49 protein-coding genes, 1 tRNA gene, 1 rRNA gene and 1 pseudogene (1 of these 52 running past the window's edge) are annotated in these 57671 nt (G+C 62.7%); 24 read left to right on the top strand and 28 right to left on the bottom strand.

Going from position 1 to position 57671, the window contains the following annotated elements:
• From AB4Y80_RS00260 to AB4Y80_RS00250, 3 genes are all read right to left on the bottom strand, one after another.
• Positions 1-32, bottom strand: partial view of a VOC family protein gene (locus AB4Y80_RS00260; protein ID WP_442211209.1) — the 5' end (the start) only. It extends 685 nt beyond the left edge of the window; the window shows 32 of its 717 coding nt (coding positions 1-32); its start codon is at positions 30-32; the stop codon falls past the left edge of the window.
• A gap of 37 nt (positions 33-69) precedes the next feature.
• A complete protein-coding gene (locus AB4Y80_RS00255; protein ID WP_442211208.1) occupies positions 70-1761 on the bottom strand; it encodes a class I adenylate-forming enzyme family protein in 1692 nt (563 codons plus the stop codon).
• 82 nt (positions 1762-1843) lie between these two features.
• Positions 1844-3085: an MFS transporter gene (locus AB4Y80_RS00250; RefSeq protein ID WP_442211539.1), complete on the bottom strand. Its 1242-nt coding sequence runs from the start codon at positions 3083-3085 to the stop codon at positions 1844-1846.
• A 458-nt stretch (positions 3086-3543) separates the two neighbouring features.
• Between AB4Y80_RS00250 and AB4Y80_RS00245 the strand changes: the two genes are divergently transcribed.
• Together AB4Y80_RS00245 and AB4Y80_RS00240 are read left to right on the top strand one after the other, a co-directional pair.
• Entirely contained in the window at positions 3544-4782 is a 1239-nt protein-coding gene (locus AB4Y80_RS00245; RefSeq protein ID WP_442211207.1) for an acetyl-CoA acetyltransferase, read from the top strand.
• Positions 4783-4792: 10 nt separating this feature from the next.
• Positions 4793-6307 (top strand): carotenoid oxygenase family protein, encoded by a 1515-nt coding sequence (locus tag AB4Y80_RS00240; RefSeq protein ID WP_442211206.1) that lies wholly within the window; start codon positions 4793-4795, stop codon positions 6305-6307.
• Between the two features lie 13 nt (positions 6308-6320).
• Here the strand turns inward: AB4Y80_RS00240 and AB4Y80_RS00235 are convergent, their stop codons facing one another.
• From AB4Y80_RS00235 to AB4Y80_RS00225, 3 genes are read right to left on the bottom strand one after another with little or no spacing between them, the layout of a single operon-like run.
• The gene (locus tag AB4Y80_RS00235; RefSeq protein WP_442211205.1) at positions 6321-9092 is read right to left on the bottom strand and encodes an FAD-binding and (Fe-S)-binding domain-containing protein; all 2772 of its coding nucleotides are present in this window, start codon (positions 9090-9092) and stop codon (positions 6321-6323) included.
• Positions 9093-9103: 11 nt separating this feature from the next.
• Positions 9104-10072, bottom strand: coding sequence for an N-acetylmuramic acid 6-phosphate etherase (gene murQ, locus AB4Y80_RS00230; RefSeq protein WP_442211204.1), 969 nt, complete (start codon positions 10070-10072; stop codon positions 9104-9106).
• Entirely contained in the window at positions 10065-11084 is a 1020-nt protein-coding gene (locus AB4Y80_RS00225; RefSeq protein ID WP_442211203.1) for an N-acetylglucosamine kinase, read from the bottom strand. The genes murQ and AB4Y80_RS00225 overlap by 8 nt, the downstream gene beginning before the upstream one ends.
• A 67-nt stretch (positions 11085-11151) precedes the next feature.
• On the opposite strand from AB4Y80_RS00225, the gene AB4Y80_RS00220 reads away from it, so the two are divergent.
• The 8 genes from AB4Y80_RS00220 (at position 11152) to AB4Y80_RS00185 (ending at position 19677) form a co-directional block, all read left to right on the top strand.
• The gene (locus AB4Y80_RS00220) at positions 11152-12012 is read left to right on the top strand and encodes a MurR/RpiR family transcriptional regulator (protein WP_442211202.1); all 861 of its coding nucleotides are present in this window, start codon (positions 11152-11154) and stop codon (positions 12010-12012) included.
• Between the two features lie 201 nt (positions 12013-12213).
• A complete protein-coding gene (locus AB4Y80_RS00215; RefSeq protein WP_442211201.1) occupies positions 12214-13200 on the top strand; it encodes a GNAT family N-acetyltransferase in 987 nt (328 codons plus the stop codon).
• 12 nt (positions 13201-13212) lie between these two features.
• The gene (locus tag AB4Y80_RS00210; RefSeq protein WP_442211200.1) at positions 13213-13905 is read left to right on the top strand and encodes a PIG-L deacetylase family protein; all 693 of its coding nucleotides are present in this window, start codon (positions 13213-13215) and stop codon (positions 13903-13905) included.
• A gap of 56 nt (positions 13906-13961) precedes the next feature.
• Positions 13962-15293: an extracellular solute-binding protein gene (locus AB4Y80_RS00205; protein ID WP_442211198.1), complete on the top strand. Its 1332-nt coding sequence runs from the start codon at positions 13962-13964 to the stop codon at positions 15291-15293.
• Positions 15294-15331: 38 nt separating this feature from the next.
• Positions 15332-16276, top strand: coding sequence for a carbohydrate ABC transporter permease (locus tag AB4Y80_RS00200; RefSeq protein WP_442211196.1), 945 nt, complete (start codon positions 15332-15334; stop codon positions 16274-16276).
• A complete protein-coding gene (locus AB4Y80_RS00195) occupies positions 16273-17139 on the top strand; it encodes a carbohydrate ABC transporter permease (protein WP_442211195.1) in 867 nt (288 codons plus the stop codon). The genes AB4Y80_RS00200 and AB4Y80_RS00195 overlap by 4 nt, the downstream gene beginning before the upstream one ends.
• A gap of 1397 nt (positions 17140-18536) precedes the next feature.
• Complete coding sequence (locus AB4Y80_RS00190; protein WP_442211194.1) at positions 18537-19013, top strand: hypothetical protein; 477 nt, start codon at positions 18537-18539, stop codon at positions 19011-19013.
• 100 nt (positions 19014-19113) lie between these two features.
• A complete protein-coding gene (locus tag AB4Y80_RS00185; RefSeq protein WP_442211192.1) occupies positions 19114-19677 on the top strand; it encodes a hypothetical protein in 564 nt (187 codons plus the stop codon).
• Positions 19678-19758: 81 nt separating this feature from the next.
• Here the strand turns inward: AB4Y80_RS00185 and AB4Y80_RS00180 are convergent, their stop codons facing one another.
• Positions 19759-20655 carry a hypothetical protein gene (locus tag AB4Y80_RS00180; RefSeq protein ID WP_442211191.1) on the bottom strand — a complete coding sequence of 299 codons (897 nt, stop codon included), beginning with the start codon at positions 20653-20655 and terminating at the stop codon, positions 19759-19761.
• Positions 20656-20800: 145 nt separating this feature from the next.
• On the opposite strand from AB4Y80_RS00180, the gene AB4Y80_RS00175 reads away from it, so the two are divergent.
• A complete protein-coding gene (locus AB4Y80_RS00175; protein WP_442211190.1) occupies positions 20801-21376 on the top strand; it encodes a hypothetical protein in 576 nt (191 codons plus the stop codon).
• On the opposite strand, the gene AB4Y80_RS00170 is transcribed toward AB4Y80_RS00175, so the two are convergent.
• From AB4Y80_RS00170 to AB4Y80_RS00145, 6 genes are all read right to left on the bottom strand, one after another.
• Positions 21373-21525, bottom strand: coding sequence for a hypothetical protein (locus AB4Y80_RS00170; RefSeq protein ID WP_442211189.1), 153 nt, complete (start codon positions 21523-21525; stop codon positions 21373-21375). The genes AB4Y80_RS00175 and AB4Y80_RS00170 overlap by 4 nt on opposite strands.
• Positions 21526-21895: 370 nt before the next feature.
• Positions 21896-22192, bottom strand: a complete 297-nt coding sequence (locus AB4Y80_RS00165) for a hypothetical protein (protein ID WP_442211188.1) — start codon at positions 22190-22192, stop codon at positions 21896-21898.
• 4 nt (positions 22193-22196) lie between these two features.
• Complete coding sequence (locus AB4Y80_RS00160; protein ID WP_442211187.1) at positions 22197-22667, bottom strand: hypothetical protein; 471 nt, start codon at positions 22665-22667, stop codon at positions 22197-22199.
• 88 nt (positions 22668-22755) lie between these two features.
• The gene (locus tag AB4Y80_RS00155) at positions 22756-23310 is read right to left on the bottom strand and encodes an RES domain-containing protein (RefSeq protein WP_442211186.1); all 555 of its coding nucleotides are present in this window, start codon (positions 23308-23310) and stop codon (positions 22756-22758) included.
• Complete coding sequence (locus AB4Y80_RS00150) at positions 23310-23822, bottom strand: hypothetical protein (protein WP_442211185.1); 513 nt, start codon at positions 23820-23822, stop codon at positions 23310-23312. Before AB4Y80_RS00150 ends, AB4Y80_RS00155 begins: the two co-directional genes overlap by 1 nt.
• Before the next feature lie 80 nt (positions 23823-23902).
• Positions 23903-24565: a recombinase family protein gene (locus AB4Y80_RS00145; RefSeq protein ID WP_442211184.1), complete on the bottom strand. Its 663-nt coding sequence runs from the start codon at positions 24563-24565 to the stop codon at positions 23903-23905.
• A gap of 419 nt (positions 24566-24984) precedes the next feature.
• Here AB4Y80_RS00145 and AB4Y80_RS00140 point away from each other — a divergent pair, with 419 nt between their 5' ends.
• Entirely contained in the window at positions 24985-25605 is a 621-nt protein-coding gene (locus AB4Y80_RS00140; protein WP_442211183.1) for a hypothetical protein, read from the top strand.
• Between the two features lie 15 nt (positions 25606-25620).
• Positions 25621-26958, top strand: coding sequence for an ice-binding family protein (locus tag AB4Y80_RS00135; protein ID WP_442211182.1), 1338 nt, complete (start codon positions 25621-25623; stop codon positions 26956-26958).
• A gap of 152 nt (positions 26959-27110) precedes the next feature.
• Here the strand turns inward: AB4Y80_RS00135 and AB4Y80_RS00130 are convergent, their stop codons facing one another.
• From AB4Y80_RS00130 to AB4Y80_RS00115, 4 genes are read right to left on the bottom strand one after another with little or no spacing between them, the layout of a single operon-like run.
• The gene (locus tag AB4Y80_RS00130; protein ID WP_442211181.1) at positions 27111-30143 is read right to left on the bottom strand and encodes a type I restriction endonuclease subunit R; all 3033 of its coding nucleotides are present in this window, start codon (positions 30141-30143) and stop codon (positions 27111-27113) included.
• A 4-nt stretch (positions 30144-30147) separates the two neighbouring features.
• Positions 30148-31212, bottom strand: a complete 1065-nt coding sequence (locus AB4Y80_RS00125) for a restriction endonuclease (protein WP_442211180.1) — start codon at positions 31210-31212, stop codon at positions 30148-30150.
• Positions 31209-32444 (bottom strand): restriction endonuclease subunit S, encoded by a 1236-nt coding sequence (locus AB4Y80_RS00120; protein WP_442211179.1) that lies wholly within the window; start codon positions 32442-32444, stop codon positions 31209-31211. Before AB4Y80_RS00120 ends, AB4Y80_RS00125 begins: the two co-directional genes overlap by 4 nt.
• Positions 32425-33942 carry a type I restriction-modification system subunit M gene (locus AB4Y80_RS00115; protein WP_442211178.1) on the bottom strand — a complete coding sequence of 506 codons (1518 nt, stop codon included), beginning with the start codon at positions 33940-33942 and terminating at the stop codon, positions 32425-32427. The genes AB4Y80_RS00120 and AB4Y80_RS00115 overlap by 20 nt, the downstream gene beginning before the upstream one ends.
• Before the next feature lie 601 nt (positions 33943-34543).
• Here AB4Y80_RS00115 and AB4Y80_RS00110 point away from each other — a divergent pair.
• Both AB4Y80_RS00110 and AB4Y80_RS00105 read left to right on the top strand, forming a co-directional pair.
• Positions 34544-35056: an HNH endonuclease gene (locus tag AB4Y80_RS00110; protein ID WP_442211177.1), complete on the top strand. Its 513-nt coding sequence runs from the start codon at positions 34544-34546 to the stop codon at positions 35054-35056.
• A 2095-nt stretch (positions 35057-37151) separates the two neighbouring features.
• Positions 37152-38549 carry a hypothetical protein gene (locus AB4Y80_RS00105; RefSeq protein WP_442211176.1) on the top strand — a complete coding sequence of 466 codons (1398 nt, stop codon included), beginning with the start codon at positions 37152-37154 and terminating at the stop codon, positions 38547-38549.
• 7 nt (positions 38550-38556) lie between these two features.
• On the opposite strand, the gene AB4Y80_RS00100 is transcribed toward AB4Y80_RS00105, so the two are convergent.
• Positions 38557-39066 (bottom strand): hypothetical protein, encoded by a 510-nt coding sequence (locus AB4Y80_RS00100; protein WP_442211175.1) that lies wholly within the window; start codon positions 39064-39066, stop codon positions 38557-38559.
• Positions 39067-39278: 212 nt separating this feature from the next.
• Between AB4Y80_RS00100 and AB4Y80_RS00095 the strand changes: the two genes are divergently transcribed.
• Together AB4Y80_RS00095 and AB4Y80_RS00090 are read left to right on the top strand one after the other, a co-directional pair.
• A complete protein-coding gene (locus tag AB4Y80_RS00095) occupies positions 39279-39668 on the top strand; it encodes a hypothetical protein (RefSeq protein WP_442211174.1) in 390 nt (129 codons plus the stop codon).
• On the top strand, positions 39655-40116 hold the full coding sequence (locus tag AB4Y80_RS00090) for a helix-turn-helix domain-containing protein (RefSeq protein ID WP_442211173.1): 462 nt from the start codon (positions 39655-39657) through the stop codon (positions 40114-40116). The genes AB4Y80_RS00095 and AB4Y80_RS00090 overlap by 14 nt, the downstream gene beginning before the upstream one ends.
• On the opposite strand, the gene AB4Y80_RS00085 is transcribed toward AB4Y80_RS00090, so the two are convergent.
• Together AB4Y80_RS00085 and AB4Y80_RS00080 are read right to left on the bottom strand one after the other, a co-directional pair.
• A complete protein-coding gene (locus AB4Y80_RS00085) occupies positions 40070-41905 on the bottom strand; it encodes a DNA polymerase (protein ID WP_442211172.1) in 1836 nt (611 codons plus the stop codon). The genes AB4Y80_RS00090 and AB4Y80_RS00085 overlap by 47 nt on opposite strands.
• Positions 41906-41998: 93 nt before the next feature.
• Positions 41999-44836, bottom strand: coding sequence for a hypothetical protein (locus tag AB4Y80_RS00080; RefSeq protein ID WP_442211171.1), 2838 nt, complete (start codon positions 44834-44836; stop codon positions 41999-42001).
• Here AB4Y80_RS00080 and AB4Y80_RS00075 point away from each other — a divergent pair.
• Entirely contained in the window at positions 44830-45621 is a 792-nt protein-coding gene (locus tag AB4Y80_RS00075; RefSeq protein WP_442211170.1) for a helix-turn-helix domain-containing protein, read from the top strand. The genes AB4Y80_RS00080 and AB4Y80_RS00075 overlap by 7 nt on opposite strands.
• On the opposite strand, the gene AB4Y80_RS00070 is transcribed toward AB4Y80_RS00075, so the two are convergent.
• On the bottom strand, positions 45589-45906 hold the full coding sequence (locus AB4Y80_RS00070; protein WP_442211169.1) for a hypothetical protein: 318 nt from the start codon (positions 45904-45906) through the stop codon (positions 45589-45591). The two genes, AB4Y80_RS00075 and AB4Y80_RS00070, sit on opposite strands and share 33 nt — an antisense overlap.
• 472 nt (positions 45907-46378) lie before the next feature.
• Here AB4Y80_RS00070 and AB4Y80_RS00065 point away from each other — a divergent pair, with 472 nt between their 5' ends.
• Both AB4Y80_RS00065 and AB4Y80_RS00060 read left to right on the top strand, forming a co-directional pair.
• The gene (locus AB4Y80_RS00065; RefSeq protein WP_442211168.1) at positions 46379-46675 is read left to right on the top strand and encodes a hypothetical protein; all 297 of its coding nucleotides are present in this window, start codon (positions 46379-46381) and stop codon (positions 46673-46675) included.
• Between the two features lie 347 nt (positions 46676-47022).
• Positions 47023-47223: pseudogene (locus AB4Y80_RS00060) on the top strand (IS3 family transposase); the annotation flags it as partial.
• Between the two features lie 227 nt (positions 47224-47450).
• Here the strand turns inward: AB4Y80_RS00060 and AB4Y80_RS00055 are convergent.
• The 4 genes from AB4Y80_RS00055 to AB4Y80_RS00040 form a co-directional block, all read right to left on the bottom strand.
• Complete coding sequence (locus AB4Y80_RS00055) at positions 47451-48692, bottom strand: tyrosine-type recombinase/integrase (protein ID WP_442211167.1); 1242 nt, start codon at positions 48690-48692, stop codon at positions 47451-47453.
• Positions 48692-48889 (bottom strand): helix-turn-helix transcriptional regulator, encoded by a 198-nt coding sequence (locus AB4Y80_RS00050; protein WP_442211166.1) that lies wholly within the window; start codon positions 48887-48889, stop codon positions 48692-48694. The genes AB4Y80_RS00055 and AB4Y80_RS00050 overlap by 1 nt, the downstream gene beginning before the upstream one ends.
• 162 nt (positions 48890-49051) lie before the next feature.
• Positions 49052-49125 (bottom strand) — tRNA-Thr (locus AB4Y80_RS00045).
• 92 nt (positions 49126-49217) lie between these two features.
• The gene (locus AB4Y80_RS00040; RefSeq protein WP_442211165.1) at positions 49218-50114 is read right to left on the bottom strand and encodes a DsbA family protein; all 897 of its coding nucleotides are present in this window, start codon (positions 50112-50114) and stop codon (positions 49218-49220) included.
• A 210-nt stretch (positions 50115-50324) separates the two neighbouring features.
• On the opposite strand from AB4Y80_RS00040, the gene AB4Y80_RS00035 reads away from it, so the two are divergent.
• From AB4Y80_RS00035 to AB4Y80_RS00020, 4 genes are all read left to right on the top strand, one after another.
• Positions 50325-51803, top strand: coding sequence for an alpha,alpha-trehalose-phosphate synthase (UDP-forming) (locus AB4Y80_RS00035; RefSeq protein WP_442211164.1), 1479 nt, complete (start codon positions 50325-50327; stop codon positions 51801-51803).
• Positions 51796-52590 (top strand): trehalose-phosphatase, encoded by a 795-nt coding sequence (gene otsB, locus AB4Y80_RS00030; protein ID WP_442211163.1) that lies wholly within the window; start codon positions 51796-51798, stop codon positions 52588-52590. Before AB4Y80_RS00035 ends, otsB begins: the two co-directional genes overlap by 8 nt.
• A 161-nt stretch (positions 52591-52751) precedes the next feature.
• A complete protein-coding gene (locus AB4Y80_RS00025) occupies positions 52752-53861 on the top strand; it encodes an ABC transporter ATP-binding protein (protein ID WP_442211162.1) in 1110 nt (369 codons plus the stop codon).
• 88 nt (positions 53862-53949) lie between these two features.
• Positions 53950-55317, top strand: a complete 1368-nt coding sequence (locus tag AB4Y80_RS00020) for a DUF4032 domain-containing protein (protein ID WP_442211161.1) — start codon at positions 53950-53952, stop codon at positions 55315-55317.
• 31 nt (positions 55318-55348) lie between these two features.
• Here AB4Y80_RS00020 and AB4Y80_RS00015 read toward each other — a convergent pair whose 3' ends face one another.
• From AB4Y80_RS00015 to rrf, 3 genes are all read right to left on the bottom strand, one after another.
• Positions 55349-55948, bottom strand: coding sequence for a hypothetical protein (locus AB4Y80_RS00015; RefSeq protein WP_442211160.1), 600 nt, complete (start codon positions 55946-55948; stop codon positions 55349-55351).
• 98 nt (positions 55949-56046) lie between these two features.
• Positions 56047-57429 (bottom strand): FAD-binding oxidoreductase, encoded by a 1383-nt coding sequence (locus AB4Y80_RS00010; RefSeq protein WP_442211159.1) that lies wholly within the window; start codon positions 57427-57429, stop codon positions 56047-56049.
• A gap of 145 nt (positions 57430-57574) precedes the next feature.
• Positions 57575-57671: ribosomal RNA gene (rrf, locus tag AB4Y80_RS00005) — 5S ribosomal RNA — on the bottom strand; the annotation flags it as partial.

The following is a 57671-nucleotide window of genomic DNA, read 5'->3' as shown; positions in this document are numbered from 1 at the left end:
ACGATCTGGCGAATGGTGGGGAGGTTGGGCACGGATGCCTCTCTCTTCGGTAGGGGTGGATCGGGAGACTTAGGAGGTTGCCCGGAGGCTGCGTTTGAGAACCTTCCCCATGGGGCTCCGGGGCAGTTCGGCCACAATACGCAGGCTCTCCGGGAGCTTGAAGACGGCCAGCTGATGCTCGCGGAGGAACGCGAGTAGTTCGGCGAGCGACAGGGCCGCGCCGGGGTTGAGCACGACGACCGCTTCCACCCGCTCCCCGAGCTCGAGGTCCGGGYGGCCGACCACGGCAACCTCGCGGACGGCCGGTTGGCCTTGGATAAGTTGTTCAAGTTCCGCGGGCGAGATCTTCAGTCCGCCACGAATGATGAGGTCCTTTGCGCGGTCGACGTACTGGAAGAACCGCATGTCGCCATGCTCATCGGTGACGTATTGGAAGATGTCGCCGGTGCGGTAGAAACCGTCTTCGTCGAACGGGTCACTGCTGGTGGTGCCCTGATAGTAGCCGGCGAAGACCCCGGGGCCCTTGATGCAAAGTTCGCCGGGCACTAAGGGGTCGGTGATGATCGCTCCGTCCTCCTGGCTCACAAGACGGCTCTCCATGCCCAGGGCCGAGCGATGCCGCCACACGTGGTCCGGGGATCCGAACCGGGGGAACAGGCGGGAGCGTTGCTCCGGATCCGGAACTGAACGCGGATCGCAGTTCAGAGTAATCCCCTCGTTGGAGCCGAAGCAGTTAATGATGTCGACCCCAAACCGCTCACGCCACGCCACTATCATCGACGGTGGCAGCGGTGCGCTCCCGGAGCCGATCGCCCGGACGCTGGCCAGGCCCTGAACCGTAACCTCGGGCATCGACAGCGAGCGAATGAGCACGGCAGGGGCCGCCAACGTGTAGGTCACCGCCTCGTCCTGGATCTGGCGAAAGTACACACTGGCATCGAACGGGTGGTGCTGGATGAGGGTAGCGCCGGTGATAAGCCACGGGATGAACATCCCTGCGATCCCGCCCATGTTCACCATCGGGAACGAGTTCAACAAGACGTCGTCGACTGTTAGGTCCGCGCCGTCGACGCCGGACAGGCCCATCCGATACCAGTCGTTGGCACAACGGGGCACCCCCTTCGGAATCGACTCCGTGCCGGAGGTCCAGCACAGAGTGACAGCGTCGTTGGGATCGAAATCTAGGGTTTCTCGATAGCGGTGCGCGGCGGAAACGTGCTCCGGCGAAACGTCCGCTGACACGCCCAGGGGCAGCACACCCTCCGGCACGTCCGGCCCCACGGCAAAGACGGACCTGAGGGGCAGCCGATCCGTCAGCACGCGTGCGAGCGGCTCGAGAGGTCGTCGGGGAAGCGAGGAAGCCACGAAGGCGGTCATCCCTGCCAGCTCACCCATCTGGACGAGCTCGAACTCGCCATACTGCAAGGCGAAGGGAACTGCAATCGCTCCCAGGCTCGCAAGCGCAAGGTAGCTGGCGGTCAGGTCCACCGAGTTCGGCAGTTGCAGGCCAACACGGTCTCCGCTGCGTACCCCGCCGGCATGTAGGGCAGCGGCGACCTGGTCGACTCGTGCCGCCAACTCGCGCCAGGTTAGACGCTGAACCGAGGAACCGTTGATCGAGGCCAAGTTTGGGGCATCGGCTACTGCAAGTCGGTCGGGCATCGCCGTCACGTGGTCCGCCAACATCTCCGGCCACGTCTTGACGCCCCACCATCCTGCCTCCGTGTAGGCCGCCACCGTCTCGGGGGGGTGCAGCTTCATTCCCTCTTCCCTTCCAATTGCAAGCTCTCTAGCTTCGTAATTTGTATCATACTATAGGCCTGATCGTCCAAGGTGATTGCCCTCAGGAGGAGAGTTTGGGTCGGCGGCACGCGATAGCGGCACCGGCGCAGATCGTTGCCGTAATGAGGAGCGCTGTCGATACGGATGCGACGTCCGCAAGGTAGCCAGTGGTCGTGGCGGCGAACGGCCTCGACCCTAGGAAGGCGACCATCCACAGGGCCATGACCCGCCCCCTATAGCTATCCGGGGTGCGGAGGTGAACCTGTGTACTAATGCTCGTCAGCGCCACGGTCATGCCGATGCCCGCAACGAAGAACGAAGCCATGGCAAGGAAGGGATTTGGGCTGGCCGCGGTGGCTCCAATCCCCACCGCGAGGATCGATAACCCGAGTGACGGCAAGGTCTCCTGCGCGCGACGACGCCTTAACACGGCTGTGGCGGCGAAGCCTGCGGCCGCCCCCGCACCGAAGAACCCCGTGAGCTGGCCCACCAGGCCTGCACCGCCACCAAATCCGGCCGCCAGCGGGATAGCCAACGTCGTCGAGGGATCGACGCCGACACCAATCGCTCCAATGCCCAGCAACAGCACGAGCAGCCGCTTGTCGCTCCACACGAACCGCAGTGCCGCTCGCACCGTCAAGTCCTCGCCAGGTTCCGGCCGGCGCGCCACGACGCGCCCCGTGAACTGCACAGCAACCCCGTACAACATGCATCCAGCGGCGGCGGCGAGGAACGCCGCCACGGCGCCGAAGTTGAGGTAGATGAGGGCACCCAACGCGGGCCCCACCGCCCGGGTGATCGTCAGCGGCAACGTGTTGAGTTCGACGCCCACGGCCAGCTCTCCCTCGCGTACCAGCGAAGGTACGATGGCCTGACCGGCTGGACCAGTCACTGCGACGCCTAGACCCACGACCAGGGTCGCGCTCACGACCAGAATCGTGGCCGCGTCCGTCGGAACGGCGTAAAGGCCCGCGCCGGCGACAATGCATCCGATAGCGCTAACCGCTGTTCCGGCCAGGATCTGCCGTCCCTTGTCACCGCGGTCCGCAAACTTTCCGGCGAGAGGGGACGCCAGTAATTGTGGAACGAACTGGGCGGCAGCGGTGATGCCGACCACGAGTGCGGAGCCACTAAGCTCGAAAACCACGATCGCAGCGACGATGCTGTGCACCCATACCGCGCAGGACCATGTGAATTTTCCCCAGAAGAACGGGCCGAAGGTCCGGTCCGCCAAGAGCCGCACGGCGCCGCGGGGCGTCGCCGGAGGAGTTTGGCGGGCAGATGGTTTCCCGGCGTCGGACACTCGCAACCCACACTCCCTATTTCACAGTCCGCGTTCGATGGACACGCGCCGTCAAGTAATTGAATTTCGAACCATACACTACGTTTTTCCAAGCCAGCATGCCCGTTCGAAGCGGCTTCGACGTTAGCCCATCCGTTGCTCGGCGGCAGGTCCGTGCGCATCGACGCTTCCGACGCCTACCTCAAGCATTCATCCGGGAACCTGATCCAACAGCCTGGGAATCTTGTCAGGCGGTATCAGCTGGGTTCAACCAACGGGACGAAACCCGCGATTCGCAAAAATGGCCCGGACAAACCGACGGTCTAAGGGTTAGCCCCCGTAGAAGCAAGAGCCAAGCCCACTGTTGACAATGCTAACTTCGTATCTAATAGTAGATTAGACAAGAAAATGGTTTTCTGTCCAGTGACGAGCGACGCAGTACTTTCGGGTTCGTCTCGGACGCAGATAGGAGTGAACAGATGACCGAGTCCGTGTGGATCCTTGGGGGCTATCAGACAGACTTCTCGCGCAACATCGCCCGTGAGGGCGGCGAGCTGTCGACACTTACTGCGGAACTGCTCGACGGAGTGTTCGACAGCACCGGCTTCAACCCCGAGCATGTGCAGACCTGTCACGTCGGGAACGCCTTCGGAGAGCTGTTCACCGGTCAGGGGCAGTTGGGAGCCATGCCGGCTACCGTTGACCCCCGGTTATGGGGCATTCCTGCGTCCCGCCACGAGGCGGCCTGCGCTTCGGGCTCGATGGCCCTCCTCGCCGCGGCGGCCGAACTCGAGGCGGGGCGCTACGACACCGCGCTGGTGCTCGGGGTCGAGATCGAGAAGACCACCGACGCGGCCACGGGTGCCCGATACCTCGGGGCCGCTGCCTGGATTGGCCACGAGGGCCAGGCCGCCCAATTCATGTGGCCGTACATGTTTTCCGCCTTGGCGGACGAATACGACCGCCGGTTCGGGATCGACAACCGCCACCTACGTGCTATCAGCGAGTTGAACCTGCGGAATGCGCGGAGCAACCCGAATGCCCAGACTCGTGCCTGGTCACTGGGTCCGGAGAACTTCAGCGAGGACAACGAGTCCAACCCCGTCGTCGAGGGGCGGCTGCGTCGTACGGACTGCAGCAATATCACTGACGGCGGTGCCGCCGTCATCCTGGTGACCGACCGGTACCTGCGCGAAAACCCCGACGTCGCTCGTCGGCCCCGTGCGCTGATCTCGGGCTGGGGCCATCGGACGGTGGGCCTGGATCTCGCACAAAAGCTGGCCCACAGCCAGAGCCAACCGTGGGTCCTGCCGCACGTGCGTTCGGCGATCGAAGATTCATTCAAGCGTGCGGGCATCGCCGGCGTGGAGGAGCTGGACCTCATTGAGACCCACGACTGCTTCTCTATGAGCGAGTACGCAGCGATTGACCACTACGGCGTAACCGCGCCCGGTGAGAGCTGGAAGGCCATCGAAGACGGGGACCTGGAAAAGGGTGGGCGGATTCCATTCAACCCGAGCGGCGGGTTGATCGGTGGCGGTCACCCCGTTGGCGCGACAGGCGTCCGCATGCTACTGGACTCCTACAAGCAAGTGACCGGCCAGGCCGGAGACTTCCAGATCAATAACGCGACCCGCGTCGGGGCGCTCAACTTCGGCGGCAGCACCGCAACCACGGCCGCCTGGGTGGTCACCGGTGGCGCAGCGGCCGGGATATAAGGAGACGGACATGGAACTGAACCTCGTCACCCGCTTTCTCTCGGACTTACCCAAGGACGACGACCATCCCTATCGGACAGGCCCCTGGACACCGCAGACGGCAGAATGGAACGCCGTCGATATGGAGGTCGAGGGGGAGATACCAGCTGACCTGAATGGAGCCTATATCAGGAACACCGAGAACCCGCTGTACGCCTCGATGAAGATGTACCACCCGTTCGACGGTGACGCGATGCTCCACGTAGTCGGCTTCCGGGACGGGCGCGCCTTTTACCGGAACAGGTTCGTCCAGACCGATGGACTCAAGGCGGAGATAGCAGCCGGGGAGGCCCTCTGGCCCGGCTTGGCCGAGCCTCCGTCTCTCAGTAAGGTCGACTACGGGTGGGGAGCGCGCGGCCTACTCAAGGACTCCTCGAGCACCGACGTGGTGGTCCACAATGGCGAGGTTCTAACAACCTTCTACCAGTGCGGCGACCTGTACCGCCTCAGCGGCACCACGCTTGAAACCCTCGGCAAACAGGATTGGCACGGAGCGTTCCCGGCAAGGGACGGCATCTCGGCGCACCCCAAGGTCGACGAGCACACCGGTGAGATGATGTTCTTCAACTACGGCGTCGAGGCGCCTTACATGCACTATGGGGTCGTCGACAAAGACAACAACCTGGTCAACTATTGCGACATCCCCCTGCCCGGACCTCGGCTCAGCCACGACATGGCGATTACCGAGAACTATTCGATCCTCAACGATTGCCCGCTGTTCTGGGATCCCGAAGCCCTCAAGGCGGGCAAACACGCGGTGCGTTTCTTCCGGGACATCCCGACCCGGATCGGGGTTATCCCGCGTTACGGCAAGACGAACGACCTTCGGTGGTTCGAGTTCGACCCGACCTATGTTCTGCACTGGCTCAACGCGTACGAGGAGGGCGACTGGGTCATTTTGGACGGGTACTACCAAATCAACCCGTCGCCGAAGCCCCGCCCGGGCGCCCGGGGCTATGAAGCGATCTTCCGGTTCCTCGGCGTGGACCAGAAAGACCCTCGACTGCACCGCTGGGCGATGAACATGCGCACGGGTGAAACCAAGGAGTACGACATCACAGACGTGGTCTGCGAGTTCGGCATGGTCAACGGTCTCCACCTCGGCCGACGACACCGGTACTCGTACTCCGCGCTCCGCGAACCGCACATGTTCTTGTTCAACGGGTTCGTCAAGCAGGATCATGAGACCGGGAAGGCGGAGAGGGTCGAGCTGCCGCAGGGTGTGTTCGCCAGCGAAACAGCGGTCGCTCCGAAGGTCGGCTCCACCGGTGAGGATGATGCCTATATCGTCACCCTGACCACTGACATGGTCAACGACCGCTCGGAGTGTTTGGTCTACGACGCTCAGGACGTAACCTCCGGCCCGGTGGTGCGGATCCGGCTGCCGGAACGGATTAGCAGCGGCACCCACTCGACTTGGGCACCCGGATCGGCAATCGCGGGCTGGGATTCCGCTGACAACCCCCTCCACGCGATGCGCCTGTGAGGGGTGCCTGTTCTCAGTCCCCGGAGCGGGTCGCTTCCTCGAGCAATTCGAGAACATGGCGGTAGTTCTTACCGGTTGCCCGGCTCATGCCGAGTTCACACGTGCGGTTGGTTGAAGCATGGGCTGCGAAGTTTCCTGAGATGACTTCTGCCGCCTCGGCGGCCGTGGCCGAGGCGGTGAGTTCGGGATGAAGCATCCCGCGGTCGCCGGCGAAGGCGCAACACCCCCAGGTCTCGGGGATCGACACGGTTGTCGCCACCCGTGCGGCGATGGCGGCGAGAGCGTCATTGAGGCCGAGCTGCGTCGATGAACACGTCGGGTGCAGCGTGAGGGAAGCGAGGCTGGGGGTGATCTCGAGCAGCTCGAGGATGTTGTCTCGGACGAACTCGATGGCATCGACGAAGCGCAGTGATTCGAATGCTCCGCCGGCAGTGGACGCGCTGGCTCGCATAGTCTCGAGGCCCTCCGTGCAGGACGTCGCATCACAGATGATCGGAAGGCGCCCGCCGTCGCTCGCTGCAAGGAGCAAGGGCAGGACGTTCTCACGCATCCGGTCGTAGCCACTGAGATGTCCCTTCGACTTCCATGGCGTCCCGCAACAGAACGACTCGATTCCCTCCGGGACGAGCAGGGGAACGCCCGCGCGCTCACTCAACCGCAGCACGGCCTCCATCACGCCTATCCCGTCGCCCTGGGGTGCGAACATGGTGCCGATGCACGACGGCACAAACACGGCGACCGGGTCGGGCTGTTTCCGGGGGAGGCGGGGCCTCCCCCCAGCCGGGAGGTCGGCTCCGTAGAGAGGCACGGTGTCATGACCGAGCAATGCTCGCGCGGCGTGTGTCGCTCCGCGTACGAGGGGCAGTGGCAGCTTGTCGGCGATATTCAGGGCCAGGGCGCCGGCAGTGGTCACTGCACCCCACTGCCGTGCGGCGATGTCCCAGGCGCCGTTCTCGAGGGCTTTGGAGTTCTCCGCCCTCAACCGGCGAACCAGATCGCCGGTATTGATGCTCAGTGGACACGAGGTCTGGCACATGCCATCCACGGCGCAGGTGGAGATGCCTTCGTAGTCGTAGTCGCGGCGCAGCTCCTTGAGCAGTGAGGTGTTTCCGGCGATCTCCGCGCTGCGCATCTCCCGCCGAATTGCGATTCTGCCGCGGGGGGTGAGGGTGAGATCTTTTGAGGGGCACGCCGGCTCGCAGTAGCCGCACTCGACGCACCGGTCCACCTCTGCCTCGACCGTGGGTGTGGTCTTGAGGTGATGCAGGTACGCGTCGGGATCATCGCTCAACACGGATCCGGGGTTGAGCACGTTGAGCGGATCGAAGAGAGTCTTGATGGCGCGCATCACGTCGTGAAGCTCGTCGCCGTACTGGCGCCGGACGAAGGACGCCATGATCCGCCCTGTGCCATGTTCCGCCTTGAGTGATCCGCCAGCTCCGAGCACGAGTTCGACCATGTCGTCGGTAAATGCGCGGTACCGCTTGAGACTGCTCGCCTCATCGAAGCGTTCATTCAACATGAAATGTAGGTTGGCGTCCTTCGCGTGGCCGAAGATGACGCTGTCGTCGTACCCGTAGCGTTCGAATAGGCGGGTGAGGCCCGTGCTCGTGTCGAGCAGGGCCGCGACGGGCACGGCGATGTCCTCCAGCAGTGCCGTGGTGCCAGAGGGGCGCGCTCCTGCGACGGTCGTGTAGAGCCCTTTGCGAATGGACCAGAGCCGTTTCCGCACTTTGGTGTCGGTGGTGAATTCAGTCGCGTCACCGGGCAGAAGGCTCTCGAGTTCCCTGGTGGCTCTGGCAGCTCGGTCGCTCAGCTCCCCGACCGAATCGCCCTGGTGCTCGATGAGCAGGGCGGCATGGCCACGCACGCGCAGGGCGGAGAGTTGCGCGGTGCTTTCGGGCAAGGTTTGGGCGACCCGGAGGGACACGGCGTCCATAAGCTCGATCGTGGCGGCGCCCGAGGCGGCGAGTTGCGGTAGCGCGGCGGTCGCCGATTCAAGACTGGGAAAGACGGCGAGGGCCGTTGCCGCGAAGGGCAGGAGGGCGACGGTGCGGAAGGTCGCCTCGGCGATAAAACCGAGGGTTCCTTCGCTGCCGATCATCAGGTGCATCAGGATATCGACGGGGAGCTCGTGGTCGAGCAAGGAGTTGACTCCATAGCCCATCGTGTTCTTCATCGCGAACTGGGACCGGATCGTGCGGACCGAGGCGGGGTTGGATCGCACGCGTTCACGGAGAAGCTGTAAGCCCCGGTGCAAGGTAGGTTCCAGCTCGCGCAGGCGCCGATCGGCATCCGGTGCGGCGGTATCGATGACGGTGCCACTTGCAAGAACGACCGTGAGGGACTCAAGTGTCTGGTAGCTGTTCTGCTCGATCCCGCACGCCATGCCGCTGGAGTTATTCGCCACGACACCCCCGATGGTGCACGCGATCTCGCTGGCCGGATCGGGCCCCAGCTTTCGGCCAAACTTCGCCAGCGCAACGTTGACCTGGCGTACCGTCGCACCCGGCTGGACACGGACGCGCAGTCCGCCGTCGAGGACCTCAATCCGGCGAAAGCCCGATCGCGTGTCCGCGAGGACGCCGTCGGTCACGCCCTGGCCGCTAAGGCTGGTTCCCCCCGAGCGGAAGGTGATGGTGGACCGGTTGGCCCGCGCCTCGGCCATCAGGACGGCGACGTCGGCGGCCGTCCTGGGCTTGGCCACGGCGGAAGGGACGAGATAGTAATGGGATGCATCGTGGGCCTGCGCGAGCCGATCAATGGCCCGGACGGACGACGGCACTGGGGTCGCCGTCACTGGCCGGAAGTTTCTCTTGAATCGCTCGCATCCCTGATGGCCAGGCGAAGTATTCCCCGGGAGCGTGACAGGGCGGCGACGGCGTCATCGTGGGAAACTCCGGTCTTGACCATGAGAATCGCCTCCTTGACCGAGCCGTGGGAGGCGACAAGTGCGGCGCGTGCGGCATCTGCGTCGATCCCCGTTGCGCCCATCACGGTGAGCTCGGAGCGGACCTGGAGTTTTTCGTTGGTCGCACGGAGGTCGACCATGACGCCGTTGTAGGTCTTCCCCAGCTTGATCATGCTGATCGTTGACAACATGTTGAGCACCAGCTTTTGCGCCGTGCCCGACTTCAGGCGGGTGGATCCGCTGATGAATTCCGGGCCGACCACGAGGTCGATGGCGATGTCGGCGAGAGCGGCGATAGGCGACGCCGCGTTCGAGGCGACCGAAATCGTCAACGCCTTGACTTGATTCGCATGGTTAAGTGCGCCCACGACGTAAGGTGTCCGGCCACTGGCAGAAATGCCGACGACGGCGTCGTTTGAATTCAGGCCGAGATCGGCCAGCGTTGCTGCCGCCGCCTCGCTGTCGTCTTCGGCATTTTCGACGGCCTCGAGAATTGCCCGGTGGCCGCCGGCGATGAGTCCGACCACCATCTCGGGGTCCGTCCCGAACGTCGGAGGGCACTCACTGGCATCCAGGATCCCGATTCGTCCGGGCGTGCCGGCGCCAACGTAGAACAGCCTGCCGCCGCGTTCGAAGCGATCAACGATGGCGTCAATCGCGCGCGCGATGTCGGTGGCCTGTGCCGCCACCACGGCCGGTACGAGCGCATCTTCGCTGTTCATCTCGCGAACGAGTTGCAAGGACTCGAGCGTGTCCAGGTCGGGACGACCGGGCGCCACGCTCTCGGTCGTCAACGACGACAGCTCGTCCCGGAGTCGCTCGCGGGCGTCACTTGCTGAAGGATTTCTATGCACGATGGATATGCCTTTCGTGAGGGAGGCCGGTGCGCGTCGCGATCAGCGCAGCGCCGGCGAGTGCGTCGCCTGCGGGCGCCGTCATCTCGAGGCGACGCCGGGCAAGCTCGTCGCGGAGACGGGCGGCGAACCATGGATGCTGCGTGAGCCCGCCAAGGGCGGCAACTCGTGGGTCGTTGAAAGTAGCGGCGGCGGCGGTGGCCCCGAGGAGGGTGAGTGCGGCGTCGGCGATCGAGAGAGCCACGGCGTCTCCGTTTCCGGCCTCGTCAAGGACGGCCGGTGCCAGTCGGGCGAGTTGTTGAGCGGAGTTCTCGGCTCCGCCGACCCAACGGACGGGATCCTCGCCACCGGTGGTTTCCTCGAATCTTGCCGTGAGCGCGGTCGGCGAACCGAGTCCGCATCCGGCGGCGAGCACCGCGCGGCAGCCTTCTCGGCCAATCCACGACCCACTGCCCAGGTCACCGATATCCGGCCCCCACCCGTCGATGCGGCGAAGGTCTCCGGTGGACGAGAGCCCAACAGCTACGGCACCCGTCCCCACCACGAGGGCGACACCTGGCGTCCCGCCGAAGGCTCCGACGTGCGCTGTGATGATGTCCGAGGCCGCTGCGACGGGAAAGCGATATTCCGAATTCACCGCTCGCGCGATGAGCCGTGCCGCATCGGGGTCCGTCAGCAGACCCGCGGCACCGATACCACACGCGGCCGCACCGGCAATCAGCTGCCCAGGGAGCAGGGCGATTGTCTCGATGATGCGTGCGGCGGCGCCGGCGCCCCCATCTGACGACGCGGCCACGCCCGCGAGCGTCGCCGCGTATTGACGACCGTCCTTGCCGTTGACGACAGCTCGGCTCGACGTCTTGCCGAGGTCGACCCGCACGATCCGCTCTGAACTGGGTGCGAGCACCATGCCTCGATTCTGGTCGCGATGACGCGGCAGCGGCCGCGCATCTGAAAATCTACTACACAGACTTTGATTTTGTCGAAATATATTTTCAAACTGCGGGCGCATGCCGCATACTTTAGTACACGTAGGGACGACCAACGGTGGTCACTGTCATCCGAACCGCGAGGAAACCATGAGCATCCAGTCAACAATCGAAGCAGTCATTGCGACGCTTTCTCCCTCACCGAGACGCATCGGCAACGCGATCCGGGAAAACCCGTCAATCGTTCTCGAGAACACGATCAGCGATCTCGCGGAGCTGTGCGACACGTCAGAGGCATCCGTCGTGCGCTTCTGCCAGGCGATCGGAATGTCGGGATATTCGCAGCTCAAGATCAGACTCGCGACGGAGCTTGGCCGGGAGTTCGCCCAGTTCGGCGAATCACTCACCTACGGCGCCGACATCCTGGAGACCGACTCCCTCAAGGACATGGCCCTCAAGATCTCGACACTCGAGATACTCGCAATCCAGGACACTGTCGCCAAGCTCGACTTCGGCGACGTCGCCCAAGTCGTCCAGGCTCTCGACTCGGCCGATCGCACCCTTTTGTTCGGCGTCGGCGCCAGTCACTTCATCGCCGAAGACCTCCAGCACAAGCTGTTCCGGATCGGCAGGAACGCGTTCGCCCTCAACGACGCCCACGAGGCATGGGCCGGCGCGTCACTCCTCACCCCGCAAGGCGTGGCGGTCGGCTTCTCCCACATGGGAGAGACAAAAGAGACCGTCAATTTCCTCCGAGTCGCCAGCGAGGCAGGCGCCTTCACCGTGGCCGTCACGAGCGCTCGCGGCTCCGCAATCGTCGACGCTGCCGATGTCACCCTCTTCACCGAGGTCCGCGAAACCACATTCCGGGCAGGCGCGATGGTCAGTCGCATCGCCCAGTTGGCGGTCGTGGACTGCCTCTTCACCGGAGTCGCGCAACGCAGATTCGACGACACGGTCGACGCCCTCAAACGCACGCGCGCCGCCACACGCGACGCGCGCGGCGTCTGACAGACAACCAGCAGGAGCGCTCGCACCGGCGCGGCAAACGGCAACCCCGGGAATGGCTGCGCTCCCATCTTGTAAATAATCTCCGAAATATTCCACATGGTTGAAACTTCTTGACAAGACAAATGCAACGAAGGTAGTTTCAGTCCAGCGAACCGACGAGGGTCCCGCACCGAGGACCCGTCTCGAACGAAAGGCTACGAATTGGCCCAGCTTGGTGAAGCGGTAACCTACCGCCCGTTCATCCCCGGAGACGGGCAGGCCATCCCCGCCGCCTGGACGCGAGCGGCCCCGCAGGACGGAATGACGGCCCTGCGTTTTCGCGACCTCATTTTGCTCGATCGGAACTTCGACGCGAACGGGTTGTTCGTCGCGGAATCTGCGGGTCAGGTCGTCGGTGCCGCCTACGCCGTCCGGCGCCGCGTCGCCCACGACGGGAACGACCTGCAGCCGGAGACAGGCTGGATCCCCTTTTTCTTCGTCGCCGAGTCGCATCGCCGAAGCGGCGTCGGCCGGCACCTCGTGGTCTCTGCCATGGATTGGCTCTCCAGCAAGGGCTGCCGCGAGGCGGTGTTCTCGGCCTACACCCCCAACTATGTGCTTCCGGGGCTCGATGAGGCCCGGTACCCCGCGGCGAGTCGGCTGCTGCGCTCGTTGGGCTTCGAGTCGATCGAGGAACCGAGCGCGATGGATCGCTCCCTCATCGGCTACCAGATGCCCGACGACGTGCGCGAACTTGTGGGCCGCCTCCGCGCTGAAGGCTATACCTTCGACAGCCCGACCTCCGATGAGCTCGTTCCGCTGATCGCGATGGCCGGCGAGAGGTTCAACTCGGACTGGGCGCGCGCCATTCGCGAATGCATCGTCGCGGGCATGCCGCTCGAACGCATCATTGTGGCCCGCAAGCCGTCCGGCACCTTGCTCGGCTGGGCGATGCATGGCACGTACGAGAACGTCATTGAGCGATTCGGTCCGTTCGGCGTGCTACCGGAAAGCCGCGGGACCGGGCTGGGCAAGGCACTTTTGCATGTGACTCTGGAACGGATGTGTGCCCTTGGCGCCCATTCCGCATGGTTCCTGTGGGCCGACAAAGGATCCGCGGCATCCAACCTCTACGGCAAGACCGGGTTCGGCATCAGCCGCACCTTCACCATCCTTCGCGCGCCCCTGGCTGCAGCGGCCACACACTGAAAGGTGAAAAAGATGCCCAAGACTGTCATCGCCATCGGCGGGCACATCGGGGACATGGAGCTCACCGCCGGTCCCACACTCGCCAAAATGGTGCTCGAGGGATCGCGAGCCATCATCGTCGACTGCACCTACGGCGAGCGCGGCCACCCGCAGCTCAGCCCCACCGAGTATCGGGAGCAGAAGCTTCGCGAGGGCCAGTTCTTCGCGGACACCATTGGAGCCGAGTTCGTGGCGCTCGACTACAGCGACGGTTTCCTGCCAGACGATGAGGCGGTGGCGGAACAGATCGCCCACATTATCCGCCAGGCGCGTCCGGAGGTACTCATCACGCACTGGACCAAGAGTATGCACCGAGACCACATGAACGCGGCCCAAGCGGCTCTTCGCGGCGTGTTTCTCGCCTCGATCCCCCTCGAGAACGAAGTGCTCCCGCGGCACACAGTCGCCTCGATCCTGCACGCCGAGAACTGGGAGGACATGGAGGGCTTCGAAGCGGACACCTTCGTGGCCATACCGGACGAGGCATTCGAACTCTGGCACACGGGCATCTCGGAGCACGCCTTCGCACGAGGCGAAACCTACGGATTCCGCTTCATCGACTATTACTCCGCGCTCATGGAGGTTAAGGGATGCCTCGTCGGAGAGCGGCGCGCATGCGCCTTCAAGAGCGCAGGCACTGAAAAGTTCGCCCTCGCAGGTCCCTGATCTCTTTCCACTGCATTATCCCTATCAAGGCACCACCCAACCCAGAAAAGGTCACAGTGAAAAAAACAACATTCCTTCGTGCGGCGGGCCTCGGCCTTGCCCTTGCACTCGCGGCTACCGGATGCAGCGGCGGTTCGAAAGACGATTCGAACGGCAAGACCACCATCACCTTCCTCACGCACTGGGGTCCCGACCAGGTAACCAAGCTTGAGAAATCGGCGGAAGCATTCACCGCGAGCAACCCGAACATCGTGGTCAAGGTGCAGGCGGTGCCGTTTGGCAACCTGCTCTCCACGCTGCGCACCCAAGGCGCGTCGGCCGACGGCCCCACGATCAGCGGCATCTACGACCTCTGGCTGCCAGAACTGGTCCGCGACGGCCTCGCCGACACCGCCCCGGCCGACGTCGCCAAGGACATCACGGCCAACTGGCCGTCGAATCTTGTGACCGCGGCGAGCTCTGGCGGAAACGTCCACGGCATCCCGAACGAGGTGGACCTGTATCAGCTCAACTACAACAAGGCCCTCTTTGCCGAAGCCGGCATCGCGGCACCGCCGGCGACATGGGACGAACTCCTCGATGACGCCAAGAAGCTGACCAAGACCGAGGGTGGAGCCATCACCCAGCAGGGCATCGGCTTCATCAGCGGCTGGGGCTCGGGGGCAGTCCACCCCTTCCTCTCGCTCCTGGCCTCGAACGGGGGAACGTTCCTCAACGAAGCCGGCGACAAGTCCGCCCTCACCGGACCGGCGGCCCTCGAAACGGCGCAGCTCTACCAGAAGCTGGTCGCCGACAAGCTCACCGACTCGTCGAAGTCAACGGCCAATGCGAACACGACCGGGCCGTACCTGGACAACTTTGCCGCCGGCAAGACGGGCATGCTCATCATGGCGAACTGGTGGGAAGGCTCGCTCAAGGACGCCATGGGTGACCGCTTCAAGGACGTCGCCACGGCGGGCATTCCGGTCGGGCCGAGCGGGACCAAGTCCTCGTCGATCTCGTATTCCTGGATGACCACCGTCAACGCCAAGGCAAGCGATGCCAAGCGTAACGCGGCCTGGAAGTTCCTCTCCTGGCTCAATGGGCCGGACTCCGGAGCCAACGGCTCCTCCGCGATGGCCGATATTCTGCTGACCATGGGAATCCTCCCGAGCCGCAACTCCGACCTCAAGGCCAATGCGGCCGCGCTCCAGACCCCGTTCCTCTCCTCCTACGTGGACGCACTCAAGACCGCGACACCGTTCCCCACGGTCATCGGCGGGCAAGCGGCAGCCGATGCGCTGCAGAAGCAGATCGAATCGCTGCTCAACGGCAAGATTGACGGCGCCAAGGCGATGGAAAATGCAACAACCGAGGTAAATTCGGCCATCGCACGGGCACAGAAGTAGCCTGCCACCATTTCCAATAGCCAGAAAGACTATGCGACGTGACATCAGTCATCACCGCCGAGATGCGCGCATCGCGCCAATCCCGGCGCGACGGAAGCAAGAAGTCGCGGCAGAAGGGACAGGGCGGCTTGTCCGCCCTGTTCCTGAGCCCCGCCCTTATCATCATCGGAGTCTTCACCCTCATTCCGATGGTCCTGACGTTCATCATCAGCTTTCACCAGTGGTCGATGTTCACTCCCATCACCGAGATGAAATGGGTGGGGCTGGAGAATTACGCGACACTCTTCGAAGATTCCAACCGCATCCAGGCGATGGGAAACACTGCGATCTACGTCGCGGCGAGCATTCTTATCACCGTGCCGCTGGGCCTTCTGATCGCGATGCTCCTCTACTTCCCGAAGCTGCGGGGACAGTCCGTCGTCCGGGTCATTCTGTTCTCGACCTACGTCATCCCGACCATCGCCATCGTCATCATCTGGAGCAACATATACGCTCCGGGCTACGGGCCGCTCAGCACCATGCTTCAGGCGACCGGCATCACCCCGCCCGGCTGGCTCAGCGATCCATCGTGGGCGCTGATCTCACTGGTCATCTTCAACGTCTGGCAAATGCTCGGCTACTACGTCATCCTCCTCGTCGCGGGTCTCACCCAGATACCCGGAGACCTCTATGAGGCTGCAAAGATCGACGGTGCAGGGATCGTCCGCCAGACCTGGTCGCTCACCATCCCCATGCTCCGCAAGACACTCGTCTTTGTCCTCCTCATGACATTCATCAACTCCATCCAAGTCTTCGATCCGATCTATCTGCTCACCCAGGGAGGACCGGCCGGCTCGACCAACATGATCTCCTACGAGATTCAACGATCGGCTTTCTCGTACGGTCTGGCCGGCGAATCAAGCGCACTCGCCGTCACATTGTTCATGGCGATCGTCGTCGTTGGCGTTGTACTGGGCGTCGTGCTGAAGGGCAGGAACAAATGAGCGAAGTCGCCATCTCCCGGAAGAAGTCGTTCTCTCCGCGTCAGCGCGCGAGCAGGATCGTCCTCTACGCCGTTCTAGCGGTCGTCGCGATCGTCCCGCTCTTCCCGCTGTACTGGCTTGTTATCTCGGCAGTAAAGACACCGTCGGAGTTCTCCCATGTCCCTCCGACCTGGTTCCCGTCCCTGCCGACGCTCCAGCCGCTCATCACTGCGCTTACCGAAGTGCCTTTTGCCCAGTCGATGCTCAACAGCTTCATCATTGTCGGCGGCAGCACCATCTCGGTGCTTGTCACAAGCATCCTTGCCGGGTATGTGTTTGCGAAGCACAAATTCCGCGGCAGGGACACCCTGTTTTGGGGAGTCGTGGCGACCATGTTCCTCCCGCCCGTGGTCACGCTCGTCCCCTTGTACTACATGGTGAAGACCATGGGCCTTGACGACACCTACCTCGGCGTCATGCTACCTTGGCTGGCAAACGCGTTCGGCATCTTCCTCATGCGACAATTCATCCAGGACGTCCCGGACGAGATCATCGAAGCCGCGCGAGTGGATGGAGCGGGCGAATTCCGCATTATCTGGCAGTTTGTCGTCCCGATGCTCAAACCGGCCGTCGTGACGCTCGCCGTCTTCATGTTCGTGTACGGCTGGAACAATTTCATTTGGCCGCTGTCGATCCTCAAATCAGAGGCCCTCTACCCGGTGGTCCTGACGATCAACCGACTCATGTCCTACACGATGAGCTACGACTACCAAAATGTCGTCATCGCAGGTGCACTGGTGGCCTCGCTGCCGACGATCATCGTCTTCCTTGTGGCACAACGCGTCTTCGTGCAGGGAATCGCCAGCAGCGGGGTCAAAGGATGATGACCGCCGCCTTGGGGCTCGCACCGTAGCAACCCCGCTCCGCGCGGATAGGGGCTTCGCCCAATTCCGACGAGGCGGGGCGTCAGCTGAAGTGGAGGGAAACGCGGCTCACGGCGGTGTCTCACGCAGCATCGAGCGCCGAGGACTTGAAATGGCTCATCCGTCCGGGTGGGCCATTTCCCATCAATGGGGGTGTTTGGCGCACCTGCACCAAATCGGGTGTGGCCTCCCGATTTCAGGTAGGTTTTCCGTCTGCACCGGGTCCGCCTATGTGGCCCCGTGAACACGCCGAAGTGATTCGCTGCCCGGCGCGCGTAATCGATCTCGTGCCCCACCATGCGGGATCTTCGGCCCGACGGCGTGAGCCCGCGGCTTCCTGCCCGACGACGCCGGGACAGGCGACGTCTTCGATGTCGCGTTACAACCGCAACCACGTCAGGGAGGAACTCAACGGGGCAAGGAATGAGCAGCCGTAAGGGGACAAGTTGAATGGCCCCTAATTGGGCTATCGAAATCCCCGCCATTCCGGGTTTTCGGGGCCCTGTCAGATTCGAACCGACGACCCCCGCTCGTCATGACGAGGGTTCCCGGCAGTTCCCGACAGTGCCCAATTCCGCGCCCTGACGGGACTTCACGGCCTAATGGTCTCCCAACCGTACCCTGCGATTCCCGCCTTCTCCATCAATAAGCGTGGAATAAGCGTGGAGAATAAATCAAGGGTGCACCTATATGTTTTGTCCAGCAGCTTTTAGTGGGCTGCCGCGTGCAGGCCGTCAAGATGAGTGTGGCGTATTCGCCAGCCTTGACCTCGAGATGTGAGCCGCTCAGATCGAAGAAGGTACGCCAGCCGATGGGCTCAATGTCAGAGACGCTCCTCTGGCCTCCGAATTCTGGATGCTTCACTTTCTGTGTCCCTGTGCCGGTGCGGACCTCAAGCGAGTCACCCACGAGCCGGTCATCTCCACGACCCTGCCACTTTGAAGCTTGAGCAACTCGTTGAACGCACCGGCGCCCCTGGCTCCCCCGCAGTGCGGCCTGAAAGCTGGCTTGAAAGAGTTACGGCCCCTCTGCATAATGACGACAATCAGGAAGCCCTCGGATTGTATTGGTTACGGTCAGATTGAATAATGAGGACAGGCGGGAAAACCGGTTTGAAACAGTAACGTCCAGTCCGGACAATGGAATCAGCAACCGAAACCGGCGCGTTTGAAAGACTTACGGTTTCTGCCGCATATTTAAAGCGAACGAGGAAGCCCCGGCGCTTGAAAGAGTCACGGCTGGGCTTCACAATGAAGCTAAGACCGATTCACTTCTTAGCCCCCATGCAAGACTTCTAGACCGCACTCCTTCGAGTGTGGTCTTTTTGTGTGCCATTCAAACCCACCGAAGGAACTCTCATGGAACAGACCCACCTCAACACCGTGTTCGACGTCAACCTACGGATCGACAACGACAACACTGAAAGTGACCGTTGCATCGAATTCACGGCCTACCCGTTGACCATTATCGACAGCACCGACGCCGGCAACCCAGCTGGAACCATTGACGCCTCCCGCATCGTCGCACTGCTGCAAATCTCCCTGACCGATCTGGCCTGGGATGAGCAGGAAACCGGCGCCCTCGAGAACCATTGCGGATGGACAACCATCGGGATCAACGCCGACTGCTGGAGTCCAGAAGAAGCCGAGATCCTCTTCGGCCCCAAGCTCGCCTTCTTCGTCACGCGCGTTCTTGTCGAAGCCTGTCAGAACGAGCTCAATGGCAACGATGTAGAAGGCCATCAATATCGCACCCCAGGTACCAGTGGCCGGCGGGGACTGCAGCGCTGCAGGGCGCTTGCCACCACCCTGAAGAACCAGGTACTTCAGCCGTAAACGACTCGATTCTCCAGCAGCACAACTATTCGACCGCAGACCCTGTGGTCATTTTCTATGCCCAAAAACGGTCCAAATGGCCAAACCAAAGGACTCCATCATGATCACCACCTACGGTAACCGCTCGAACAACGTGCATCTCACAGCCCAAGCCCTACGAAAGGGACAAGAGGTAATAGAAGACGAAGTCGCGGACTTCCTTCTCAGTGGACTCACCCGAGCCACGTACCTATCTCAGAGCCGTGCCCGGTCGATTGAGCGCTTCATGCAGCTCTCACAGAACATCAACGTCCAAAAGCAGGCTCATATCAAATTTTGGCGAGCTCTCCTTGACGCTTACGGACCGCGCTCTGCGGCACGAACCTGCGCAGTTCCAATGGAGTTCATGGTCGCATGGGCCGATTACCTCCTGGACTCGGAATGCCCAGATACCAAGACCTCGGATGACCAGGCAGAGTCGCKTTTGTTCTATTGGCGCAACGACGGCACATCGGTCGAAGCAGGCGTCCATGGATCGAGCCCGACGACGATCACACGGCTCACCGCGGCTGTTGACCGTCTCGAGATGAGCCGTTCACAGCCACAGCAAGGTACTGCCGTATCAGCCGACGGTGGCCTGTGGGGCAACGTTCGGGGCCACTGGACAAACACTGGACCGCGGTGATGGGCGCAAGTCCAATCCGCCCACCGCATCGCTCCCCGACGTTATGTCTGTAGGTGTCGGTGGGTGGGGCTGTTACGAGCTCTACGACGCAAGCTTCGTTGCGGCCACCCGCAGCTCTTCGACTATGGAATTCGGCATGCGCCAGCCGTCGTATTCCCTCAACAGGAAGTCGTTGGTTAGGACTTTTTTGTTAGCGATGCTCTTCGCGGCAGCCCAGTCGGCCGTCTCCGCTAGCGCGGCCGCGAGCTCGTCCATCCGCGAATGGACATCGAAAGCTCGATCGGCACCCTCTACTTCGGTCTGTTGCGAGATCCTCACCGTCAACCAAATTGCATTCCGAACCGCATCATCGATCACCATGCCCTTGAGAACACTGTCCACCGTGCCTCGTCGCTTCTGAGGCAACGTGCCCCGATATGCAGGGTCGGCTATGACTGCGTCAACAACCTTCGCAATATCCTGTTGCAGGGCTTCATCTTGCTCTTGCTTGACCTCGAGGTCCACTCCGGCAACCGATACCAGGGCCGCTGCGAAGTCGGATCCTAAGCCCAGTGCCCAAGCGGCATCGGCCTGCCAAGTGCAAAGCAGCCCATTCAATGACCAGGTCAGTGTGACCTGGCTAATTTCACCTTGGCGTGTCAAGGCGTCTTCGAGGACGTTCTCTACGGCAGAGGGGAACTCCTCGTCTTCATCCAGCACGTCACCTTCGACATCTTCCAGCAGGCTGGCGGCGTCGAACTCTGTCTGCCGGACAAATGCCACCCCACTCCCCGAAGCTGCGATAACGCTGACTATCTGGTCTAGTGGCGAGTGCTCAGCGAGAAAGTACAGGTCTGACTTGCGCGTAATGACCATATCCATCGTGCTGGGCAGTACACCTGCAGCGCTCAAAAGCTGTGGCATCGTCTCGAGTATGAACTCCAGGTCAGCAGTTGTCAGGTTCGCGCCGTCGAGCGGCCGCATCAAGGTCTCATCCATGGGGCCAGCCTACCCATCCGACCCGACAATCGATCACATTCTTGCCATGCCCAACCGTCATAATTCGCCCCGCCACCCGCCCCGCACATAGGCTCGCTGCAGATGCTCGGCTGCTGAGGTTGGGACCAGGATCGAAGGAGTTGAGATGGAGTTCACTGAAGCGGGTCTTGACGACGCCAAATTCACAGGATTCGTGCCATTCGCAGAGCTTGACACCTGTCAGGATCCAGCTCTGGACAGGCCAGGCGTGTATATGGTGCTCCGCCCCAGTAGCACTGAGCTGACACTCTCCGAAATGAGCACCGGTTTCTGGCACAAGGACAAAGACCCTGCATACGCTCTGACTAAGCTGCGCAGCCAATGGAACCTATTAACACCCGTCCTCTATATAGGCAAAGCTGGAGGTCTCGCCGGCGGGACCACAATCAGGCAGCGGTTGAATCTGTATCAGCAATATGGTGCCGGACGGGACGTCAGCCATCGCGGCGGCAAAGCAGTCTGGCAAATCGAGGATGCTGCAAAATTGCTGCTCGTCTGCTGGACCGACACTCCTGGCTTGGACCCCGAGTGCGTCGAGAGCCAGCTCCTAAAGGATTTTAAGGGTGCTGACGGTGCTGGGTTTGGGGCGTATCCGCTCGCCAACCGTAAGGGCGGTCGAAAGAAGTGCCCTCATGCGCCGCAATGTCATTGGCGATCAGCTGTCGGAGTGCGCTCCCCCTAGTTTCGCTCCACCCTCACCGACAACAGCCGGACGCCCTCCGCCAGCGTCCTCTTCAGGGCTTCAAAGCCCTCCAGGAAGACAGTGCACTCCATCTCGGTTTCCGAAATACCGCCCGACGTGATTTCTTCCAGGGTGACAATGATGATCATGAACCAGTAGCAATTGACTGTGCGAATCTATGTTCTATGTTGGAGCCTAAGCGCATACTATTCTCATGAACAAGTTCGATCCCGACAGCACGGCCATCCTCATGGCGATCATCGACGCGGAGGGGCGGTATCCGAAGYCAGGCGACGGGCCAACGCAGCGCTTCTAGATTTGGCAACAGCCGCTGGTTGTCGTGCAAGGGCTGGAAGCGCGAGCGATCGCATACACCCGCAGCTATGGATTGCTGTCATGGCAAGAAGCGGACGGAACGAAAAGAATGGAATGGTTTCCGGCTGACTTGATCAAGCGGGTTTCAGAAGAGGACTGACCTTGGTAGCTGATGAGCACCAACGCACTCCGAACAGCGCGCAGTTATTCGGAGACCCAGTGGAACTCGCAGCCAGTCGCCGTAAAGCCGACAGCGTCCGCGGGGATGGTGATACTGAACTGCGGCGCCAAGGTGATGAAGTTATTTTCAATGATGTTGCCTTCCGCATCGGAGATCTCCCAATAGCAGTCCGTGACCCTCGCTAGATCGGATTGCCAGACGCCGGAGAGTATCTCGGCACCAACGAAGAACGAGCCATTCTTGGCAACTTTCTTTGCCGCGTTCGGATCAATGACCGGCGCAATTGACGGCGCCGGCGCACCCGGACACAGCAAGCCCACGGCCTCAAGAATTTTCGGAGCAGCATCTCCGTCGACAGCAGACGATTGCGTCGTAGCGGCGCGCGATCGGGTTCATCAAGGCCACGATGGAAACGGAATCCGCGAGCATCGTGTCGCCGACGTAGCGCTCCTGCACAACGCGGAGCATGCCCTTCATCGTGGACGGGGCGGAGGTGTTGAACTCGTCAAGCAGGAGCAGGCCCTTGGCGGCTTTGTTGAGGTTCTGTACCCACTGGAAGGAAGAGTACTTGATCGCTCCCTTGTCCTCGATCATCACGCCGAGGAAGTCGGTGGCTTCACGGTTGGAGCCGATGACCGTTTCGCAGTGACGGCCCCAGCCGGAGGTTGAGGATTCCATGGTGGCGGTCTTGCCTTGGCCGGGTTCGCCGATCACGGCGGTGGGGACGTTGGCCTCAACGCCGGCGGCGAGGGCGCGCTGGAACGGGGAGCCGGGGAAGGTGTAGTTCGTAGCCATGCTGTTCTCCTAAGAGGTAGGTGGGCGGTTGCCCGTTTGCTTACCTCTCATGTGTGCGGAGTCCTAAAGTCCTCTCACCGGCCAGGGCCTAGCTGATGACGCGACTGATCAGGGCCGCGGCGTCCTGCACTGTGGGGTGGCTGAGGGTGAGTAGCTCCGGAGTGTCGGCCACCCTGAGCCCCGACATGTCCCACAGTCCATAGCTTGCCCAGCGCGGCTCATAGTAGGACCACCACGACACGCCAGCGTAGTCGCCGGTATCGTACATGGCCCGCGCCCACTGCTGCGTGGAGCCCCTGTCCCTGGTCACGACGCTACTGGGCCGCAGCGACCACTCCAGCAACACCTGCGGGTCATCCAGGTCCAGGATTGCCGGATCCCCCTCGTACTTCACGAGGGCCTTGATGGTCCCGGGCGGGGCGGCGGGCGGCGGGGCAAAAATGTCCGCGGTCCAGATCGGGAACCGGCCGAAGGCTTCCGCGGCGGCTCCCTCGGCAGTGTCGCCGACGTAGAGCACCTTGTACTGGAGTTCCGGATCGTCCACCCGCCCGACGCCTTGCCGCGGCCAAACATACAACGGGTGCCCGTTATCGGTCGGCTTTGTGGCGTTGGGGTTCCAGTTGAGTACGCGCCAGAACTCCACTAAGCGAAGGCTCCCTGCTCGTAAGCGCGAATCGCTTCGATGACCGGAGCGGCACCTTCGAGCCGGTACACATCAAGGGGGCGGGCGCCCAGATAGGGGTCCTGGCCCTCCAGCCACAGCTTGGCCTGGGCAGGGGTGAAAGCGCTATGCAGGTAACCGACGAGGGCATCGAGATCGGTGAGCTGGGCTTGGTTGAGCTCGTTGGGGGTATCCACGCCGGACACCCACCGCCCGGGCCGGTCCCTGCTCACATCCAGCAAGCCTGCCACCGCGTTGTTGCCGAGGGCCTTCACCAGGCGCTGCGTCACGGCGCGGGGACCGTAGTCAGGGACCTCTTTCAAACCGGTCAGATTGACATTGACCGTCTTGACCGGCAGCTTGGGGCCTCGCCTGGATCGCACCAGGCGAAGCGCGGGCCCCTGCATCAGGGCCTTTGGCATCAGCACGACCCCGTCCCGCAACCAGGCGGTGTACTCCTTGCCGGTCACCTTAAGGATGACGGTCTGATCCACCGGCGTCTTTCTCGTCTCCATAGCCCAACACTATCTGTTGGGCGAGCGGATCGGAAGGGGTGCCAGGGAACATGCGCAGATTAGTCCCTGGGGGGCAGCACGCGTTTGTCGATGTACTGGGAGCGGCCCTTCGGCGGACTCGTCACGACAGTGCCCGCGGGGGCCTCCCCCGCGCCGTGTTCCTTCAGGTAGCGGTACAGCGTCGCCCGGGACCATCCGACGGCGTCGGCGGCCTGCTGGGCGGTCTTGCCGTTCGCGAGCAGGTTCTTCGCCGCAGCCACCTTGTTCTCCACCTTGACCGGATCGGGCGGGCGCTTACCGAATTTCACCCCGCGCGCCTGGGCGGCCATCACACCGAACCGGACCCGTTCGTTGATGAGCTCGCGCTCATACTCGGCCAGGGTTGCGAACAAGCCCAGCTGCAGGCGACCCGAGGAAGTGGAGGGATCCACGCCATCGATCAAAGAATGCAGCGCGATCCCCTTGGCCATCATCTCGTTGACGGTGTTCAGCACGTCGATCAGGGAGCGACCCAGGCGGTCAATGCGCCAGCAATAGACCTCGTCCCCCTCCCGGGCATACTTGAGCAGCTCCGTCAGGCCGGGGCGTTCCTTGGAGGTTTTTGCCCCCGACATGTGGTCGATGAAGATTTTCTCTTCCGCGACACCGGCCTCGACGAGGGCCGCAATCTGCATTCGTGCGTCCTGGTCGGTCGTGCTCACCCTCGCGTAGCCCAGTTTCATGCTCCCATGATGTCACGTAGACCCTTGAGGGGTCTATGAGACGGTACGGTGAGATAGCTTCTATGAGACAACCAGGGGTGGTTTAGGCCCAAAACTTCTGGGTTCTTAGGGCCTCTCCTGTAGGTATAGTTCCTGAGACGGCGCGCTTGGGCGGTGAGCGTGGTTCTGCTTCCGCACACATGGGAGACGACGAAGGGGCGCCGCCTGGCCTGTTGTGTGTGAGATCACTCGTACAGTCCGGCCGAATAGCTCGCAGGAAGCCCGGAGTGGAGCCATTCGCTGGATAGGATCAGTGTTAGCTGGGTTGAAGCTTCAATTCGCTGATGCTGGGTCCTTGACCCCACCGCGACCACCGCCCGCTTCCTCCGTTCATTCTCCACCGTCTGAGCGCCCCCGCGCCCTGAAGAAAAGATTCCACCATGAAAACCCCCAGTCCCCTCACGCGCAAGCTCATCGCCCTCGGCACCATCCCCGTAGCCATCCTGGCCGCCGGCGCCTTCGTCTGGCAGGGATCCCAGGCTGCTTTCACGGCCACGACCGCAAACAACGGCAATACCTGGAATACCGGACAGGTTGACCTTACCGACGATGACAAGGGCACGGCCGCCTTTCACGTCGAAAACCTCGTCCCCGGCCAGAGCGGCACCAAGTGCATTGCCGTCACCACCAACTCCACCRTGCCCGGAGAGGTCCGCAACTATGTCCGCCACCTGACCGTCAACGGCCAGGGCCTGGAAAAACACCTGATAATCACGATCGAAACGGGCACGGGCGGCACGTTCAACGACTGCACGGGCTTCACGCCGGACAACATCCCGGCACCAAAGTCACTCGCCGATCTGGCCGAAGCCAGCTACGACTTCAGCACTGGCGGCGCAATTTGGAATACTACCGGCGCCGCCGGTGGTGAGACCCGCACCTACAAGGCCAGCTGGAACTTCGACACAACCGGCATGACCCAGAACGAAATTGACGCCATGCAGGGTTCGCAGGTCAGCGTCGACTTCGCCTGGGAAATGCAAAACACCGACAAGTCCTAGCAGACGCGGCATACCTTGACTGAACAGCCTGCCCGGACGCCGGCCTCCGCCGTGTTCGGCCGGGACGGATGGTTCCGGTTCCTGCTCTCCACCGTCTCCCGGGCCTATCTGGTTTTCCTGTTCACCCTGACTGTCACCGCCCTGCTGCCCGCGTTGTTTGGCTGGCACGGCTCGGTGATCCAGAGCGGGTCGATGCGCCCGCACGTCAATCCCGGCGATGTCGTGCTCTCCACTAAGTTGCCGGCGGAGGCGGCAGTCCCAGTCGGCGGTGTCGTGAAGTTCTCTACCCCGCACGCCCCCGGGGAAGTGCGGACGGTGATGCACCGGATCATCGAGGACAACGGCGACGGCACCTACACGACCCGCGGGGACGCCAACCGTGATCCGGACAGCGGGCGCATCACCCGGGCAGACATCACCGGACAGGCCCGCCTGCTGTTGCCGCTACTCGGGCTGCCCGGATTCTGGCTAGGCCGGGGCGACTACATGGAACTGGGTCTGGGCTCTGCACTGACTCTGCTCGCCCTGGTCAGTGCACTGGACGTCCCCCGCCCCAAACGCACCCGGGGAACCCGTCCCGGCAGGCCCGACGGCACCGGGCTGGCCGCAGGGCAGGGAACCGTCCTGACCGTCGCCGCTACCCTGATACTGGCAGGCTTGGCCGGAACCCAGCTGACGGATGCAAGGGCTGCGTTTACCGCCACCACGATGACAGTCAGCTCCTGGTCTGTGGCCGATATGACCCCGCTTTTCCTTGGCCGCGCCGCTCCGTATGCCCTCCTCGCGGCCACCAAAATCACCAATACCGGCCCCCCGGGCCAGACCTCCATCGGAGGCAGCGTCGGCACCAGCCCCGGACGCACCATCTCAGGAATCAACAACGGACACACCACCGGCAACATCGACGCCGGGAACGAAACCTCCCGCGGGGCCATGGACGACGCCGTGACCCTGCACGCCGCCGCCGGCAGCCGGCCAGGCACCGCCCTCCAACCCGCGCTGAACGGCACCCTCACCCCTGGCGTTTACGAAAGCACCGGGACAGGATTCAGCCTCACCGGCAGCCTAATCCTGGACGGACGCGGCGACCCGGACGCCCTCTTCATCCTCCGCGCCCCCACCCTGACCACGGCCCACGCCAGCAAGGTGACGCTGGTCAACGGCGCCGCAGCCCGTAACGTCCACTGGGTCACCTCCGGAGGCATCAGCATCGACGCCAATAGCAACGTCGCGGGTAACCACCTGGCCGCCGGCAACATCTTGATAGGCGACGGCGTGAACCTCACCGGCAGACTCGTCAGCCTCACCGGGACGATCTCCCTGACCACAGCCAACATCACCGTGCCGCGCTAGTACCGCAGAGCGCGGTCGACCATGAGTCTGGCCAAATCTTCGACGGGCTCAGCCGCGGCGCTCTTGATCCATCGTCATTCCCGGGCACAGCCACCCGTAAGCCGCGCTGCTGGCCGATGTTAAAGCCGGCGGCGAGCTTCTCCGAGGCCTGCTTAGTAGTTTTCGGACACATAGGCATACGCCCGGTCAAAGAGTTCACCAGACAGGGGGAGCCCGTACCGAGCCAATACCTTGCGGATGGCAATGCGAACTGCCTTGTCGCCTTCCTTGGTGTTGTTCCAGCCGTCCCACCGGACTTCCTTGACAATGGCGTCGATGTCGGCGACAACCTTGCCGACAATTACGGGTACGTCCTCCGGTTTGTACTCCTCGAAGATCTGCGTCAGGGCGCCGACGTTCGGGTCCGGCAACAGGTCCAGCCCGACAGTGCCGGAGTCGTCCTCCGCTTTCTCCGCCGATGCGAGGTCCCTGGCCAGATCCAAGAGGTCCCGGAGGAAGTCCACGGAGTCGTGCGCCTTGGCCAACTGCCGTTCACGCAACCGCTCAAGGCGCTCCGACAGCGTCTTATACGCCGGATGCGCGCCGTTGTCGCCTTCAAGCCTCTTGCGCAGCCGGGTGGCGATGTTGTCAATGACTTCGCCGGCGGTCGTCACCTGGGTGTCGCCGCTGCCCTCGTCCGGATCGATCACACCGGCCTCGATGAGGCGTTTGATCGTGCCCTCATCGGCGATGACGACGTCCACGCCGGTGTCGTTGACCGTTACCTCGCCAATGTGGCCGTGGACGAGCTCAAGGGTTTTGGCGCCCAAGCGATGCCAGAGCAGGTCACGGGTGTCATCGGCTGGCATGACGGAGGCGTACACCTTGGACAGCCATTTGTAGTCGGCCCGATGGGCTTCCAGACGCAGGTCCGGGTACGCGGCCTCCCAGATGCCCTGCAGCATCCCGTACTGCGCGGCGAAGCGCTCCATCGCCTTGTCGTCAGGAATCCGGTCATGGGCGGCCTGTAACGCCTCGAAGCCGCTCGAGTTGCGGTCGATGCCGGCGAACCGGTCTAGTACGTTCGCGATTTCGACGTCGAACTGCTCCAGGAGCGAGTCGGTTTCGATTTCCTTGCGGGCATGCTCGGGGTTTGCCGGGGACATGGCCCGGGCGAAACCGTCGCCGAGCCCGATGTAGTCCACGATGAGCCCGTAGCGCTTTTCCTGACCGGTGGCCGGGTTCTTCCAGTTCCGGTTCGTCCGAGTGATCGTCTGGTATAGGGTGTGCAGCTTCATCGGCTTGTCCAGGTAAATAACGCCCTCGATGGGGGCATCGAAGCCGGTGCCCAGCTTGGAGGTGACGACGATGAATTTGAGCGGGTCCCCGAGCTGGCGGAACCGGTTGAGGATCGCCTCCTCCTTGTCATCGGTCAGCCTAAACGCCTGCCAGTCGGCGGGATCCTTGGGCTGGACGGACATGACGACGGCGGCTGTATCCGGGCCGGCTCCAGCTCGGGCCCGGGCCTGCATCTGCCGGGTCAGCTCTTGGTAATAGGCCACGCAGAGTCCGCGGTCATAGGCTACGACCTGGGCTTTCATGCCGAGCGGGTCAATCGTGGAGTAGAAGTGCTCGATGATGTCGGTGCAGACTTTCCGGACCCGTTCCGGGTTGGCGAAGAACGTGCGGGTGTCGGTGGCTTTGGCCGCGACGTATTCCTGCTCCTCCTCCGTCAGACCTTCCTCGGCGGCGAGCTCGTCGAAGGCTGTGTCCAGATCGGCCTTGCGGATGTGGAAGTCCACCAGGCGGGGTGAGACGTGCATGGGTACGGTTGTGCCGTCGGCAATGGACCGGTCCGAGTCGTAGGTGTTCATCGCATAGTTCGGGTCATCCGGATCCCCGAAGAGTTCGTACGTATTCCGGTCCTCATCGGCGATCGGTGTGCCGGTGAAACCAAAGAATCGGGCGTTTGGGAACGCCGCCCGCAAAAACTTGCCCAGCTGGCCTTCCTGGGTCCGGTGTGCCTCGTCGACCAGGACGATGATGTTCTCCCGGGTGTTGAGTGCCCCGGCGTTCTTGAACTTGTGGACGGTTGTGAAAATGATGCCCCGGCGGTCCTCAGACAAAATCCGGCGCAGGTCGGAGGCAGTCTCCGGGGCTTCCAAGGAGGGCATGCCGGCGCGGAGGAACTGGCGGTACATCTGGGTGACCAGCTGGATCCGGTCTGCGATCAGGATGATGGACGGGTTTTTCAGCTTCGGCTCGTTGACCAGCTTCACTGCGGCAAACAACATGGCAAGGGTCTTGCCTGAGCCCTGCGTGTGATGGATCAGGCCCTGCTTCTTGGTGCCGTGCAGCGCGCGGGCATGGATGGCACGGACGGCCTCGACCTGGGGGTAGCGTGGCACGATCTTGTGCAGCCGCGGCACGCCGGAGTGCTTGCCTTTCAGCTCGTAGGCGGTGAAATCGGCGATCACTGACAGCACAGTTTCAGGATTCAGGAGCAGTTCGACGCTGCGCTTCACCCGCGGCCAGCCAGCAGGGAGAATGTCTTCCTCAGTGGAACCCCAGACGCCCCACGATTCGATGTCCTGCCCGACGGCACCGTAATGGAAGTCTTTGCCGTCAGTCGCGACTGAGAATGCGTTGGACACGAAGAATTCCGGCCAGCCCGGTTCGTAGATGGCGTGGATCTCGTGGGCAGCCTTCAGCCACGTGATCCGGGCGTTCAGCCGGGTCTTCGTCTCGACCACGACCAGCGGCATGCCGTTCACCCAGAGGACCAGATCAAACCGGCACGAGTGTCCCGGGGTGCCAAACGTGACCTCATCGGAGACGACCAAGATGTTGTTAGCGGGATTCTGAAAGTCGATCAGCCGTACCGGATCGAAACCGTCCCGGCCCTGGAACCGGTGTGTCTTCTGCCCGCGAAGCCACTCCAGGAAATGTTGGTTGGTCGGGACCAGCCCGTCCTCCCGTGCCGAGAGCATCAGACTGCGCAAGGGCGTCAGCAGTTCGGCGGCCCGCTCCGGCGACTCGGCGATGGCTGGGTTGAGCCGGGCCAGAGCCGTCTGGAGATCAGCCTCGATAAGCACGTCTTCGGTGTGCCGGTCCAGTTGGTGCCCCGGAATGTGCTTCCAGCCGGCAGCGACCAGCAGATCCAGGACCGGTTGCTGCACCGTGCTCGACTCGTTGAACCCAGCCATGAAACTACGCCCCCGGCTCTTCGTTGAGGACCCACGCAAGTTTTAACGGCAGCTTGTTCCGGGTCTCTTGTGGAAGGTCAGCGTAGACCTTGAAAAGTTGCTCCATAAGGGCCTCCGAGTCCCAGAAACCCATCCGCGTCCGCTGATGGGAGAACTCCCTCTTGGCGTTAATGTTGATGCCGCCCCACGCGACGAGAAGCCCTTGGTCCGCCTGATTGCTGGTGACGGCTCCCTGCAGTCCGCGAACAACAGGGGCGCCAATCTGTGTCGACTCGGACTTGACCTCGACAACAAGCGTCGGGGAATCCAACCCCAACGGTCCGCGCCCGGCCAGGATGTCCACCCCGCCGTCGGGGCCTTCCGGCGAAACATCGCAGACGTACCCCAGGACGGTCAGAATGTCGGCAACCAGGTACGTGAGCTTATGGCCTGAAAAGTTCTCAACGATGTGTGTCCGGATCCTGTCCCTGATTGCATCCATCGTCGGAACAGTCTCAGGGTCAAGGACACCTGCCGCCTCAATGTCGGCAGTAGTCGCGCTCGTGGGGTGTGCCAGTCCTGGCGTCGCGCCGAAAAACCCTGGGTCCACCCCGTTACGAAGCACTGCATGCAGTCGGTCGTCAGCGTTGTGCCGGGACGGGCTAAATACCGTCATTGCCCCGTTGATCATGTTCAGCAGGTCATCCTTCAATACCGAGCGTGAAAAGTGCTCCGGATGCCAGTCCACGTCAATATGATGCCGGCGCCGCCTGTCCGCGGCGGAAGCGTCGTACGAATACCCGGCCCGGCACGTGCCTAAAGCCAGCTCCCCGCTACGCTTCAGCGGCATGATGATCAAGTCTCCAGGTTGGATAACGCCCTGTAAGGCCCACAGTTGGCCGGTGTAGTTGGCCCGTCGCATCACGGAATCGGCGGGGAACGCAACGTCGACGAGCGCACGGACGTCCTCACGGCTCCGACAGGCAGACATGTCACCGATCTCCGGCCATCCGACCCCCGCCCTTCCCGAAGTGAGGTTCCAGTCCTCGTCTTCCCCGCTCGCTCCCGCCCGAACCACCCACGTCGTCATGCCTCTACCATCTCCATCGAGTCCGCCCCCATCAGCTCGTCATACGTCTCTGGAATTCTATGTGCACCGGAGAGGAGCGACGCGAGCAGCTCGGCGCGGAGAACTCGTAATGCCTCTACGCTGGACCGGTTAGTTGACACTGCTTGGTCAATCGCCGCCATAACCGAGGCTATTTCGCGCTGGCGAGACAAAGGCGGCACTGGTATTAGGAGCTTTCTAAGCTCGGATTGCCGTATTCCGATCACTGTTGTTCCTGATGATCGGGACAACAGTTGCCGTTGACCATCCTCCGAACTAAGAAAATAGCGCAGATAGGTGGAGTCCAGTTCATTTTCCCGGCTGCGGAGTGCGTAGAGCCGTTGACTCAAGACCAGGGGTTCCGTCGTTGCAATTTGGGCTACAGCACCCAAGGGCGCTTCTGATGTAAGTAGCACATCCCCCGCCCTGAGCTTGACTGGCATCCATCTCTCGTACATCTCGTTTGAGACATAGCGGTATCGCTTTTCCCAAGCGATCTGGCCGTTCTTGATATGTATCGCAGAAATAACAGGGACACCGTCAGTAGTAAAGTCCCCCCCGAGCTTCGTCGGTGTTTTCCCTCGGTGATCGATTACCTCCTCCAGGAGGTCGTCAAGTGGAATGAACGGCGCAAGGCCGGTCAACATGGCTGGAAAAACCTGCTTGCCCTGGGCCACCAAAGTAGAACCTTCGTTTTGGGCAGCTTCAATGGTGTCATCGACCCCGCGGATGAGGTCAACAATTCGATGTTGCTCGTCTATTGGCGGCAACGCAACCGGAACCCTCACGAAATCGCGCTCATGGAGCCGACGGCGTTCGGTCGTTCCCGTCGCGGCGAGGGATGCCGCCTCTTGAAAGCTCGCAGTGTGAAAAAGGAGTTCGATAAACCCTGATACTGACCTACCGGGGTGAACCTCGAAGATCGGAAAGTCATTGGTTACGAGGCACCCGGCGGCATCTTCCTTTACGCGTCCGAAACTGGCCTTCGTCGCCCACATCCGGTTATAGATAATGTCGTCAAGTTGAATGCGTTGCAGCACTCGGGTTTTGACCTCGCTGGAGGGCAGAGTATCCCGAAGATAGACGCCCTCTGCATACAAGCGAACGCCGGCGAAAGGGACCTGGTCAAGGTCCGCAACATTTTCCGGGCGCTTCACCTGCCGAAGGACTTCGCCAAGCGGCACGGTCTGCCATTCAGAAATCAAACCCAGCACCCCTTAGCTTGTCCCCGAGTAGGGACTCGGCGATGGCGTGCTGGTCCCGCGCTTCCTGGTAGGCAACGAGGGCCTCCTCAACATTGACTTCCGCTGCGCTTTCCGACCTGAGGTAGCGCCCGAAATGAAGGTCGAAACCGTTTTCCTCAAGCTCGTCCAGTCCGACCAGTCGCAGGCTCAACCCGCCTTGACCCTCGATGTTATTACCCAATTTGTAGGCGCCGTCGATGACCTCGATGTCTTCGGCGGACATGACGTTCTGATTAGAGCCGGCGACAAATCGTTTGGTCGCGTCGATGAACAGGACTTTGCCTTGACGTTCGGTCGGCTTCTGCTTCCGGAAGATGAGCAGACACACCTGAATGGATGTCGAGTAGAAGAGGTTGCGCGGCAGGCTGATAATTGCTTCTAGCAGGTCCATGCGGATGAGGCATTCACGGATGGCGCCTTCCTTGCCGCCGCGAGAAAGGACCCCGTGGGGCATGACCACGCCGACCCGGCCGGTGTCGTCCTTCATGGAGGCAACCATGTGCTGGATCCAGGCGTAGTCTCCGTTCTTGGCCGGCGGCACACCGCAGACGACACGGCCGTATGGGTCATTCGCCCAGCCTTCGGCGCCCCAGTTTTGGAGCGAAAATGGTGGGTTGGCGATGACGACGTCGAACTTCTGCAGCCCGTCCCCGTCCAGGAGTTTCGGTTCGCGGAACGTGTCGCCGCGGACAACCTTGAAATCTTTGAGCCCGTGCAGGTACAGGTTCATTTTCGCGATGGCACTGGTGGTCAGGTTGATTTCCTGGCCGTGCAGCCGGAGCGTGCGCGGGTCTCCCCCGGCGTTCGCCACGGCGGTCACGGTTTCGACGAGCATGCCGCCGGAGCCGCAGGCCGGGTCGGCAATGGTGTCGCCCGGCTTCGGGTCCAGGATTTTCACCAGCAGGTGCACCACGTGGCGCGGTGTGAAGAACTCGCCGGCTTTCTTCCCGGAGGCTTCGGCGAACTCCCGGAGCAGGTATTCGTAGGCGGAGCCGAGCATGTCCCCGCTGACGCTGTCAGGGTCCAGTCGGACGGAGTGGAAAGAGTTCAGGAGCGCGGCCAGGGACGACTGCGGGAGACGCTCCTGGTTGGCCCACTGGACGTCGCCAAAGACCCCGGCGAGAGCGTCCGGGTTGGCCTGCTGGATCCGCTGCAGGGCTGCGTCCAGCTTCGCGCCGGTCTGCTGGACAGTCTCGATGACATCGGTCCAGTGGCAGCCACCCGGGATGGCGAACGTGTGGTAATCCGTCTCGATCTCGTCCGTCAGCGCGTCCCCGAAGTCTTCGACGGCGCGGGCGTGCTCGTGGTCCCAGCTGTCGCTGATCCACTTGAAAAACATCACCGGGAACACGTACGCCTTGAAGTCCCCGGGATCGACCGGGCCGCGGAGGGCGTTGGCGGCGGACCACAGGGTGGATTCAAGCTGCCGCTGGGAAAGGTGGCCGGGCTCGGTGGTGGAGAGCGTCAAGGGTAATCCGTTCGTTCACAAAATCAGGGTCGCGCTTCCTCTACCGGGAAACATGCGTAGTTTTCCGTGGACGGCACGCTATCAGTGTACGAGGACTTGGATGCCGGAACGCGTCACGCCGCCGTCGACACCTCTTCGGCGACCGCCTGGTTCACAACGAGTCTATCGATCGACCAGCCAAGTTACTGGCCGCTAGACCGTACAAGCGTTTTCACTGCCGCCAGAAGAATCATCATGGGTTGAATGTCAGCGCTCTCGTCTAGTCTGGCTCACATGGTTGACGTCGCTTTTGACTCGCAAGCTGGTTCCTTCCGGATCCGGACAGCAACAGGATCGCTATATCTCTTAGAGCTAGGAACCAGGCATCTCACCCGTTTTGCGGCGGCAGTTGAGCCTAGCGTTGACCATCTGGACGTTGGTATGAGTGTTCTGAAGCGCGATGGCGAGACGCTTCACCTCCACAAGCTCATACGCCTATCGGTTGGCCTGCCGGCGGTCTTCCTGCTGCAGGTTCGCATCGACGACCCGGCCGTCCCTACATTGCGGTGCACTAGCCGCGTCGTTGAGATTCTCCCGCTTGCCGAGAACGAAGTAGTTGCCCATGACCACAGCCGAGGAATTCTACATCCACTACACGCAGTCAGGCGCTGCGGGCTGGTTCAAGCGCCTCGGGCCCTTGAGGCAAGCCATAATTCGATGCGATGGCCCCGCGGTCCTGGAGATCCTGAAGTCCCGCTGTGAGATCGAAACCCAAGATCTTGGCGGATGCTGGATCTGGGTAGGGGCTAAACGATCGGGCTACGGCTTCATCGGCCGGGGACCTACCAACCGGCTCGCCCACAGGGTCGCCTACGAGGCGGCACGCTCGTTCACCGAGGAGCTCGGTTCTCTCACCGTTCATCATAAATGCGGACGGCGCCTGTGCATTAACCCTCAACATCTGGCAGTGGCGACGCATTTGGAAAACACCGCTGAGATGTTTGGTCGGCAGGCCTTCAAAGCTAGAATTTCTGCGCTGGAGGAGGCCCTCCTGCTGCTCGATCCAAACCACCCGCTACTGAAAAGGTTGCCCAAACCGCTCCCGCCGGACGCGACGTTCCCGACAGTGGAATAGTAACCGTGCTACTCCTGGCTCCCCAAGTGGGGGGCCGGGTGATGCCCTAAGGCTCATGGGACCGGCCAGCCGACGCTGGATCGACGGTAGGACGCTTTCTGGCGTCGCTCCTTTGGAAAGCCAACGAAAAGGGACCGCCCTAGCGGCCTATTGCGCGGGGCGGTCCCTTGGCACGAGATCGGGAAACCGAACTAGGAGCCGAAGGCTGCGGCGCCCTGGCAAGCCCTCGGCCACGCTGGGTTTCCAGTCTCTGGACGGTGAGCCCGCACAGAGCGACACTGGGTTGGGGACTGAGGTGAAAGGAGCAATGGATGATGAGAATTCAGGATTTTGACCGCGGGCACGAAGGGTCCATGGCCGAAAGCGGTGCTGCGCGCCCGACAGAAGACGCCACCTTCGCTCCGAAGACGAGGCACCGCACGGCTTCGTATGACCGCGGAGTACAAATCGCGGCCGCCCGTCTGCGACTCGTCACGGACCGCCAGCTTGGTTTGGAGACACCCGCATGGGTCAAGGAACTCGCCGCAGAGGAAGACCGCGATCGCGGGTCCTAGGTGGTGCGGCCTCTGGTAATGCTCGGAGCGCATTCCGCGAATAATCGCTTTTCCTTAGCTATAGTTTTCTGGGCTCCAGTTTGGTCCGCCACCGCAGTTGATCGCTGATGCACATGGCTCCAGCCGGTCAGGCCCCTCCAGGCTCACGATCTCACTCAGGCGCCATTTTTCCCGTGCTACCCATAGTGGTAAGGCGGTGTGTTGGGAGGCGGTAGCCCTGGACTGGCCGTGAAGAGTCTCAGCCCTCGAGGAAATGATGGAAGTGTTCGGACAGGCATATTGAGAGGGCTCGGGACTTCGCTCCTCGCCCTTCATGTTTCCCGATTCGCTGGTCATCCTGCTCGTCGTCTCGTTTCACCACGGGGTGGTTGTTCTTTCAGTTACTGGCCTGCGGCGGGCTGCCTCGGGCACGCGGCGCGGCATGCTGTTCGCCGCGTGAGCATTTGGTTGACGTTTTGTGGTTCGTGCTTCGCGACGCTCAAGGCCCGTTCAGTTTTTCTGTAGCCTCTGGCGCGATCGTCGTTCTGTTTCGCTAGCCGATGCGCGGCCGTCATTGTGGTGTGTCCGTTGCGCAGATGCTGCGTCCTCCCCGGTTTCCCCGTCCGACGTTTCCTCGCCACGTTCATCGTCATGATGATGGGGCTGCGCCCCGGGCCGGGGCTCTTCCGCGAGTGTGTGAGGTTGGGCGGTGTCGCCTGCGGCGCCCGAAAGCGGTTCGCATCCGCGGTACTCACCGAAAGCTCCTCAGCGGCTGCTCCGCCGTCAGGTCGACGGCTCGCCTGCGGGTCGGACAACAGAGTGGAAAGCATGCGCTCCGCGCTTATGGCCTCCACGTCGAAAAAGCGGAGCAGGCTGCGACTCGTCCAAGGAAAAGGACGTTGAGACGCAGCTCGTCTATCAAGTCGGTGCATCTAAATAGAAAATGTGACGGTCCCGCTTTTTGCGCCGCAGGCACCATCACCAAGATCGAAAACTTACTTAGACCTATGAGCTCCGCACCACCTCCGGCGGCCGCAGGCCAAATCCAGCCAAACCAATGGCGCCCCACAAAACAACCCAAAGTGGCGCCCACTGCCGCCGCGCGCGACAGCGGAGACTCGGTCCTGGCGCTGAAGCCTCCAAATGTTCCGATGTCTCGAAGAAACAGCCGCGTCCAAGAAGACTTGGTACCAAAGCCACGTGAACTTCACAGTGGCACAAAGAGCGCAAGTTCGTTGCATTCAGGCATGTCCCTGTCCGCACATCGAGTTTATAGAGGGGAAGCCCGCCGACAATTCGGACGCGAGGTGGGGGATTCGCGGCTTCCTGCAGAATTTTCCGTTGCGAAAAAAGCCCTGAATCCGGCCACTCCAGTCTGCGGCCCCCAGACCGGCAATCTACGCATGTTTCAGAGTATGGAGCAGCAAACCTTTCGACTGGCCAGAGCCGTCACCCGTCGCACCCATGACCCGTGCAGCTACACACCGGTCCAGAAGCCCGAACTCCACTCTCATCCTGTGCAGTCGCGCAGGCCTACACTCACCAACAAGCAGGAGCCTACCGTGCTAATTGCCGCCCCCCAGCGACGGGTCATCGAAGACGCCTTTCACGCTGAGATGATCCCGTCGTCCTGCCCGGACGACGACCTTGCGATGCACAACCGCATCGACCCCTACTGGGATCCGCTGTGGGCGCCCGGATCAACGTCACTTTGGGCTACCGGCAACCTCGTTCGTGCAAGGAAGGAAGAAGGTTTGGGACGCACACGTGTCCGAAAGGTCATGACCGACTACGACGCGCTGAGGATCCTTACCTCCAACCGCGGCCGAGCAGATCGCCACACATCTTGGGCCGTCCTCCAGTCGTGGCGGACCACTTCGGCGGAACAGCTCGCCGCGTTCACTGGGTCTCGCTACTTCCTGAACCCTTCCTATTCCCAGATCCAAGCGTCGTTTGCACTCGGACTCATCGACATCGGAGTCTTCGCTAACTACGCCGCACCTTCTGCCGGAGCCAACCGGTACTCCCTATATCGCCCGAGCAACACCGACAGTTTCGAGAAACTCATCGAACCTAACCTCACCGGGCCTGAGCTCCTGTCCATTACCGGAGGCCAGCCGTGGTCCGGCGGTGGCCAGTACGACAGGCACAACCTGCTCGCCGCCGAGCTTGGCCTGCGCGCCGCGGAGTACCTGCCCATTGGAACAGTCATGGGCGAACAGCTTTCCTCCGTTGACCTACTCGCTGGCTCCGGCCTGGGCAAAAAGCTCCCCAAGGCCGACAACCGCCGCGCCGACGCGACAATCATCCGCGAAGACGGCATGCGCGTCGTACTAGAGCTGACAGCAACAGCGTCAGCGTCGTTCGAGTCCAAAGTCCGTCGCTGGGCCGAACTGATTGCCGCTCGTCCCCTTGAAACCTCCGGGCTCACCGTCGTATTCATCGCCGCCCCGCACCCGGACCGCCCACGCCACACCAGCTCCGATCCACGCCACGCGATCTATAAGACGGTCGCCCAAGTTCTTAAGGGATTCCCCGGCCGGGGCCAAGACTCCCCCGCCGCCCGCATCGGCATCGCTCACTGGGAAACGTGGTTTCCTGGGCGCCACCTGATGAGCGAACCATTCCTCAACTTGGAAGCCGACTTCGCCATCAACGACGCCACCGGACCGGACCGGTGGGCCAAGCGCGGAATGCTCACCGATTACGCCTTCCAGCCCTGGCATACCTTCGACGCGACAGCCGTCCTTGAGAACTCTAAGCTGCTCGCCGCGACCCCGTACTGGATGCGCAAAGGCGACCACACAGCAATGATCGGCTCGCCGATGGACCGGGCCGGCGTTGACGTCCCGCACCCGGCGCCGGCCAAACCCCACCTGGCCAAGGGCCGGCCGCTGGGTGCCGCGATCGGTAACGGCGGCGACGCGAAACTCCCCGCCCGACTTCGCATCGACTGGTGATGGGTCGTCAGAGCCAGGGTCGTTCACGCTGCTTGCCGGACTCGTCGAGTGTGATCCAAACTCCCACCGGCCCAAACACATACGGCGTGGGTCCCAGCGCGATGACAGCGCCGAAGCAGTACGAGGACCGCCCGATCCACCACTTGACCTTTCTGTGGTCTCTGTAGTTGATGTGGCCTTGGCTGAGCACATTCTTGAACTCAACGATCATCAGATTGTGCTCGCGCCCGTCTTCTCCGCGATGGTGTACTGCGATGTCCGGCGTTCCATAACCGCTGCGGTTCTCCGCTTGCGCCTTCGGATCTCGATTGACGCCTACCCGGTTCCATTCAAGGTCGATGTGCCAGCCGCCACGATATGGGTCACTCTCGTACAGTGCCCGAAATATTTGTCCCACCCGGGCACGCTCGCCGACGCCCAACTCCCAAAGTTCCGGCTGTTCTTGGTGCACTCGATCGATGGCATCGCGTAACCAGCCACTGACGATCTTTTCCCTGCCGCTTCCGGATGGGTCCATGGCTCTAGCCTAACCATCAGAATCTGGTTCTCACTGAAAGCAGGCACGCCTATGACCCCGTTGCCGACGTAAGTTTCGGGGTGCTGTCTTAGACAGCACCCGCAAGAGGTAAAACGACGACCGGATGGCCTTGGCTCACGTAGGAAACTCCTCGGCGCCGGCCTCGTCCTTCTCAGCCTCTAGTCCTTCGTCCGGATGATCCGGAACTTCTGATGAACGGCATCTGCTGCCGCGCGGCCAGCGGGCTCGAGGATTCTTCCCGGGCGGTGGACGAGGGCGTCGCGAAGATCGGAGCCAAGGGCGAGCAGAAGACCGAGACGCTGCTGAACGGTTTCGCCGAGAAGACTGCCGTCCTGCACGACCTGCGGACCCCGCTCCCAGGCTTCAAAGCCAACATCGACCGCGACGTCGACTCGAGCAGGTCGGTGCTGCCGACCGACTCCAAGATGTGGGCCCGTCGCGGGTATCACGTGATCGTGGGACGGCAACAGCCCCCAGCCCCCGCGGGGCCAGGCCTACAAACCATGCTGGCTGCCACTGGGCGGGGCGGTGCAGTACTACGGAAATATTCGGCCGTAAACTGTGCTTATGACTGTACTTGAGCAACTGACCGCGCGGGTTTATGTCGCACAGGCTGAGGAGAGGGCCGCGCAGCAGCGAACCAATGCCGCGCTGCTGGCCCTCAAAGAAGTAGTGACCTGGTCTCAGATGGAGGAACTAACGGGGTTAACCCGCCACCAACTGCAGTACCGCCTATACAAGGACACCTTTGACTCGATCAAGCGCCGACTCCTGACGGACGACGAGAAGAAGGAACGCAAGGCGATCCGGGAGTACCCTCGGCGCAAAGACGACGGTCCGGGCGTGGGTCCTGCCGAAGCGGCTCGCCTTCTTGGCGTATCCCGGACGACTGTGTACGGGCTTCTGGATCGGGACGAACTCGTGACCGTCACGGACGAAAAGGGCCGACGGCGTGTGGCTACGGGCCCTGATGGGAAGCCACTCAGGCGTGCCCCAGCCGGGGCCCAAGAATCACCGGCGTCCCAGTAATCGGAACCCCGGCCATCTCTGTGGTCATTGCATCGCCGAGTACCTGCAAGGCGTTTTGCTCCAGCCCAGCCGGTACTTGCACAACCAGCTCGTCGTGGACGGGCAAATAGAGCGCATCCCGAGGGAGCCCGGCTGCGACGCGGAGAGTGATTTGTTTGAACAGATCCGCGGCGGTGCCCTGAACTGTCCAGTTCACCATACGGTAGGGCTTGTCCCTAGTCTCAGCGAGAGGACGGCCGAAGAATGTGCTCATCGCATCGCCCCTCTTGGCTCGATACTTGACATCGTTGATCCAGCGGTTCATTGTCGGATATGCCCGACGCAGACTATTGATGACTTCCCGGGCGTCACTTGAGGTGATGCTGAGATTACGGGCAAGAGATGTGGGACCTTGACCGTAGATCATTGCCAGAAGTGCGGTCTTGGCGATCTTTCGTTCGGGGCTCCCGGCGTCTGACCTGGATTCGGCAATGATCCGTTCCCGGTTCTCTTCACCGTAAACGGCAACTGCAAGCTCAATGTAGACATCACCCATGACAGCTTCCATAAGCGCTTCGTCCTGACTCATGGCTGCGAGGACGCACGGTTCCACACGATTCAAGTCGCACCCTACGAGGACATGATTCTCCTCGGCCAGCAGTAGCTTCCGCAGTGCTGTCGGAATGTTTTGGATCGCTGGTTTCCCTATGGACATCCGGCCTGTGACCGCTCCGATGGCACGGATGGACGGGTAGATCCTCCCCCCTACCTGCCGCTCCATCAGTTCGCTAAGCTTGCTTGCTGTCTGCGCTACTTCCCTGATCGCTTTGAAGTCGGCCCAGTCCTCGGCGGCGTCGTTCGGGACAAAGGCTTGCTTATAGTGTTTGTGGCTCAGGGTGACTTTACCGTCCGGGTCCTGGATGCGGATGCCGCGCGACCTGATCCACTGCCTGGTGGCCTCAGAGTTAGCCGTTAGGTCCACCCCGTGCCGAAGTGCGCCCTCGTGCCTGCTTGTCTCAAGCCGCCCAAGCTGGTGGCCGAGTTCGGCCATATCCAGCCGGTAGCCGCGCGCGGCCGGCCAGCGCCACAGGTCCTCAATTCGGGTTTCCATCATTGCCGCTTTCCATTGCGCCGTGGCGGCGAGCACGGAGTCACCCGTTCGCGCTTCGGTGCTCTCGTCGCGCCAGTCTTCGACCAGGCGCGCACACTCGATGGCGTCAGTCGCAACATACTCGAGCAGGATCGGATCGTCGGCACCGAGGAGGGCAACCGCCCCGGGCAGCCAGGAGTGTTCGCTTCGCTCAAGCAGGGCACGACCACAACGTTGCATGTAGTGACCAGCAAGCCTGTTCAGGGCATCCTGAGTAGCTGGCCGCAGGTCTTTGAGGGAGCCGCGCTGTGTTGCGATAGTGTCTGGAGCCAGTGCCCGTGTGAGCACCAGGGAGCACCGCAGCTTGCGCAACCGCACTCGGTAGCGGGTAAAGACGGCGCCCGCGTCGTACGTCGCGTTGTGCGCCCAGATCTGACGGCCGCTTTTCACAGCCGCTGTGAGGCAGCCGACAACAAGCTCAGTGTCCGAACCATCGATGACAACCGCGTGCCCCGTGGAGGTGCCGAAACAAACTTGGCGGACATCGAAGTCGGTCGCGTGAAAATCCAAGCCGGTGGTTTCGGTGTCAAAGCCGAGTACGTCCGTCTTGTTGGCACGCAGCCAACGGTCGAACTCGTGGACCTCTGCGCCCGCGGGAAGGAACAACAGAGAGGCGACCCCCGTGCTGCGGTCCTGGGCGATAAGCGTTGCGTGGCTCAATGAAGGCCTTTCCATAACGAAGGAAGTGCTGCTGGTCGGTTTGGGAGCATCCGCTCTGTTCAGAGCCTCAGCCCGCCGGGTGTCGGGCATCAGTCATGCTGCTTCCAGATCGATAACTTCTGCGCGTTGATCGGCTGCGCCGTCATACGGGAGACCAGGCATGACCACCCGCGCTGGCGTAACCACAGGTGCAACGGCGACTGGTGTGGTCACGGCTGGCTTCGCCGGTTCGGAAGGTACTTCTGCTACCACGCCCCGCTCGCAGTTTGGATCGATCTCAGACAAAATCCGGAACCTGTTTCCCCGCTTGGGATCTTTCTTGAGGTCGAATTTCAGGACCTTGCCGTCAGAAAGCACGCTGGTCATCCGGCGCGCTGACAATGCCCTGCCCCACGTTTTTGCCTGGTTAGCATCAGCCACGCCCGCCGTCGGCAGCAGCACCACCGGCAGCTCGATGGGGCCGGAGCCGACCCGGGAAAACCTTTTGTGGGCATCCCTTGCTGTTGCCCATGTTTCTGTACCGTAAGACTTCAACCATGCCTCCATGATGGGGGCCCACTCGTCGCCCTCGTCGTCATTGGTCTCGACGAAGTCGCGGCGTCCGTCGTCGAAGACTTCTGCGGCGTTGCGGTCGCCTACCTTTACGTAAGACAGCGATGCGAGGACCACCGCGGTCCACTGTTCGAAGCCCCCGTAGTTCGTCGGGAGCTTACCCAGGGGCACTTTATGCTTTAGGCCATACGAGAGGATGGTGTGAAGAGCGGCCAGCAGCTTTGGACGGTTGGCTCGAACCCAACCGAGGAGATCGTCGTGGCGGAAACCAGAGCGTTCAAAGGCAAGGCCCGCGGTTTGGTTCACCATTCGGATGGAGATGTAGCGGCGGTTGCTGTCACCTCCGACTTCCGCGTTGTTGCCACAAATAGTTACAGTCATGGGTGTGATGACAGCTGTTCCTGAACGGCCCAGGATGCGTTTGCGGGTGCCGTCCTCAGCTGCGGTAATGACCTCCATTAGCGCCTTTGAGGTCACCTTTTCGCCGCGAGGAAGCTCATCGCAGTGCAAATGGCGGCCGCCCTCAAGGGCAGCGGCCACAATCGCCTTTTCCGTCTCAGCGTCAGTAGACCGGGAGTACCCGATACTGACGCACGCGGCGCTCCCGGTGCTGATGACGCGCATGATAACCGCGACGAAGGTCTTGCCCGTTCCGCGTTCGGATGCGTCCAGCAGCCACCCAGGAGCAGCCCCGTAAAGCGCGCGGCTCACCCCGGTCAGGAAATACGCGAGGGCCCGGACCTTGTCACCCTCAGTCTCGAAGGGGAAGTCGACCAGGACTTCATTGAAAATCAGGTCCGCCGCCGTCTGCACGTCGGTGATCGTTGGGCTCTCCGGCACTCGGTACATCTTCCAGAAGGCGCGCTCTCGGTGCGGAATTGCAATCAGTGCAGATTTCTCGGGGTGGTATCCGGGTGAGTTGACTGTGTCGCCGTTGGGCAGGATGACGGGTTCTGTCGCGGCGTGCCGCACCGATGTGAGGGCCGGGGGGATCCGGTCCGTCGGCAAGGCGGACTCTACAATGCTCGCCGGGAGGCTGTGCTGAAATTTCATTGCCTTGCTGACCCACCGAATCGGTTGGACCACGGAGAGGAGGAGGTTTTCGCGTTTCTGAGGTGTCCAACGAAGGAGCGCCTGCTCGGTGTCCAGGGAGACCGGCGCGATGTACTGCCCGTTTCGGGGATCCACAAGGGCCAACACGAAGGGAAGGTCCTTGGTCGTTGGATGCATTGCAGCCTGCAGAGCCTCCCCGATCTTGCGGCTGAGGTTTTGACTTGACGTGGCTTCCACGTCCACCTGCACGGGCCGCCGAACAGAGAACGGCCAAGGCGCATGGCGAACGGTCCCGTCCTTCTGCAGCTTCGCGAGCATCTTTTCGTAATCTCCGCCGAACTCGAGCGCAGCAAGGACATCGGAGGGACGGAGATGCTTTTCGGGCGTGAGAGGCGCGGCCGATGCTGCAGAGAAGGTCCACGCGGCACCTTCGTGCCGGCTGCCCCCCACTGCGACTTCAGCGGAGCCGTCCGGCTTGCTCAAACGCATGGTTCCGCCAGCGTCAGTCCTGTCCAGAACCCACCCGTGGCCCACGAGCATCGCAGCCAGCTGGCGGTCGGTGACAAGCTTGTTGTACTGGGCAAGCATCGAACGCGAGCGACCGTCCAACAGATCAACGGGCGACACGTAATCCGTTGTGGCCTCCGGACGATCCCCCACTTCACGCAACAGCTCGGAGAGGGCATTCAGCTCCCGGAAGGCAACAGTCGTCACTTGAACAGGACCGCCGTTTTGACGCGCGTAGGGCTTACCACTCGGGTGTGTCCTTCCGTAGGAGGGGGCGACGATTATCGACGCGTTCGAAACCAGCAATTCGGCATATGCCTTACCACCGCGCACGGCCGAGAGGCAGCCAGAGACCCCCGACAGCTGCTTGGCGTAATCCGTGTCCGGCGCGAGGATCCGAAAAAACCAGCGAACGCCGCCGGAAGGTGTCTCTTCTCTCCACCCTCCGTCCAAGCGCTGCATAAGGGGCTGCAGCCCAGCCCTGTCAATCGCCATCGTCCATTCAGCCATGAAGGCGGGGTCCGCAACGGCACGGCCTTCGAGTTCCAGGGCGGTCAAGATAAAGGTGTCAGGACGGGTCCCGTAAAGCGCTTTGCCGCCGGTAAAGACGGCCATGCCGGTTGCCTTGCCACTTGCAATCCTGCCCAAAGTGATGTCAGAGGTATCACGGATGGACTCGACGGAATCCATAAAGCCAGCTTTGTGCCCCGGCTTCTTATCGGCGACGACCTCGTGAATCAAAAAGCCGGCGCGCGTGAGTTCCCTTGCCGCAGTTTCCAACCCGACCGCTTCGTTGGCCACCGTTACGCTTCGTGCCACTTTGGGCCTTTCTCTCGAAATTTGTAATCCTAAAAGAGACTGTACAGTCGAATATTTCAAGTGTCCATTTCCGGGAAAACCGATCTCTCAGCCGCTCAAGTCATCGTGCCGGCCGCCCCAACATCACCTCCAGGGGTTTAGGGGGTTTGAGGGGTCAAACTACAGCAGAAAGGGCAAGGAACGGCTTTAGTAGATTCCGGTGTACTTTATGGTTAATATGTGCCGTCAATAAACCCCACAAACCCTCCAAACCCCACTCGCTGGACGCCTGTTTGCATCAACGCGCCCCTTGCGCACGGTGGCCCTTTACGAGTGGCGACACTCGCGTACTCAACCCTCGCTTACACTGGGAATTTTCGTCTACATCTTGTAAGGTTGAAGATGTGAAGACCACTAATCAGGACCCACGCCTCGCGGCTGTCGCTTCCGCCCTCGTACAGGCGGATGAAGCCAAGCTTGCTCTCTCCTCCGCCATCAAGTCGGCGGCGGCTTCAGGGCTGTCCTGCGCGAGAATTGCTGCTGGAGTCGGGCTCACCCGCAACCAGATTGAGTACCGCGGGTTCCAGGACATTTGGCCCTCTTTCCGAAACCGGCCCACCCTCAAGTCCCCACGAGAGACGGTTCCTCCCGGTGTCGTACGTCCGGCAGAGGCAGCCCGGATACTCCACGTCTCAAGGACCACGGTCTACGCCCGTCTTCGAACCGGCGCACTCCCTTCCTTCACGACCCAAGACGGACGGCAGATGGTTTACCTAGGCAGCCTGCAGTGCGGGGAGCAGAACTGAAAACGCTACCGCTGCTGCATTCTCCGAGGCACATACCAACTCCAGCACAGCACAGCAGGCGCCCAGCAGCTCTTCTTGGGTCAAGAGCATCTGCTCGTACGCGCCTACCTCTTTGCTCTCCAAACGCGCCAGTGCCGCGTCTCTGCGATTGCTAAGCTCCTCGATGTCCTGCTGGAGTTGGGCCATTTTTGTGGCGGCCGCGGCCGCTGATCGTTGTTCCATGGTTTCCCCTATGCGGCCCACCGGCTGGCAGATGTCAGGATTCGACAAATCAGACTCATCCACACAGGTCGCCATCCGTGGCTGTAAACCCCGAGCTCGATGCCCGCAGTTGGTTGTCCCTCTGCTCTTGCGTGGCAGTCCCGGGTGGCCCCATCTCCCTACGCTGGTGGAATGCACACATCTCGGCCTGTGGCCGTGTTTGGGGATTGGCACCGCGACCTTAGCTGGGCCCGACCGCGGTATGGTCAGCGGCACGCGAAGGAGCCCGTAGCGCGCCCCACGTTGGTGGCTTCGGATTGGACTGGCCGGTGCGAAGCGCGGACGCTACGAGTCCTAGCTGAACAAGTATCTGGAGGATCTTGGTGTCGTCCTCACAGTGTCAGGGGGCAATCATGATTGCTGGTCGACACTGGCTGCCTTACCAGTCGGCGCCGACGGCACGGCGACCTTCCGGCCCAATATCAAGGTCCTGCCCAGAGGTGGTCGCACCGTAGTGGAGGGTTTGACCGTTGGCGGCTTGCGTGGCGCCTTCAGCGTGGACTACGAGCACCGGACCGAGGGCAAGGACTGGTGGCCGGACGAGGAACCCACACTTGAGGAGGCTGAGAGGCTGGTTGCCAGCGGCCCGCTCGACATACTCATCACCCACGATGCCCCGGCAAGCGTCCCGGTGAAGGGGGACTTCCAGCTCCGCCCTGAACTGGCGGAGCGGGCCGATCGAACCCGGCTCCTGTTGCGTCAGGTAGTCGATACACTTGCAGTCCCACACGTCTTTTGTGGCCACTGGCATCAAAGACGGATCCACGAGTTGGTACATCCGGACGGCGTATGACGCGGGTGGACGTGCTCAACATGGAGAAGTCGCGTTCCGGCAACGGTGTTCTTGTTTGGCCCGGCGACAGCCCGCTTCTCGTCGAGCGGCTGTACATTGGTGCCAGCCAGGCCTAATGACGCTCATAGAAGGGGCGCTCTCCCCTGTTCGGCGGCCGACTCCGGGTTCAGGCACCAGGCCACCAATTCACGGGAGGTAGATGGCACTCCATGATCTCCGTCAAGCCGAATTCGGCTTAACACGGATCGCGGCAGCCCATATACCTCTGGTGACTTCCAAAAAATGGTCTGCCCGGAACAAAGTCACCCAATCCATTGGTGAGGTTGGGGGTGTGAGATAACGCGGTCGCAGAGTCGTTCTTCTCGCACCAGAAGACTGAGATGTACTACCACCATGACTTCGGCAACCGCATGGCTGCACGGACCGCGGCCATGGAATACATCGCGTCTTGGTCCAACCGGCGTCGGCCCCACTCCTACAACCAAGGACTACCACCGGTGAAGGCCTGGCCCAATACCAAAATCAGATCGACCACGCCGCAGCGTTAGAAGAAAAATCAATCAACGTCTCACAAACTTGTCGGGCGCAGCTCCCGGCGTTGACGTCCAGTAGGAGGTTGGAGGCGAGTACCTCGAGCTCGGTCTCGAAGGCGTCGATAAGTCAGCTCAGGCCATCCGCAAGGCATTAAACTTCTATGCCTCCCCCACAAACCAATGGCAAGCACCCCGCTGAACTCGGCGGCGTGCATCTTGGTTACTGGGAGGTGAGGGGTGGGCTAGGCGGTACTTGGCGCCAGACGCTGGAGTACTGTACGGTAGTCCTCCACCATAGACAGTCTCTCGATATAGTGCCGGTGCGTAATTTGGACACTTGTGTGACCGAGGAGGGATGCGGCGGCTCCGTCAGAAATCTCCCGTGCAAGCATGGTCGCTACGGTCCGCCGAAAGCTGTGAGGGGTGATGTTGACATCAATCTTGATGCCTGCGGTAGCCAGCGCGTCATTGAGTGACCGCCGGACCGAAGATGCCTGCAAGAAGGTCCCTTGGTTAGACCAAAACACAGCATCCACGGTGTTCTTCTCAGGTGAGGCGACACTTCGCCGAAGGAATATGTCGACCGCAAACCGAGGGATCGGTATCGTGCGGAAGCCCGCGCTCGTCTTCGGGTGGGCTTGGCGATACTTCGGACCAGTTCGTGGCTCGATCAGGGTGCCGGTGATGTGAATCTTGCCAACATCGCCAGTCAAGTCAACGTCGCTCCATCGCAGCGCCAGAATCTCCCCAATTCGACAGCCAGTCGCTAGCAATAGGTCAACGATATCTGCGAGGGTTCCTGCATTGGCTGGCCCATACAGACCTGGCTCCGCGCGCCAGGCGCGAACGGCATTCTGCACATCGGCAACGGTCGTATCACTGAGGGCTGTAGGAATGGAATTTTTCTTCGGAATCGGAGCGACGTTATTGACCGGGTTGTACTTGATGATGTCCTGCCGGGCTGCGTAGGTCAGGATGTGGCTGAGTACCACTTTTGCCAATCGGGCCGTACTCAAGCCGACGTCGCCCGTGTAGATTCCGTGCAAGAAGCGTTCACATTGGGCGGTGCCCAACATTGTGACTTTGGCCTGTCCGAGTGCTCCGTCTATGTCGCGGTAGTAGATCTGGTGGTATGAATCCCATGTCTGCCTGGTAAGGCGTGTGCGAATCTTTGGAGCAACCTGCGCACCACGCGCGTCGATGACAATCTCCGGTGGCTCAACGCTTTCGAGCCACAGCTCTGCGACGTCACGGACGCGGGCATCTGAGCTGAGGAACCGACCCTCCTCAAGCTTCTTGGCCACAGCGTCCTGCACAGCTTTGAGGGCAATCGCCTTCGTTCGGCCGCGTTTATCAATGACCGATGTCCTGCCGTCAAAATTCCCGAAGCGACACCAGCCGCGCCAGTTGCCGGCCTTCTCATCCTTCTTGGCGTTGGGAGCGGTCCATTCTCCTGGCGCAAGTGCTTTTCTTCCTGCCGCCATTACGCGGCAACTTCTTTGTTCGCGTGATACCAGGCGTAGAAGGCGGGCTCTTCGTATCGAATGAATCCGGAGATCTTCACAGCGGGCGGACCGACTCCGGAGCTGTGCCAGTTGGCCAGGGTCTTTGGTGTCGCATGCAGTAGTGCCGCAGCTTCTTCGCGGGTAAGCAATCGGACGGGTTCACAGTTGTTTTCCATGGTGATACCTATGCGGCTTGTGCCGCCACGGGCATCACCGGGATACGAGGTGAGGTTTTGATTACTCCTCAAAAGCGTGGAATAAGCGTGGAAACGGTCATATGAGGGCATAAAAATTCCCCGTCTGTATGGTGAAAATCCATACAAAACGGGGAATGTTTGGGCCCCCTGTCGGATTCGAACCGACGACCCCCGCTTTACAAGAGCGGTGCTCTGGCCAACTGAGCTAAGGAGGCAAACGCATTCAAGCGCTAGACAAGGCTACCGTAGGACCTTGCCGAAAATAAAAACCGGCCGCCCGTCCCCGAGCGGCCGGTTTCCACCCAATCTACTTCTTGGCGTTGATGATGGCCGTGGCGAAGTCGCCGAACTGGCCGTCCTGCCACTGCTTGCCGTCCACAAACACCGTGGGGGTGCCGGTCACGCCGTGGGCGATGGCGGAGGCGGTGGTGTACTTCACGTACGGGCGGTACGTCTTGGCGTCGACGCAGCTGCCAATGTCCTTGGCCCCGACGTCGGCGGCCATCTGCTTGAGCGTCGCGTTGTCCAGGCCCTTGCTGTTCTCGGCCGGCTGGTGGGTGAAGAGCGAATCGAAGTACGCCTTGTACTTCTCCGGTGACGTGCTGGCCACGCACGCGGCGGCCGCGCCGGCGCGCGAGGAGTAGTTGGTGCCGGAGGAGAACCGGTCCAGCAAGCCGGTGGGCCGGTATTCGACGGTGATCTTGCCGGCGTCCTGCCAGCCCTTCAGCTGCTCGCCGAACTGCTGCTCAAACGCTGCGCAATGCGGGCACATGAAGTCGATGTACATGACCACCTGGACGGGCTTACCGCTGGCCGAGGCCTGGATGCCGATCTTCTCCAGGTCAAAGGCCTTCGCCGGCGCCGCGGTCGGTGCCGCCGGCAAGGCCGTCACGTCAACGGTGGTTGCCGTCGTGGTCGGGGCGATCAACGCCCCGCCGGTACCGAACGTCACGCCGCCATACGCGTTGGTGTTGGCGGCCACCGGCCCCGAGTCGGCCACGGGCTCGTTGGTCTTTTGCGTCTGCAACACCACCAGCGCAATGATGACCACAATGACCACGGCGGCCGCCAAAACACCTCCCCGGATCAGCCAGCTGTTGCGCTTTTCCCGCTTCAGCTGTGCTTCGCGAATCAGCCTGGCCTTTTCCCGCGCCTGCGCGGTGCGGTCGGCCTTGGTGGGCCGGGGTTCGTTCTTGGGGCTCATAATTCCTCAGGTTTATGGGGCACGGTGAAACAACCGTGCGATGGCAACTCAAATCATCCTATTGGACAAACCTTGGAGGACGCTTGATGCTTCAACCGTTGCGGCTGTGGCGGCCCGCCCAAATGAAAGGAAATTTCCGCTCCGGACCGAATACGGCGCTCTTCGGCCCGATATGCTGGCATAAAGCCCCTTACTGATTCGGAGTTCCCATTGGCGCAAAAGTCGACGCAAGCCCGCAGCGAAGCGGCCGGAGCGTCGGAGCGCGTTCACGGCCATTCGGACTTCATCGTCGTCTCCAACCGGCTCCCGGTTGACCGGATCGTCGCCGAGGACGGCGACGTCGGCTGGCGACGCTCGCCCGGCGGCCTGGTCACGGCGCTGGCACCCGTCATGGCGACCCGGGAGGGAGCATGGGTGGGCTGGCACGGGGCCCCCGACGAGTGCCTGGAACCGTTCCACCACGCGAACATGGACCTCATCCCGGTCCCGCTCTCCAGCGACGAGGTGGAACTGTATTATGAAGGCTTCGCCAACTCCACCCTCTGGCCCCTCTACCACGACGTCATCGCCCCGCCGGAATTCCACCGCACCTGGTGGGACTCCTACCGCAAGGTCAACAAGCGCTTCGCGGAGGCGGTGGCCACCGCCGCGGCCAAGGAGGCCACCGTCTGGGTGCAGGACTACCAGCTCCAGCTGGTGCCGCGCTATCTGCGCCAGATGCGCCCGGACCTGCGCATCGGCTTCTTCAACCACATCCCGTTCCCGCCCCCGGAAATTTTTGCCCAGCTGCCCTGGCGCCAGGCCATCATCAACGGCCTCCTCGGCGCGGACCTCATCGGCTTCCAGCGCCCAAACGACACCGCGAACTTCCTGCGCTCCGCCCGCCGCTTCCTGGGCGCCAGCGTCAAGGCCAAGCAGGTCCACGTCACGGACTCCGGCGGCACCATCAGCCACATCGCCCGGGCCGAGCCCTTCCCCATCTCCATCGACGTCGGCGAGATCCAGGAACTGGCCGCCCGGCCGGACATCATCGCCCGGTCCAAGCAAATCCGCGAGGACCTGGGCAACCCCAAGACGGTCCTGCTCGGCGTGGACCGGCTGGACTACACCAAGGGCATCACGCACCGCCTGAAGGCCTACGGGGAACTCCTGCACGACGGCGTCATCAAGGTCGAGGACGCCGCCCTGATCCAGGTGGCCAGCCCCAGCCGCGAGCGCGTGGAAACGTACCGCCTGCTGCGCGAGGAGGTGGACGGGATGGTGGGCCGGATCAACGGCCAGTTCGACACCATCCAGAACACCGCCGTCCGCTACCTGCACCACAGCTACCCGGTGGAGGAGATGGTGGCCCTCTACCTGGCGGCGGACGTCATGCTGGTGACCGCCCTGCGCGACGGCATGAACCTGGTGGCCAAGGAATACGTGGCGGCCCGTTCCCGCAACACCGGGGCGCTGGTGCTCAGCGAGTTCACCGGCGCCGCCGACCAGCTCCGCCAGGCACTGCTGGTGAACCCGCATGACATCGACGGACTCAAGGCCACCATCACCCGCGCCATCAACCTGCCGCCGGTGGAGTCCAGCCGGCGGATGCGCGCCATGCGCCGGCAAATCCTGGCGCACGACGTCCAGCGCTGGAGCAGCGAATTCCTCACCACGCTGCAAAACAAGGCCGTCCGGGACGATGGCTGAAACCGGCCCGGCGGGTCCGGACGCCGGCCTGGACGCGGAGCTGGGCGCCGCCGTCGTCCGCGTCGCCCATACCGCGCACCTGCTGGTCGCCATGGACTTTGACGGGACCATGGCGCCGCTGGTCCCCCGGGCGGAGGACGCCCGCCCGCTGCCGGCCGCCGCCGCCGCGTTTGCCGGCCTTGCCGGCCTGGAACGCACGACGACGGCGCTCGTCTCCGGGCGCGCGCTGGCCAGTCTGCGTGCGGTCGCCGACCCGCCGGCGCGTTCCCTGCTGGTCGGCAGCCACGGTGCGGAGGTGTGGCTGGGGCCCGACTCCCCCGGCTTGGCCCTGACGGACGCCCAGCAGCAGACCCTGCGCCGGGCCCTGGCTGTGGTGCGCATGGTGGTGCTGCGGCACCCGGGGACGGTCCTGGAGGTCAAGCCGGCCGGCGTCGTGCTGCACTACCGGCAGGCGGCGCCCGGGCCGGCCGAGGCCGCCGTCGCCCAGGTGCGGGAACTGCTCGACGACGAGCCGGGCCTGCACTTCAGCACCGGAAAGATGGTGCTGGAACTGTCCGTGGTCAAGGCCAACAAGGGCGAGAGCCTGGAGCTGCTGCGCGCGGCCGCCGGCGCCACCGCCGTTGTCTTTGCCGGCGACGACGTCACCGACGAACACGGCTTCGCCGCCCTGGCGCCGGAGGACGTCGGCATCAAGGTCGGCGCCGGGGACACCGCCGCCCGGTTCCGCCTCGCCTCCCCCGCCCAGGTCCCGGCCCTGCTGGAATTGCTGCTCGCCGCCCGCCGCTGACCGGCCGCCCCCTCGCGAGACCGCATGGCGCACATGTGTCATACTTCATACATGGCCGCCGCTTTCCACCTTGGGTGACACTGCGGCCGGGATAACTGAAGAGAAAAACCATTCACAACGGATCGTTCGGCACGTACCTGCCGATGAAGGGATTAACTACTGTGGCTACAGTAACTTTTGACAACGCTACGCGTTTGTACCCGGGCACCACCAAGCCCGCTGTTGACAAGCTCAACATTGAAATCGCCGATGGCGAATTCCTCGTCCTCGTCGGCCCCTCCGGTTGCGGCAAGTCCACCTCCCTGCGCATGCTCGCCGGGCTGGAGGACGTCAACTCCGGGCGCATCCTCATCGGCGACCGCGACGTCACCGACGTGCCGCCCAAGGACCGCGACATCGCGATGGTCTTCCAGAACTATGCGCTGTACCCGCACATGTCCGTCGCCGACAACATGGGCTTTGCCCTGAAGATCGCCGGCATTCCCAAGGAGGAGCGCGCCACCCGCGTGAAGGAAGCCGCCAAGCTCCTGGACCTCGAGGCGTACCTGGACCGCAAGCCAAAGGCCCTCTCCGGCGGCCAGCGTCAGCGCGTTGCCATGGGCCGTGCCATCGTGCGCAACCCGCAGGTGTTCCTCATGGATGAGCCGTTGTCGAACCTGGACGCCAAGCTGCGCGTGCAGACCCGCACCCAGATCGCCTCCCTGACCCGCCGCCTGGGCGTCACCACCGTCTACGTCACGCACGACCAGGTCGAGGCCATGACCATGGGCGACCGCGTCGCCGTGCTCAAGGACGGCCTGCTCATGCAGGTGGACACCCCGCGCAACCTCTACGACACACCGCTAAACGTGTTCGTGGCCGGCTTCATCGGCTCCCCCGCCATGAACCTGCTCGAACTGCCCGTCGTGGACGGCGGCGTGAAGTTCGGCGGCTCCATCTACCCGGTCGGCAGGGACGTCCTCGGCGAGGCCGCCGGCAACACCGTCACCCTCGGCGTCCGCCCGGAAGACCTGGAAATTGTGGGCGCCGGCGAGGGCCTGGCCGTTGAGGCCGACGTCGTTGAGGAGTTGGGTGCCGATGCCTACGTCTACGGCCACACCGCCATCGACGGGGCCGAGCGCGACATGGTGGTACGCGTGGACGGCCGCCGCCCACCGCTGAAGGGCGACACCATCCACGTCCGCCCGCAGGTGGGCCACGTCCACCTCTTCGACGCCACGTCCGGCGCACGCCTGGGCCACGAGGCACCGAGCGTCAACCTGGACCAGTAGGCCTTCAACTGCGTGCCGGCGGCCCGGCGGTCGAGCCCGTCCCGACCCCCGGCCGCCGGCCTTTCACGCTTAAGGGAAGAAGTGGCCCATGACTGAGATGCCCGGCGCCCGGTGGACCGATGAACCGACCGACTACGACCAGCTCGGCAAGCTGCCCCGTGCGGCGGCCCCGCCGGCCAAGGTCCTGGGCTCGCTGAACATCACGGCGGCCACGACCGATCCCGGCCTGCTGGACCTGCCCTGGCACACCCGGCTGGAGGACTGGCCGGCGGCCAACCTGGCCGCACTGCCGCGCGGCATCTCCCGCCACGTGGTCCGCTTCGCCCACCTGGACGGATCGGTCATTGCCGTGAAGGAAACCTCCGAGCACGTGGCCCGGCACGAATACCACATGCTGCGCAAGCTGGAGCGGCTGGACGTCCCGTGCGTGGAGCCCGTGGCCGTGATCACCGGCCGCACCACCTCGGAGGGGGCCCCGCTGGATCCGGTGCTCGTGACCCGGCATTTGAAGTTCTCCCTGCCCTACCGGGCCCTGTTTTCGCAAAAGCTGCGCCGGGACACGCTCACCCGCCTGATCGACGCGCAGGCGCTGCTGCTGGTCCGCCTGCACCTGGTGGGCTTTTATTGGGGCGACGTCTCCTTGTCCAACACCTTGTTCCGGCGCGATGCCGGCGCGTTCGCCGCCTACCTGGTGGACGCCGAAACCGGGGAGCTGTACCCGGAACTGACCACGGGCCAGCGCGAATACGATCTGGAAATAGCGCGCGTGAACATTGCCGGGGAACTCATGGATCTCCTGGAGGGCGGACTGATCGAGGAAAAGGTTGACCCGGTGGCCACGAGCGAACTCATCATGGACAGCTACCGCCGCCTGTGGGCCGAGCTGACCGAAAAGGAATCCTTTGAGCTCGAGGACCGGTGGCGGGTGGGTGCGCGCATCCGGCGCCTGAACAAGCTGGGCTTTGATGTGGAGGAGTACGTCATCAAGACCACGCCGGACGGGTCCACCATCCAGCTCCAGCCCAAGGTGGTCGACGCCGGCCACCACCAGCGCCGCCTGTGGCGCCTGACCGGCATTGACGCCCAGGAAAACCAGGCCCGGCGCCTGCTTAACGACATGGACTCCTTCCGCGCCGATTCCACCCCGGTCGTGGAGGAGGAAATCAGCGCGCACAACTGGGTGAGGACCATCTTTGAGCCCATTGTCCGTGCCATCCCGCGCGAGCTGGGCGGGAAGCTGGAGCCGGCCGAGGTGGTGCACGAGGTCCTGGAACACCGCTGGTACATGTCCCAGCAGGAAGAGCGCAACGTGCCGCTGGCGGAGACCGTGCAATCCTATGTGGACAACATCCTGCGCTACCGCCGCGACGAGGCCGCCATCATGCTCAGCACCGACACCGCAACCATGGACCTGCTGGAAAGCGGCGTCGTCCCGAACAACGACTACGACGACTAGTCAGACCCGGCCATGAGGTTGGTGGCAGGCGTCAGTGGCGCTTGCCGCCGACGTGGTTGAGCGCGTAGATGCCGATCCCGCCGCCCACCAGGACCACCAGGCCCAGCCCCACCAGCACCCAGGCGCCCAGCCCGGGACCGCCGGACGCGCCGTCCGTCACCGACAACCCGGCCCCCGGCACGCTGGTTTCCGAAGCGGCGGCATTGTCCTCCTCCGCGGCGTCCGACGCCGTGGCCGTCTCGGTGGAGGTGTAGGTGGGCCACGGCGTTTCCGAGATGGTCGCCACCGGCGCCGTCGTCGCCGTGGCCGTGGGCTGCACCGGCGCCACGGTCTGCCGGACGGTGACCCGAGGCTGCGGCGCCGGCTTGGGCGGCGCCGGCGGAGTCGCAGACTTGGTGGGGGGCGGGGTCGCTTTGGTCTCCGTGGGCGTCGGGGCCGACGTCGTCGGGCCGGCCGTTGCCGTGGTCGTCACCTCCACGACCAGGTAGCTCAGGGCGCCCGCGGGCGCACGATCCTGGGCCTGCGCCGAAGTCCCCAGGGCCAGCGTGCCGCCCACCGCAAGGGTCGCCGCCGCCGCCACGGCCAACGACTTCAGGGCGAGGGCATGCCAAAGGGGGCGCATTGTGGTCATCATGAAATTCTTTCGAATAAGTGAGCCTGCCCGGAGCCGGGCCTATATTCCCCCAAAAGAATAATGCCGAAGTATTCCCGGATAATCAAGTGCGGCTCTTAGGCGATTGCTTTTCCGGGGTTGAGAATTCCCTGCGGGTCAAAAATTTTCTTGATGCGCCGCTGAATGTCCAGCACCGGCTCGGCCTGTTCGAGTGGCAGCCAGCGCAGCTTGTACTGTCCGATCCCGTGTTCGCCGGTGATGGTGCCCCCGAGCGCCAGGGCCGTGTCGATCGACTCGTCCAGGGCGGCATTCAAGGCCGCAACACTGACGTCGTCCGACTCCGGGACCCAGAAGGTGGGGTGCAGGTTGCCGTCGCCGGCGTGCGCCACGACGCGCACGCCCACGCCGTGGCGGGCCGCCGTCGCCTCCAGCGCCGTGATGTAGCGGACCAGCTGCGACCGCGGCACCGCCACATCCTCCCCAACGGTGGTTTCGGAGTCCACGTCCATGCCGCGACTGTGCCGGCGCAGGTCCACGAGCCGCTCGGCCTCCCGCGGGTCCTGCGCGTTGACGCTCCCGCCCAGCGCCGTCAGGGCCGCCGTGGCGATCCGGGCCTCATGCGCGGCGGCCAGCCCGTCGAACTGGGCCAAGAGCAACGCCGTGCCCCGTTCGGCCAGCCTGCTGCCATTGCGGAAATCAAGTTCCTGCAGCGAGGGCCCGTCCAGCAGCTCCAGGATGGACGGCTGCACGCGCGCGGCGCCCACGGCCAACACGCCGGCGGCGGCCGATTGCACATCGGGGAAGAATACGGCCAGGGTGCGGACCTCGACGGGGAGGTACTTCAGGCGCACCGTGGCCCCGACCACGATGCCCAACGTTCCTTCCGAACCGACGAACAGGCTCGTCAGATCGTACCCGGCCACCCCCTTGAAGGTGCGGTGGCCGGTCCGGATGAGTTCGCCGTCGGCCAGCACCACCTCCAGGGCCAGGACGGCGTCACGGGTGACCCCGTACTTGGCGCAGCGCAGCCCGCCGGCGTTGGTGGCCACGTTGCCCCCGATGGTGGACACCTTGTAGCTGGCGGGATCGGGCGCGTACATCAACCCGTGCTCGGCCGCCGCCGCGTTGAGGTCGGCATTGATCACCCCGGGCTCGACCCGTGCTATCTCATCCTGGACGTTCAATTCCAGGATCCGGTTCATCCGCTCCAGCGCCAGCACCACGCAGCCGGCCGTGGCATGCGCGCCGCCGGAGACTCCGGTCCCGGCGCCCCGGGGCACAATGGGCACCCCATGCCGGGCCGCCAGGCGCACCACGGCCTGCACGTCGGCCACCGATTCCGCCCACACCACCACCGCCGGTTCCTGGTAGTCCGTGACCGGCCCCTGGTCGACTGCGAAGTTCCTCAGATCGTGCGCCTCCACACTGATCTGCTCCGGCCGCAGCACGGCGGCAAGGTGCTCCAGTAACGTTGCGGCGGGGCGGGGCGTTGCTGACATGGCGGTCCGATCATTCCAGATGCGACTCCGCTCGCATAAAACGACCGGGCCTTCGGGCCTCCAGTCTAGAAGAACACTGCCGGCGCCCGGGTTGTTAAATGTGGGGAGGCCCCCACGGTGGTGGGGGCCTCGACCCTGGGGTGTTGTCCGGCGGTGTCCTACTCTCCCACATCCTCACGAATGCAGTACCATCGGCGCTGTGGGTCTTAGCTTCCGGGTTCGGGATGGGACCGGGCGTTTCC

The organism is Specibacter sp. RAF43, assembly GCF_052114065.1.
In the GTDB taxonomy this organism is placed as follows: Bacteria; Actinomycetota; Actinomycetes; order Actinomycetales; family Micrococcaceae; genus Specibacter.
The sequence above is the reverse complement of the archived record's forward strand: the minus strand, read 5'-3'. Positions and strand labels throughout refer to the sequence as shown.

What these genes read in the sequence shown, in the direction of transcription:
- AB4Y80_RS00245 (WP_442211207.1), top strand. Translation starts at nt 3,544, where the DNA reads ATGACCGAGTCCGTGTGGATCCTTGGGGGCTATCAGACAGACTTCTCG.
- AB4Y80_RS00240 (WP_442211206.1), top strand. Translation starts at nt 4,793, where the DNA reads ATGGAACTGAACCTCGTCACCCGCTTTCTCTCGGACTTACCCAAGGAC.
- AB4Y80_RS00225 (WP_442211203.1), bottom strand. Translation starts at nt 11,084, where the DNA reads ATGCGCCCGCAGTTTGAAAATATATTTCGACAAAATCAAAGTCTGTGT.
- AB4Y80_RS00220 (WP_442211202.1), top strand. Translation starts at nt 11,152, where the DNA reads ATGAGCATCCAGTCAACAATCGAAGCAGTCATTGCGACGCTTTCTCCC.
- AB4Y80_RS00210 (WP_442211200.1), top strand. Translation starts at nt 13,213, where the DNA reads ATGCCCAAGACTGTCATCGCCATCGGCGGGCACATCGGGGACATGGAG.
- AB4Y80_RS00195 (WP_442211195.1), top strand. Translation starts at nt 16,273, where the DNA reads ATGAGCGAAGTCGCCATCTCCCGGAAGAAGTCGTTCTCTCCGCGTCAG.
- AB4Y80_RS00190 (WP_442211194.1), top strand. Translation starts at nt 18,537, where the DNA reads ATGGAACAGACCCACCTCAACACCGTGTTCGACGTCAACCTACGGATC.
- AB4Y80_RS00180 (WP_442211191.1), bottom strand. Translation starts at nt 20,655, where the DNA reads ATGGATGAGACCTTGATGCGGCCGCTCGACGGCGCGAACCTGACAACT.
- AB4Y80_RS00175 (WP_442211190.1), top strand. Translation starts at nt 20,801, where the DNA reads ATGGAGTTCACTGAAGCGGGTCTTGACGACGCCAAATTCACAGGATTC.
- AB4Y80_RS00170 (WP_442211189.1), bottom strand. Translation starts at nt 21,525, where the DNA reads ATGATCATCATTGTCACCCTGGAAGAAATCACGTCGGGCGGTATTTCG.
- AB4Y80_RS00160 (WP_442211187.1), bottom strand. Translation starts at nt 22,667, where the DNA reads ATGGCTACGAACTACACCTTCCCCGGCTCCCCGTTCCAGCGCGCCCTC.
- AB4Y80_RS00145 (WP_442211184.1), bottom strand. Translation starts at nt 24,565, where the DNA reads ATGAAACTGGGCTACGCGAGGGTGAGCACGACCGACCAGGACGCACGA.
- AB4Y80_RS00130 (WP_442211181.1), bottom strand. Translation starts at nt 30,143, where the DNA reads ATGGCTGGGTTCAACGAGTCGAGCACGGTGCAGCAACCGGTCCTGGAT.
- AB4Y80_RS00125 (WP_442211180.1), bottom strand. Translation starts at nt 31,212, where the DNA reads ATGACGACGTGGGTGGTTCGGGCGGGAGCGAGCGGGGAAGACGAGGAC.
- AB4Y80_RS00110 (WP_442211177.1), top strand. Translation starts at nt 34,544, where the DNA reads ATGACCACAGCCGAGGAATTCTACATCCACTACACGCAGTCAGGCGCT.
- AB4Y80_RS00100 (WP_442211175.1), bottom strand. Translation starts at nt 39,066, where the DNA reads ATGGACCCATCCGGAAGCGGCAGGGAAAAGATCGTCAGTGGCTGGTTA.
- AB4Y80_RS00095 (WP_442211174.1), top strand. Translation starts at nt 39,279, where the DNA reads ATGAACGGCATCTGCTGCCGCGCGGCCAGCGGGCTCGAGGATTCTTCC.
- AB4Y80_RS00090 (WP_442211173.1), top strand. Translation starts at nt 39,655, where the DNA reads ATGACTGTACTTGAGCAACTGACCGCGCGGGTTTATGTCGCACAGGCT.
- AB4Y80_RS00055 (WP_442211167.1), bottom strand. Translation starts at nt 48,692, where the DNA reads ATGGCGGCAGGAAGAAAAGCACTTGCGCCAGGAGAATGGACCGCTCCC.
- AB4Y80_RS00050 (WP_442211166.1), bottom strand. Translation starts at nt 48,889, where the DNA reads ATGGAAAACAACTGTGAACCCGTCCGATTGCTTACCCGCGAAGAAGCT.
- AB4Y80_RS00040 (WP_442211165.1), bottom strand. Translation starts at nt 50,114, where the DNA reads ATGAGCCCCAAGAACGAACCCCGGCCCACCAAGGCCGACCGCACCGCG.
- otsB (WP_442211163.1), top strand. Translation starts at nt 51,796, where the DNA reads ATGGCTGAAACCGGCCCGGCGGGTCCGGACGCCGGCCTGGACGCGGAG.
- AB4Y80_RS00020 (WP_442211161.1), top strand. Translation starts at nt 53,950, where the DNA reads ATGACTGAGATGCCCGGCGCCCGGTGGACCGATGAACCGACCGACTAC.
- AB4Y80_RS00015 (WP_442211160.1), bottom strand. Translation starts at nt 55,948, where the DNA reads ATGACCACAATGCGCCCCCTTTGGCATGCCCTCGCCCTGAAGTCGTTG.
- AB4Y80_RS00010 (WP_442211159.1), bottom strand. Translation starts at nt 57,429, where the DNA reads ATGTCAGCAACGCCCCGCCCCGCCGCAACGTTACTGGAGCACCTTGCC.